The 57,671-nt window shown below is 72.7% G+C and carries 45 protein-coding genes, 1 tRNA gene and 1 pseudogene (2 of these 47 running past the window's edge); 27 read left to right on the plus strand and 20 right to left on the minus strand.

Translation table 11 applies throughout. The annotated features are described in order from the left end of the window. From moaC to galU, 3 genes are all read right to left on the minus strand, one after another. Window positions 1–441, minus strand: the 5' portion of a protein-coding gene (gene moaC / locus ACZ6X9_RS20170; protein ID WP_469779365.1) for a cyclic pyranopterin monophosphate synthase MoaC. The gene continues 51 nt to the left of window position 1, outside the view; the window shows 441 of its 492 coding nt (coding positions 1–441); its start codon is at window positions 439–441; its stop codon lies beyond the left edge, outside the window. 77 nt (window positions 442–518) lie between these two features. Next, window positions 519–1,838, minus strand: a complete 1,320-nt coding sequence (gene glp, locus ACZ6X9_RS20175) for a molybdotransferase-like divisome protein Glp (RefSeq protein WP_469779366.1) — start codon at window positions 1,836–1,838, stop codon at window positions 519–521. Window positions 1,839–1,842: 4 nt separating this feature from the next. Beyond that, window positions 1,843–2,745: a UTP--glucose-1-phosphate uridylyltransferase GalU gene (gene galU, locus ACZ6X9_RS20180; RefSeq protein ID WP_436782712.1), complete on the minus strand. Its 903-nt coding sequence runs from the start codon at window positions 2,743–2,745 to the stop codon at window positions 1,843–1,845. An 81-nt stretch (window positions 2,746–2,826) separates the two neighbouring features. On the opposite strand from galU, the gene ACZ6X9_RS20185 reads away from it, so the two are divergent. Then, entirely contained in the window at window positions 2,827–3,423 is a 597-nt protein-coding gene (locus ACZ6X9_RS20185) for a 5-formyltetrahydrofolate cyclo-ligase (RefSeq protein WP_469779367.1), read from the plus strand. A gap of 61 nt (window positions 3,424–3,484) precedes the next feature. On the opposite strand, the gene ACZ6X9_RS20190 is transcribed toward ACZ6X9_RS20185, so the two are convergent. Next, on the minus strand, window positions 3,485–6,382 hold the full coding sequence (locus ACZ6X9_RS20190) for a penicillin acylase family protein (RefSeq protein WP_469779368.1): 2,898 nt from the start codon (window positions 6,380–6,382) through the stop codon (window positions 3,485–3,487). Window positions 6,383–6,727: 345 nt separating this feature from the next. On the opposite strand from ACZ6X9_RS20190, the gene ACZ6X9_RS20195 reads away from it, so the two are divergent. From ACZ6X9_RS20195 to ACZ6X9_RS20210, 4 genes are all read left to right on the plus strand, one after another. After that, window positions 6,728–8,512, plus strand: coding sequence for a potassium/proton antiporter (locus tag ACZ6X9_RS20195; protein WP_469779628.1), 1,785 nt, complete (start codon window positions 6,728–6,730; stop codon window positions 8,510–8,512). 287 nt (window positions 8,513–8,799) lie between these two features. Then, window positions 8,800–10,080, plus strand: coding sequence for an MFS transporter (locus ACZ6X9_RS20200; RefSeq protein ID WP_469779369.1), 1,281 nt, complete (start codon window positions 8,800–8,802; stop codon window positions 10,078–10,080). A gap of 65 nt (window positions 10,081–10,145) precedes the next feature. After that, window positions 10,146–10,466: an FmdB family zinc ribbon protein gene (locus ACZ6X9_RS20205; protein WP_469779370.1), complete on the plus strand. Its 321-nt coding sequence runs from the start codon at window positions 10,146–10,148 to the stop codon at window positions 10,464–10,466. A gap of 184 nt (window positions 10,467–10,650) precedes the next feature. Continuing rightward, window positions 10,651–11,661 (plus strand): S-methyl-5'-thioadenosine phosphorylase, encoded by a 1,011-nt coding sequence (locus ACZ6X9_RS20210; protein ID WP_469779371.1) that lies wholly within the window; start codon window positions 10,651–10,653, stop codon window positions 11,659–11,661. 235 nt (window positions 11,662–11,896) lie between these two features. Here ACZ6X9_RS20210 and ACZ6X9_RS20215 read toward each other — a convergent pair whose 3' ends face one another. Beyond that, window positions 11,897–12,190 (minus strand): hypothetical protein, encoded by a 294-nt coding sequence (locus ACZ6X9_RS20215; RefSeq protein ID WP_469779372.1) that lies wholly within the window; start codon window positions 12,188–12,190, stop codon window positions 11,897–11,899. Between the two features lie 214 nt (window positions 12,191–12,404). Between ACZ6X9_RS20215 and mscL the strand changes: the two genes are divergently transcribed. Next, window positions 12,405–12,884 (plus strand): large conductance mechanosensitive channel protein MscL, encoded by a 480-nt coding sequence (gene mscL / locus ACZ6X9_RS20220; RefSeq protein ID WP_436784371.1) that lies wholly within the window; start codon window positions 12,405–12,407, stop codon window positions 12,882–12,884. A 155-nt stretch (window positions 12,885–13,039) separates the two neighbouring features. Here mscL and ACZ6X9_RS20225 read toward each other — a convergent pair whose 3' ends face one another. Further along, window positions 13,040–13,210, minus strand: a complete 171-nt coding sequence (locus ACZ6X9_RS20225) for a hypothetical protein (protein WP_469779373.1) — start codon at window positions 13,208–13,210, stop codon at window positions 13,040–13,042. A 60-nt stretch (window positions 13,211–13,270) separates the two neighbouring features. Here ACZ6X9_RS20225 and ACZ6X9_RS20230 point away from each other — a divergent pair, with 60 nt between their 5' ends. From ACZ6X9_RS20230 to ACZ6X9_RS20240, 3 genes are all read left to right on the plus strand, one after another. After that, window positions 13,271–14,551 carry a low temperature requirement protein A gene (locus ACZ6X9_RS20230; protein WP_469779374.1) on the plus strand — a complete coding sequence of 427 codons (1,281 nt, stop codon included), beginning with the start codon at window positions 13,271–13,273 and terminating at the stop codon, window positions 14,549–14,551. 133 nt (window positions 14,552–14,684) lie between these two features. Next, window positions 14,685–15,797: a P1 family peptidase gene (locus ACZ6X9_RS20235; RefSeq protein ID WP_469779375.1), complete on the plus strand. Its 1,113-nt coding sequence runs from the start codon at window positions 14,685–14,687 to the stop codon at window positions 15,795–15,797. A gap of 179 nt (window positions 15,798–15,976) precedes the next feature. After that, window positions 15,977–16,573, plus strand: coding sequence for a GNAT family N-acetyltransferase (locus tag ACZ6X9_RS20240; RefSeq protein ID WP_469779376.1), 597 nt, complete (start codon window positions 15,977–15,979; stop codon window positions 16,571–16,573). A gap of 157 nt (window positions 16,574–16,730) precedes the next feature. On the opposite strand, the gene ACZ6X9_RS20245 is transcribed toward ACZ6X9_RS20240, so the two are convergent. Continuing rightward, window positions 16,731–18,227, minus strand: a complete 1,497-nt coding sequence (locus tag ACZ6X9_RS20245; RefSeq protein WP_469779377.1) for an MFS transporter — start codon at window positions 18,225–18,227, stop codon at window positions 16,731–16,733. 91 nt (window positions 18,228–18,318) lie between these two features. On the opposite strand from ACZ6X9_RS20245, the gene ACZ6X9_RS20250 reads away from it, so the two are divergent. Next, the gene (locus ACZ6X9_RS20250) at window positions 18,319–19,326 is read left to right on the plus strand and encodes a helix-turn-helix transcriptional regulator (RefSeq protein WP_469779378.1); all 1,008 of its coding nucleotides are present in this window, start codon (window positions 18,319–18,321) and stop codon (window positions 19,324–19,326) included. Window positions 19,327–19,474: 148 nt separating this feature from the next. On the opposite strand, the gene ACZ6X9_RS20255 is transcribed toward ACZ6X9_RS20250, so the two are convergent. Beyond that, window positions 19,475–20,473 (minus strand): sigma-70 family RNA polymerase sigma factor, encoded by a 999-nt coding sequence (locus ACZ6X9_RS20255; protein ID WP_469779379.1) that lies wholly within the window; start codon window positions 20,471–20,473, stop codon window positions 19,475–19,477. Between the two features lie 655 nt (window positions 20,474–21,128). On the opposite strand from ACZ6X9_RS20255, the gene ACZ6X9_RS20260 reads away from it, so the two are divergent. Both ACZ6X9_RS20260 and ACZ6X9_RS20265 read left to right on the plus strand, forming a co-directional pair. After that, entirely contained in the window at window positions 21,129–21,590 is a 462-nt protein-coding gene (locus ACZ6X9_RS20260; RefSeq protein WP_469779380.1) for a hypothetical protein, read from the plus strand. 208 nt (window positions 21,591–21,798) lie between these two features. Beyond that, window positions 21,799–22,887, plus strand: coding sequence for a questin oxidase family protein (locus ACZ6X9_RS20265; RefSeq protein WP_469779381.1), 1,089 nt, complete (start codon window positions 21,799–21,801; stop codon window positions 22,885–22,887). 70 nt (window positions 22,888–22,957) lie between these two features. On the opposite strand, the gene ACZ6X9_RS20270 is transcribed toward ACZ6X9_RS20265, so the two are convergent. Further along, window positions 22,958–23,716 carry a dioxygenase family protein gene (locus tag ACZ6X9_RS20270; RefSeq protein WP_469779629.1) on the minus strand — a complete coding sequence of 253 codons (759 nt, stop codon included), beginning with the start codon at window positions 23,714–23,716 and terminating at the stop codon, window positions 22,958–22,960. A 260-nt stretch (window positions 23,717–23,976) separates the two neighbouring features. On the opposite strand from ACZ6X9_RS20270, the gene ACZ6X9_RS20275 reads away from it, so the two are divergent. Beyond that, complete coding sequence (locus tag ACZ6X9_RS20275) at window positions 23,977–24,483, plus strand: MarR family winged helix-turn-helix transcriptional regulator (RefSeq protein ID WP_469779382.1); 507 nt, start codon at window positions 23,977–23,979, stop codon at window positions 24,481–24,483. A gap of 353 nt (window positions 24,484–24,836) precedes the next feature. On the opposite strand, the gene ACZ6X9_RS20280 is transcribed toward ACZ6X9_RS20275, so the two are convergent. Continuing rightward, on the minus strand, window positions 24,837–26,357 hold the full coding sequence (locus ACZ6X9_RS20280; protein ID WP_469779383.1) for an MFS transporter: 1,521 nt from the start codon (window positions 26,355–26,357) through the stop codon (window positions 24,837–24,839). Window positions 26,358–26,621: 264 nt separating this feature from the next. Beyond that, window positions 26,622–27,287 carry a TetR/AcrR family transcriptional regulator gene (locus tag ACZ6X9_RS20285; RefSeq protein WP_469779384.1) on the minus strand — a complete coding sequence of 222 codons (666 nt, stop codon included), beginning with the start codon at window positions 27,285–27,287 and terminating at the stop codon, window positions 26,622–26,624. A 258-nt stretch (window positions 27,288–27,545) separates the two neighbouring features. Between ACZ6X9_RS20285 and ACZ6X9_RS20290 the strand changes: the two genes are divergently transcribed. Together ACZ6X9_RS20290 and ACZ6X9_RS20295 are read left to right on the plus strand one after the other, a co-directional pair. After that, entirely contained in the window at window positions 27,546–28,808 is a 1,263-nt protein-coding gene (locus tag ACZ6X9_RS20290; protein WP_469779385.1) for a M6 family metalloprotease domain-containing protein, read from the plus strand. Between the two features lie 142 nt (window positions 28,809–28,950). Continuing rightward, window positions 28,951–31,002: a hypothetical protein gene (locus ACZ6X9_RS20295; RefSeq protein WP_469779386.1), complete on the plus strand. Its 2,052-nt coding sequence runs from the start codon at window positions 28,951–28,953 to the stop codon at window positions 31,000–31,002. A gap of 292 nt (window positions 31,003–31,294) precedes the next feature. Here the strand turns inward: ACZ6X9_RS20295 and ACZ6X9_RS20300 are convergent, their stop codons facing one another. Then, window positions 31,295–33,478: a tetratricopeptide repeat protein gene (locus ACZ6X9_RS20300; protein WP_469779387.1), complete on the minus strand. Its 2,184-nt coding sequence runs from the start codon at window positions 33,476–33,478 to the stop codon at window positions 31,295–31,297. A gap of 483 nt (window positions 33,479–33,961) precedes the next feature. Between ACZ6X9_RS20300 and ACZ6X9_RS20305 the strand changes: the two genes are divergently transcribed. Beyond that, window positions 33,962–34,034: transfer RNA gene (locus tag ACZ6X9_RS20305), tRNA-Arg, on the plus strand. A 207-nt stretch (window positions 34,035–34,241) separates the two neighbouring features. On the opposite strand, the gene ACZ6X9_RS20310 is transcribed toward ACZ6X9_RS20305, so the two are convergent. The 4 genes from ACZ6X9_RS20310 to ACZ6X9_RS20325 all read right to left on the minus strand — a co-directional run bounded on the left by ACZ6X9_RS20310 (window position 34,242) and on the right by ACZ6X9_RS20325 (window position 36,882). Next, a complete protein-coding gene (locus ACZ6X9_RS20310; RefSeq protein WP_469779388.1) occupies window positions 34,242–35,090 on the minus strand; it encodes a hypothetical protein in 849 nt (282 codons plus the stop codon). Continuing rightward, a complete protein-coding gene (locus ACZ6X9_RS20315) occupies window positions 35,087–36,007 on the minus strand; it encodes an ABC transporter ATP-binding protein (protein WP_469779389.1) in 921 nt (306 codons plus the stop codon). Before ACZ6X9_RS20315 ends, ACZ6X9_RS20310 begins: the two co-directional genes overlap by 4 nt. A gap of 91 nt (window positions 36,008–36,098) precedes the next feature. Beyond that, the gene (locus ACZ6X9_RS20320; protein ID WP_469779390.1) at window positions 36,099–36,395 is read right to left on the minus strand and encodes a hypothetical protein; all 297 of its coding nucleotides are present in this window, start codon (window positions 36,393–36,395) and stop codon (window positions 36,099–36,101) included. 13 nt (window positions 36,396–36,408) lie between these two features. Further along, window positions 36,409–36,882 (minus strand): hypothetical protein, encoded by a 474-nt coding sequence (locus ACZ6X9_RS20325; protein ID WP_469779391.1) that lies wholly within the window; start codon window positions 36,880–36,882, stop codon window positions 36,409–36,411. Window positions 36,883–37,418: 536 nt separating this feature from the next. On the opposite strand from ACZ6X9_RS20325, the gene ACZ6X9_RS20330 reads away from it, so the two are divergent. The 11 genes from ACZ6X9_RS20330 to ACZ6X9_RS20380 all read left to right on the plus strand — a co-directional run bounded on the left by ACZ6X9_RS20330 (window position 37,419) and on the right by ACZ6X9_RS20380 (window position 51,072). Further along, on the plus strand, window positions 37,419–38,051 hold the full coding sequence (locus ACZ6X9_RS20330; RefSeq protein ID WP_469779630.1) for a polysaccharide deacetylase family protein: 633 nt from the start codon (window positions 37,419–37,421) through the stop codon (window positions 38,049–38,051). 167 nt (window positions 38,052–38,218) lie between these two features. Next, complete coding sequence (locus ACZ6X9_RS20335; RefSeq protein ID WP_469779392.1) at window positions 38,219–40,342, plus strand: ATP-binding protein; 2,124 nt, start codon at window positions 38,219–38,221, stop codon at window positions 40,340–40,342. After that, a complete protein-coding gene (locus ACZ6X9_RS20340; RefSeq protein ID WP_398272643.1) occupies window positions 40,339–40,743 on the plus strand; it encodes a roadblock/LC7 domain-containing protein in 405 nt (134 codons plus the stop codon). Before ACZ6X9_RS20335 ends, ACZ6X9_RS20340 begins: the two co-directional genes overlap by 4 nt. Next, window positions 40,740–41,210 (plus strand): DUF742 domain-containing protein, encoded by a 471-nt coding sequence (locus ACZ6X9_RS20345; RefSeq protein WP_469779393.1) that lies wholly within the window; start codon window positions 40,740–40,742, stop codon window positions 41,208–41,210. Before ACZ6X9_RS20340 ends, ACZ6X9_RS20345 begins: the two co-directional genes overlap by 4 nt. After that, window positions 41,191–41,796 carry a GTP-binding protein gene (locus ACZ6X9_RS20350; protein ID WP_469779394.1) on the plus strand — a complete coding sequence of 202 codons (606 nt, stop codon included), beginning with the start codon at window positions 41,191–41,193 and terminating at the stop codon, window positions 41,794–41,796. The genes ACZ6X9_RS20345 and ACZ6X9_RS20350 overlap by 20 nt, the downstream gene beginning before the upstream one ends. Before the next feature lie 521 nt (window positions 41,797–42,317). Continuing rightward, window positions 42,318–43,568: a cytochrome P450 gene (locus ACZ6X9_RS20355; RefSeq protein WP_469779395.1), complete on the plus strand. Its 1,251-nt coding sequence runs from the start codon at window positions 42,318–42,320 to the stop codon at window positions 43,566–43,568. A gap of 85 nt (window positions 43,569–43,653) precedes the next feature. Further along, window positions 43,654–44,874: a cytochrome P450 family protein gene (locus tag ACZ6X9_RS20360; protein ID WP_469779396.1), complete on the plus strand. Its 1,221-nt coding sequence runs from the start codon at window positions 43,654–43,656 to the stop codon at window positions 44,872–44,874. A gap of 163 nt (window positions 44,875–45,037) precedes the next feature. Then, on the plus strand, window positions 45,038–45,757 hold the full coding sequence (locus ACZ6X9_RS20365) for a VC0807 family protein (protein ID WP_469779397.1): 720 nt from the start codon (window positions 45,038–45,040) through the stop codon (window positions 45,755–45,757). A 329-nt stretch (window positions 45,758–46,086) separates the two neighbouring features. Then, the gene (locus tag ACZ6X9_RS20370) at window positions 46,087–48,168 is read left to right on the plus strand and encodes a restriction endonuclease (RefSeq protein WP_469779398.1); all 2,082 of its coding nucleotides are present in this window, start codon (window positions 46,087–46,089) and stop codon (window positions 48,166–48,168) included. 355 nt (window positions 48,169–48,523) lie between these two features. Then, a complete protein-coding gene (recQ, locus tag ACZ6X9_RS20375; protein ID WP_469779399.1) occupies window positions 48,524–50,434 on the plus strand; it encodes a DNA helicase RecQ in 1,911 nt (636 codons plus the stop codon). A 71-nt stretch (window positions 50,435–50,505) separates the two neighbouring features. After that, window positions 50,506–51,072 carry a hypothetical protein gene (locus ACZ6X9_RS20380; protein WP_469779400.1) on the plus strand — a complete coding sequence of 189 codons (567 nt, stop codon included), beginning with the start codon at window positions 50,506–50,508 and terminating at the stop codon, window positions 51,070–51,072. A 600-nt stretch (window positions 51,073–51,672) separates the two neighbouring features. Here ACZ6X9_RS20380 and ACZ6X9_RS20385 read toward each other — a convergent pair. The 4 genes and pseudogenes from ACZ6X9_RS20385 to ACZ6X9_RS20400 all read right to left on the minus strand — a co-directional run. Then, window positions 51,673–52,377: pseudogene (locus tag ACZ6X9_RS20385) on the minus strand (class F sortase); the annotation flags it as partial. 149 nt (window positions 52,378–52,526) lie between these two features. Further along, window positions 52,527–53,072, minus strand: coding sequence for a hypothetical protein (locus ACZ6X9_RS20390; protein WP_469779401.1), 546 nt, complete (start codon window positions 53,070–53,072; stop codon window positions 52,527–52,529). A gap of 292 nt (window positions 53,073–53,364) precedes the next feature. Continuing rightward, window positions 53,365–55,206, minus strand: coding sequence for an MFS transporter (locus tag ACZ6X9_RS20395; protein WP_469779402.1), 1,842 nt, complete (start codon window positions 55,204–55,206; stop codon window positions 53,365–53,367). Between the two features lie 625 nt (window positions 55,207–55,831). Then, window positions 55,832–57,671 carry the 3' portion of a D-alanyl-D-alanine carboxypeptidase family protein gene (locus ACZ6X9_RS20400; protein WP_469779403.1) on the minus strand. 809 nt of this gene lie beyond the right edge of the window, so only the last 1,840 of its 2,649 coding nucleotides appear in the window; its start codon lies beyond the right edge, outside the window; the stop codon is at window positions 55,832–55,834.

Below are 57,671 nucleotides of genomic sequence, written 5' to 3' on the forward strand. Positions count from 1 at the left end.
GACGTCGGTGATGACCGCGCCCTTGTCGACCGCCTTGACCATGTCGACGACGGTGAGGGCGGCGGTGGTGACGGCGGTCAGGGCCTCCATCTCGACTCCGGTGCGGCCGGTGGTCCGGACGGTGACGGCGATCTCGACCGCGTCGTCGGCCACCGCGAGGTCGACGGTGACACCCGAGAGGGCCAGCGGGTGGCAGAGCGGGATGATCTCCGGCGTGCGCTTGGCCCCCATGATCCCGGCGATCCGGGCGGTGGCCAGGACGTCCCCCTTGGGCAGGCCCTCGCCGCGCAGCAGTTCCACCACGCGCGGCGCGACCAGCACCCGCCCGCTCGCCCGCGCGGTGCGGGCGGTGACCTCCTTGGCTGTGATGTCGACCATGCGCGCCGCGCCCGCGTCGTCGAGGTGGGTCAGCCGGGCGGGTGGGGGCTGGGTGCTGCTCATCGTTCTCCCGGTCCAAGGCCAAGGCCGTCGCTGCTCTGGGTGGAGTGGGGTGCCACCGTACCCGGAGACGGGAGCGGTCAGTCGAGAAGGATCACGTCGACCTCGTCCCCGGCCGGGACGGAGGTGACGTCCTCGGGGACGACGATCAGCGCGTCGGCCCGCGCGAGCGCCCCCACCAGGTGGGATCCGGCGCCGCCGACGGGGGTGACCCGGCCGTCCGCGTAGCGGCCGCGCAGGTACTGGCGGCGGCCCTCGGGCGACGGGCCTACGGCCTCGGCGCACTCGGCGCGGACGACGGGGCGGTGGACCGGTTCGAGGCCCATCATGGCGCGGACGGCGGGCCGGACGAAGAGCTCGAAGGAGACGTAGGCGCTCACCGGGTTGCCCGGGAGGGCGAAGAGGGGGACGCCGCCGGGCCCGAGCCGGCCGTAGCCCTGCGGTTTGCCCGGCTGCATGGCCAGCCTGCGGAACTCGACGCGGCCCTCGTCGCCGGTCAGCCCGGTGAGCGCCGCCTTGACGACGTCGTAGGCGCCGACGCTGACGCCGCCGCTGGTGACGATGGCGTCGGCACGGACGATCTGGTCCTCCAGGGTGGCGCGCAGCGTCGCGGCGTCGTCCTCGACCGCGCCGACGCGGTAGGCGAGGGCCCCGGCGTCGCGGGCACAGGCTGCGAGGAGGTAGCTGTTCGAGTCGTGGATGCGGCCGGGGGCGAGCTCCGCGCCGGGCGGGACGAGCTCGCTGCCGGTGGAGAGGACGACGACGCGGGGGCGCGGGCGGACGGTCACGGTGGCGCGCCCGATCGCGGCCAGCAGACCGAGCTGCGCGGGGCCGAGGACGGTGCCGGCGGGCAGGGCGAGGTCGCCCGCGGCGACGTCGCTGCCACGGGCGCGGACGTGGGCGCGGTCGGCGGCGGGGCGGTGCACGCGCACCTCACCCAGCCCGCCCTCCGCCCCGGGGCCGAGGCCGCCAGCGGACATCGTCGTGGCGGGCCCGCCGCCGAGCCCGCCGTCGGTCCACTCGACGGGGACGACCGCCTCGGCACCGGGCGGCAGCGGCGCCCCGGTCATGATCCGTGCGGCCTGGCCGGGCCCCACGGTCAGGAGCGTCCCGTCGCCGCCCGCCGCGACGTCGCCGACGACCGTGAGCACCGCAGGGAACTTCTCGCTCGCGTCCCGGACGTCGGCGACCCGGACCGCGTAGCCGTCCATGGAGCTGTTGTCGAAGGGCGGCAGGGCGGCGGGAACCGTGACGTCCTCGACCAGCACGCAGCTCTGGGCGTCGAGCAGTTGGAGCTCGATGGGCTCCAACGGACGGACCGTGCGCAGGATGTCGGCGAGGTGCTCGTCCACGGACCAGAGGCGGCCCGTGCCCGGCGGGGCCACGGCGGTGTCGCTCACAGGGCTACATCTCCTCGGTGACGTACCTTCGAAGCCAGGCCCGGAAGTCCGGCCCCAGGTCTTCACGTTCGCATGCCAGTCTGACAATGGCACGCAGGTAGTCACCACGGTCACCGGTGTCATACCGGCGCCCCTTGAACACCACGCCGTGCACCGGTCCGCCGAGGCCCGGCGCGGCGGCGAGGGCCTGGAGGGCGTCGGTGAGCTGGATCTCGCCGCCGCGGCCGGGCGGGGTCTCACGCAGCACGTCGAAGATCGCGGGGTCGAGGACATAGCGGCCGATCACGGCGTAATTGCTGGGCGCCTCGGCCGGGTCGGGCTTCTCGACGAGGCCGGTGACCTCGACGACGTCCTCGGCGTCGGTGGGCTTGACCGCCGCGCAGCCGTAGAGGTGGACCTGCGACGGGTCGACCTCCAGCAGGGCGATCACGCTGCCGCCGGAGCGCCGCTGGATGTCGACCATGCGGGAGAGCAGGGCGTCCCGCTCGTCGATCAGGTCGTCGCCGAGCAGGACGGCGAACGGCTCGTTGCCCACGTGCGGGGCCGCGCAGAGCACGGCGTGACCGAGGCCCTTGGGGTCGCCCTGACGGACGTAGTGCATCGTCCCGAGGTTGCTGGACTCCTGCACCCGGGCCAGCCGGGAGGCGTCGCCCTTGCGGCGCAGAGCCTCCTCCAGCTCGTAGTTCCGGTCGAAGTGATCTTCCAGGGGGCGCTTGTTACGACCGGTGATCATCAGGACGTCCGTGAGGCCCGCGGCGACCGCTTCCTCCACCACGTACTGGATCGCCGGCTTGTCGACGACCGGCAGCATTTCCTTGGGCGTGGCCTTCGTCGCCGGGAGAAACCGGGTTCCCAGGCCGGCGGCGGGAATGACAGCCTTGCTGATCCGAGGTCGCGCGTGAGTCATGGGGCGAACACTATCCGTTGCGAATGAGTGGAAGATGCGGCTCCACCGAGTATGAACCGAGAAAAGGAGTTTGTACTAACAATGGGCACGGCAGATGGCGGCAAGACCGACTTGCGGCGAATTCTCCTCGGCCGGCGAGCGGCCCTGAGCCCCGGGGCGGTCGAGGCGGCGCAGGAGGCACTGGGACGGCGCGCGCTCGGCCTGCCGGAGCTCGCGGACGCCGGGACGGTCGCCGCCTATGTCTCCGTCGGCCGCGAACCGGGCACCCGGGCCCTGCTGGAGACCCTGCGCGAACGCGGCGTCCGGGTGCTGCTGCCCGTCCTGCTGCCGGACAACGATCTCGACTGGGGTCTCTACCGCGGCCCCGCCGGGCTGGTCCGGGCCGGCCGCGGCCTGCTGGAACCGGACGGCCCCCGGCTCGGTCCCGGCGCCGTCACCGGGGCGGACGCCGTCCTGCTGCCCGGCCTCGCGGTGGACGGGCGGGGCATGCGCCTGGGGCGCGGGGGCGGCTCGTACGACCGCGTACTGGCGCGCTTGGAGCGCGCGGGCGCGACGCCCGCCCTGATCGTGCTCCTCTACGACGACGAGGTGGTCGCGCGGGTCCCGGAGGAACCGCACGACCACCCCGTGCACGCGGTGGTCACCCCTGGCGGGGTGCTCCGCTTCGCGCCGTCCTGACGGCGCCGGTCACCTGCCGGAGGGCGGGCGGCCGCCCTCCGGGCCTCACGGCCTCACGGCCTCACGGCCTCAGCGTGAGCGTGTTCTCCGACGCCTTCTTCACCGCCCCCGGCGAGAAGGCCCACGGCAGCAGCTCGCCCTTGGCCCACTTGTCCGTCTGGTCGTAGTAGTTGTCGTGATAGGCGTGGCCGGACGCGCCGGTGAGGTTGATCCACCGGGACTTGTCCAGGTCCTCCAGGTTGACGACCATCCGCATCGACGGCACCCAGACCACCTCGTAGCCGCCCGCCGCGTTCCAGCCGGCCGCGTTGACGGCGGCCTCGCCGCCGGCCAGGTTCCAGGGGCCGCGGTTGAGCATCCACCGGACGACGGCGGGGCCCTCCTTGCCCAGGGTCTGGTTCTTCAGGTTGAGCTGGTGCAGCCGGCCCCAGCTCCAGGACGAGACGTCCTTGCCGAGCTTGGAGGTGAGCTCGTAACGGGCGTCCTTCATGGCCCGAGCCAGCAGGTCGTCCCGGTTCTTCGCGCCGTTGCGCCCGCTGGTCTTCCACCAGCCGTTCTCCGGCTTGTCGAGGATGCCGCGGACGACCTCGATCCAGCGGTCGCCGCCGTCCGGCTGCGCAGCGTCCGGCTCGCGCTCGCCGCACTCGGTGACCAGGCGGGTCCTGCCGTTCAGGTCCTCCTTGGGACCGGAGTCGCGGGGCGGGCGCACCCGCAGGCACTGGCCCTTCACGCGCAGCTCCTTGGGGAGCTTGTTGCCGAAGGCGAGCTTGAGGGTGTTGCGCCAGACCGCGTTGAAGTAGGCCGCGGCGGCCGAGTCGGCGTCCTGCTTGTAGTCCCAGTCCTTCAGCAGGTCCTGGGCCTCGCGCAGGTACTTGGTCTCGCGCTCGTTGGGACCCTTGAGCTTGACCTTGAGCAGGTAGGGCGTCAGGAGCGCGCCGATCTCACTGGCGTTGTCCATCTGCATCTTCTGCATGTCCTCGGTCGAGATCTTCCCGCCGTCCTTGATCTTCGACTGGATGAGCTCGGTGATGCGGTGGCTGCGGGTGCCGTAGCCCCAGTCCGAGGTGAGCGCGATCGGGTACTTCTGGTCGACGACCGCCTGGTTGGCGGTCACGATGTAGCCGCGCTTGGGGTTGTAGTCCCAGGGCAGCGCCGCCGACGGGACGTACGACTTCCACTGGTAGGCCGGGTCCCAGCCGGGGGCCGGGAGACGGCCGTCGTGCTTCTTGTTGCGCAGCGGGATGCGGCCGGGGGCCTGGTAGCCGATGTTGCCCTTGGTGTCCGCGTAGATCAGGTTCTGCGAGGGGACGGCGAAGTCGAACGCGGCCTTGCGGAACGACTCCCAGTCCGTGGCCCGGTTCAGCTCGAAGACCGCGTCCATCGTCTTGCCCGGTTCGAGGGCGGTCCAGCGCAGCGCGACGGCGTACCCCTCGGCGCGGTCGGGGGCCGCGCCCTTCACGGGGGCGTCCTGGCCGACCTTGCCCAGTTCGTCGTTGCGGTCGGAGACGAGCGGACCGTTGTTGGTCTCACGGATCGTGAACTCGCGGTCCTTGCCGCCCGCGACCTTCACGGTCTCCTTGCGGGTGGCGAGGGGCAGCTCCTTGCCGCCGAACTGGTAGGTGCCGTTGACGTTGACCTTCTCCAGGTAGAAGTCGGCGACGTCGGCACCCAGGTTCGTCATGCCCCAGGCGATGTCCTTGTTGTGGCCGATGACGACGCCGGGCATGCCCGCGAAGGTGTAGCCCGCCACGTCGTACGGACACTGCTCGCTCGTCCGGGTGCAGTGCAGGCCCATCTGGTACCAGAGCGACGGCATCTGCGGCGCGAGGTGCGGGTCGTTGGCCAGCAGCGGCTTGCCCGTGGTCGTGTACTTGCCCGAGACCACCCAGGAGTTGGAGCCGATGCCGTTGCCGTTGGGACCGAGCAGGGCCGGCAGCTTGTCGAGCGTCTTCGACAGCGAGGACAGGCCGGTGCGCAGCCCGCCGGCCGCGGCGCCGCCCGTGCCCTTGGCGGGGCCGCCGTTGTCGGGAAGGCCCTGAGTGCCCTGAGTGCCCTGGCTTCCCTGCGTGCTCCGATTGCCCTGGGTGCCGGACGTGCCCTGAGTGCCCTGCGTGGCCTGACCGCCGGGCGTCCCCTGAGTTCCCTGAGTGCCCTGAGCACCCGGCTGCGACGAGGCGGACGGCGTGCCCTTCGGGTCGAAGGCCTTGCCCGCCGCGTCATAGGCGCCGCCCTCGACGATCGGCTTGTTCCGGTCGTACGGGTACGACGGGTAGAGCTGCTCGATCTGCCGCGCGTCCAGCCGGGTGGCGGCGAGCGAGCGGTCGATCTCGTCGCGCATGTTGGACCGCAGGTCCCAGGCCATCGCCTTCAGCCACGCGACGGAGTCGACCGGGGTCCACTTCTCCGGCTTGTAGTCGTTCTCGAACTCCAGGGCCGCGTACTCGACGGACAGCGACTTGCCCTGGTGGTCGGCGAGATAGGCGTTGACGCCGTCGGCGTACGCCTGGAGGTACTTCTTGGTCTCCGGCGACAGCTTGCTGTCGTACTCCTTCTGCGCGGTCCGGCGCCAGCCCATCGTGCGGACGAAGGCGTCGGTCTCCACCTGTCCGGAACCGAACATCTCGGAGAGCCGCCCGGCCGTCAGATGCCGCCGGACGTCCATCTCCCAGAACCGGTCCTGCGCCTGGACGAAGCCCTGGGCGCGGAAGAGGTCCTCGGCGGTGTCCGCGTAGACCTGGGGAATGCCGTTGCCGTCGCGCTCGACCTTGACCTGTCCCTTCAGGCCCTTCAGCGCGAGCGTTCCGGACATCTCCGGGAACGAGGCGCGGACGGTGCTGACGCCCCAGTACGTCCCGTATCCGACGCCTGCCACGAGCAACAGCACAAGGCTGATCACGATCAGGCGAGCGCGTCGTCCCTTCTTTTTCTTGCCGGAAGGGCCGGTGTTGTTGGGGGGCATCGCTGTCCTTCGCGGGGCCGGGTGGTCCTGGAGTGCTGGAAGCAACCATAGGCGCAGGGCACCCGGCGGCCCGACGCGAAGTGGTCGCGGGCCCCGGCGGTGACCGCCGGAACGGCTGCCGGACCGACCGCCGGCGGCGCTCCCGAAGGGGCCCGCGCGGAGGCCCGGAACGCCCTCGCTCCCCTTTGGCCCGACCGAACCGCGTTAAGAACCCGTAAAATATTAGGAGAGGCAATGAAGTTCCGGTCGCACGCGAGGAGACGTTCGCAGGAACGTTCCTGCGGACAGCGGCCGGAGTCCTAGTGATGGGAGCGGCCCCTGACTGTCCACCACCTCAACGAACTTCTGCTCGTCTGCTCGCTCGTCCTGCTCGTCGCGGTGGCGGCGGTACGGGTGTCCTCCCGGAGCGGGCTGCCCAGTCTGCTCATCTATCTCGGCATCGGCGTCGCCATAGGACAGGACGGCATCGGCGTCTCCTTCGACGACGTCGGGCTGACCCAGGTCATCGGTTACGCGGCACTCGTGGTGATCCTGGCCGAGGGCGGTCTCGGCACCAAGTGGCACGAGATCAAACCGGCGCTGCCCGCCGCCGCCGTCCTCTCCACCTTCGGTGTCGCGGTGAGCGTGGGGGTCACCGCGGCCGCCGCCCACTACCTCGCCGGGGTGGACTGGCGGCAAAGCCTGATCATCGGCGCGGTGGTGTCGTCGACGGACGCCGCGGCCGTCTTCTCCGTCCTGCGGAACGTTCCCCTCCCCGCCCGGCTCACCGGCGTCCTGGAAGCGGAGTCCGGCTTCAACGACGCTCCCGTCGTCATCCTCGTCGTCGCCTTCTCGGCCGCGGGACCCGTCGAGCACTGGTACCTGCTGCTCGGCAAGATCGCTCTCGAACTGGCCATCGGCGCGGCCGTCGGCCTCGCCATCGGCTTCCTCGGCGCCTACGGCATGCGGCACGTGGCCCTGCCCGCCTCCGGCCTCTACCCCATCGCCGTGATGGCCATCGCCACCGTCGCGTACGCGGGCGGCGCGCTGGCCCACGGCTCCGGCTTCCTCGCCGTCTACCTGGCCGCGCTGATACTGGGGAACGCCAAACTGCCCCACTGGGCCGCCACGCGGGGCTTCGCGGAAGGGCTCGGCTGGATCGCCCAGATCGGGATGTTCGTCCTGCTCGGTCTGCTGGTCACGCCGCATGAACTCGGCGACGACATCGTTCCCGCGCTCGTCGTCGGCCTGGTCCTGACGATGATCGCGCGACCGGTCTCCGTCTTCCTGAGTACGGCGCCGTTCGGCACCCCCTGGCGGGAGAAGGCACTCCTCTCCTGGGCCGGGCTGCGCGGTGCGGTACCGATCGTGCTGGCCACGATCCCCATGGTGGCGGCGGTTCCCGACAGCCGGCGGATCTTCAACATCGTCTTCGTGCTGGTCATCGTCTACACCCTGGTCCAGGGGCCGACGCTGCCCTGGCTGGCCCGCCGCCTCGGCCTGGGCGACACCGAGGCCATGGACCTCGGGATCGAATCCGCGCCTCTGGAACGGCTGCGCGGCCACCTGCTGTCGGTGGCCGTCCCCGAGGGCTCGAAGATGCACGGCGTCGAGGTCTCGGAGCTGCGGCTGCCGGCCGGCTCGGCCGTCACGCTCGTGGTGCGGGACGGGAAAAGCTTCGTGCCGGCCCCGTCGACCGTCCTGCGGTACGGGGACGAGCTGCTGGTCGTGGCCACGGATCCGGTGCGCGACGCGGCCGAGAAGCGGCTGCGCGCGGTCGGCGAGGGCGGCAAGCTGGCCGGATGGCTGGGGACGGGATCCGCTGCCACGTCCGAGGCCGGCAAGGGGAAGCGGAGACCGGAACCCGGCGGTGCGGGCGCCCGGCGGGGTGGCACGTCGAGCAACACCGGCGGCTCCGGCGGCTCCGGCGGCTCCGGCGGCTCCGGCGGCTCCGGCGGCTCCGGCGGCTCCGGCGGCTCCGGCGGCTCCGGCGGCTCCGGCGGAAGAAACGATGCCTCGGGGAAGCCCGGAGCCTCGGGCACGACCGGGACCTCTACGACCGGGACCTCCACGGCCGGGACCTCGGGGAAGGCCGATTCCCCGGGGAAAAGCGTGTGGAGGCGAGCGCCAGGTATGGTAGGGAGAAAGTAGGTTCTTCGTACGATCCTCCGGCTGATGCCGGAGGCCCTGGCGGGGGTGTCCCCGCGGGCCGGAGAGCCTGCTCTTTTCCGTACGTATCACTACCGAAACACTGAACACACCGAACCATCTCTGCCTGATGCAGAGCTGGCGCGACCGCACGGCGGCCGTGGCCGCGATAGACGAGGCGGCCGGATCGGCATCTACCACGGTCCTGCGCGAGAGGACAGCTCTCGGCGCGCTCCGTGACGGCTTTCCCCGTACGGGGCGTGCTACCAGGCGGCGGAAAGGCAAGGGCCGTGGAGACCACGGTCAATGACTCCGCCGGGGCCCGTCCCGGGTACGGCCGGCTGCTGCGCACACGCGGCGCCTGGACGTTCCTGCTCCCCGGCTTCCTGGCCCGGCAGCCGTTCGCGATGCTGACCATCGGCATCCTGCTGCTGGTCCAGAACACCACCGGCTCGTACACCACGGCGGGTGCCGTCTCGGCGACGGCCGGCGTCTCGATGGCGCTGTTCGCCCCGCAGAGCGGCAAGCTCGCGGACCGCTTCGGGCAGGCCGCGGTACTGCTCCCCGGCATCGTGGTGCACGCCGCGGCGATCTCGCTGCTCATCACGCTGGCGCTGTCACACGCGCCGCTGTGGGCGCTGTTCGTGGCGGCCGTGCCCGCCGGTGCGTCCACCCCGCAGATCGGCCCGATGGTGCGGGCCCGCTGGGCGGCCAAGCTGGAGGGCTCGCCGCTGATGGCGACCTCGGCGGCCTTCGAGTCCGTGACGGACGAGTTCACGTTCGTGATCGGTCCGGTGCTGGCCACCGCGCTGTGCACCGGCGTCCACCCGTCGGCCGGTCTGATCGCCGAGGCGGCCCTCACGGTCGTCGGCGGCGTGCTGTTCGCCACCCAGCGGCGCACCCAGCCGGAGCCCGACCGCGGCGCGGCGGGCAGCCGGCCGAAGGGTTCCTCCGCACTGTCGATACCGGGCGTCCGCGTGCTGATCTTCGCCTTCCTGGGCATCGGCTCGGTCTTCGGCGGCATGCAGATGTCGCTGACCGCCTTCACCAAGGAGATCGGCGAGCCTGGCATCAACGGTCTGCTCTACGGCGCGTTCGCGGCCGGGAACATGATCGCGGGCATCATCTGCGGCACCGTCGTCTGGCGCAGCACCCCGCAGCGCCGGCTGCTCGCCGCGTACCCGCTGCTGGCCCTGGCCACCACTCCCCTGTGGGCGGTGCACGCGGTACCGCTGCTCGGCGGGCTCGGCCTGATCGTCGGCCTGTGCATCGCCCCGGCGCTGATCACCGGCTACACGCTGGTCGAGTCCCTGGTCCCGGCGGGCTCCCGGACGGAGGCCTTCACCTGGCTGACCGGCGCCGTGGGCCTGGGGCAGGCCGCCGGTTCCACCGTGGCGGGCCGTCTGGTGGACGCGCACAGCGCGAACACCGGCTTCCTGGTGCCGCTGGGCGGCACCATGGTGGCACTGGTGTTGCTGCTGATTCTGCGCGGCCGGCTCACCCCGGAGGCCACCGCGTCGCGGATCGTCGGGCGTGGGGTCGGTCACCGCGAGCCCGTCTCGGTGGACTGACGGGCAGGAATACTGCACTATGGAGCATCGTTAGCACTCATTGAGTGAGAGTGCCAGGAGGAGAAGTGCCGACTTACCAGTACCAGTGCACCGAGTGCGGCGAGGGCCTTGAGGCGGTGCAGAAGTTCACCGATGACGCGTTGACCGTCTGCCCGAGCTGCGACGGACGCCTGAAGAAGGTGTTCTCGGCCGTCGGCATCGTGTTCAAGGGCTCCGGCTTCTACCGGAACGACAGCCGCGGCTCGTCGTCCAGCAGCACGCCGGCGTCGTCCTCGTCCGCGAAGTCGTCCACGTCGTCCACGTCGACGTCGTCCTCCTCGTCCTCGGCGAGCGGCTCGTCCTCGTCGGGCAGCGGTTCCACGACCACCGCGTCGTCGGCCGCCTGAGGCACTCACTCAACCGAACAGCTCCCACGGAGTCCGTCGTTCCCTTGCGGGACGGCGGACTCCGTGCTGCTTTCCGGCGGGCTCCTCGCCGTGTCCGGGCGGCTTCCGTGCGCTTTCCGGCGGGCCCCGTGCCGCTTTTCCAAGCGGCCGGTTGGCGCGCGGGGTGCGCGGCTAGGGTGACGGCATGGTCAACACGAGCATGGCCGAGACGGCCGAAACCACCGGTACGGCCCCCGCTCCCACGCCCGGCACGGCCCCCGCTCCCGCTCCCACGCCCGGCCCGGAGGCCGGCGTGCGGACCGAGCCGCGGGTGGAGCCGCGCGGCGAACCGCAGACCGCGCGGCGCGTACCGGAGCAGGCAGGGGCGCAGGCGGAAATAGGCGTCATCGGGGGCTCAGGGTTCTACTCCTTCCTCGACGACGTGACCGAGCTCACCGTCGAGACGCCCTACGGCCCGCCGAGCGACTCCCTGTTCCTCGGCGAGGTGGCGGGCCGCCGGGTCGCCTTCCTCCCCCGGCACGGACGGGGCCATCACCTGCCGCCGCACCGCATCAACTACCGGGCCAACCTGTGGGCCCTGCGGTCGGTGGGCGTGCGCCAGGTCCTGGGCCCGTGCGCGGTGGGCGGGCTGCGACCGGAGTACGGGCCGGGCACCCTGCTGGTCCCCGACCAGCTCGTCGACCGGACGAAATCCCGCACCCAGACCTACTTCGACGGGGAGCCCCTCCCCGACGGCACCGTTCCCGAGGTCGTCCACCTCACCTTCGCCGACCCCTACTGCCCCACCGGACGCGCGGTGGCGCTCGCGGCGGCGCGCGGCCGGGACTGGGAGCCGGTGGACGGCGGGACCATGGTCGTGATCGAGGGCCCGCGCTTCTCCACCCGCGCGGAGTCGCGCTGGCACGCGGCGCAGGGCTGGTCGGTGGTCGGCATGACCGGGCACCCGGAGGCGGTCCTCGCCCGCGAGCTGGGGCTTTGCTACACGTCGATGGCGCTGGTCACAGACCTGGACGCGGGGGCGGAGACGGGCGACGGCGTCACCCACGAGGAAGTACTGCGGGTCTTCGCGGCGAACGTGGAGCGGCTGCGCGGCGTGCTCTTCGACGCGGTCGGGGCGCTGCCGGTGGACGCGGAGCGGTCCTGCCTGTGCGTGCGGGCGCACGACGGGTGGGATCTGGGGATCACGCTGCCCTGACGGGTGGGGCGGGGGCGGGGCGGAGCGGGGTGAGCCGGAGCCGGGTGCCGCGTGGGGACGTCCGGGGCGTCCGGGCATCCGGTGCGTCCGGGGTGTCCGGAGCGTCCACCGGGATGGGGTGTTCCCCCACAGGTGTGGCGAAGTTTTCCACAGTCGCGAAGTCTGTCCACAGGCCCCAGCGGGACTTGCGGAAACCCGGGATCGTAGAGGGCGTCGGTGGTCGGAACTCCCCACGCTAGGCGGTGTTTGCCATGCCTTCTTCGGCGCGCGTCCTCCCGCAGGTCCCCTCGCCCGCTCCTCCCTTCGCGGTCCCTTCCCCCTCCTCCGGTTCCTCCCCGTCCTCCTCGCACCCGTCGATGTGCTCCTCGCCGCCGACGCCGTCCTGGTCGTCCCCAGCGGTCTCGGAGGACGTGCCGCGGCCCAGGCCGTCCTGGGCGCCGCCGCCCGCCTGTGAGGTGCCGCACTTCGCTCCCGTGCGGGTGGCGGCGCGACGGATGCGGGGGAAGGTCTTGGGGCGGGCGGTCCTCACGGTCGCCGTGGTCGTGCTGTGCTGGGCGTTGCTCGCGTACGGGGGGTCCCGATGAGGCCCGCACGGGTCCTCGCGCCAGCACGTCCGCGAGCGCCTCAGCGGAGACTTCCGGCGCCGGCGGCCGCGTCAGCGGATTGGACAGAACGGCCGGATGGTCTCGTATGTTATGGAACCCACCATTCCGGTACAGGGGCGCACAAAGAAGGGCTGTTCGGTGAGCGAGAAGAAGACAGGGATCCTTGGAGGCTTCAAGGCGTTCCTGATGCGGGGCAACGTGATCGACCTGGCGGTCGCCGTTGTCATCGGCGCGGCGTTCACCAACATCGTGAACTCGGTCGTCAAGGGCGTGATCAACCCCATCGTCGGCGCGTTCGGCACCAAGGACCTGGACCATTACGCGGCCTGCATCAAGGGCCCGTGCGCCCGGAAGGCGTCCGGCGAGGTGACCAAGGGCGTCTTCATCCAGTGGGGCTCGGTGCTCAGCGCCTCGCTCACCTTCCTGATCACCGCCGCGGTGGTCTACTTCCTGATGCTGCTGCCGATGAAGCGCTGGCAGGAACGCCAGGCGGCCCGCCGCCCGGAGGACAACGGCCCGGCCGAGCCGACGGAGATCGAACTGCTCGCCCAGATCAGGGACACCCTCGTCGAGCAGCGGCGCGGTCCCGGCTCGGATTCCGTACCGGCACAGCGGTAGGCCTCGGCCCCGATGCGGGGGCAGCCGTCCGCGCCGGCGCGGCGACAGGCGGGCGCCGGCCGGTGGGGAGGCGGGGCGCCGCTCGCCTCGCCGACGCGGTACGGCCGAGACGGCAGCCCCGGCCGGAACCGTGGACGCGGATCCCAGCGCGGGGATCAGACGTGGTGCGGCGGCTTCTCGTCCAGGAAACGGGCGAGGTCGGCGGCCGAGTCGTGGCCCGTGGGGCGCTCGCCCCAGCCCCGGTCGGTGTCGTCCGCCGACTGCCGGTCCAGCGGGTCGTCGAAGATCAGGGCCGCGGGCTTCGGTTCGGGGGCGGTGCTGCTCATGACACCAGGGTACGGGCGTCTCGGGTCGCGACCCCCGCGGCGAGCGGTGACAATCGCCGCATGAGCGATACGCCGCGTCGGCGGCTCGCGGGCGGCTCGGGCGTACTGCGCCGGATGGTCACCCGCGGCCGGGACGAGGAGCACCGCGCCGCCACTCCCCTGGAGCTGTTCTTCGACCTCTGTTTCGTGGTCGCGGTGGCCCAGGCGGGCGGACAACTGGTGCACGCGCTGGCCGAGGCGCACACGGGCCACGGTGTCCAGGGCTACCTGATGATGTTCTTCGCCATCTGGTGGGCCTGGATGAACTTCACCTGGTTCGCCTCCGCCTACGACACGGACGACGTGCTGTTCCGCGGCATGACGCTGATCCAGATCGCGGGAGTGCTGGTGTTCGCGGCGGGCATTCCCCGCGCCTTCGACTCCGGCGACTTCAGGGTCATCTGGTTCGGCTATCTCGTGATGCGGCTGGCCATGGTGGCCCAGTGGCTGCGTGCCGCGTTCTCCACGGCCGGCCGCGAACGCCGGACCGCGCTCCGGTACGCGGCGGGCGTGTCCGTCTGCCAAGTCGGCTGGCTGGGCCTGCTGTTCCTGCCCGACGGCGCCAAACCGTGGCTTTTCCTGGGGATGGCGGTGTGCGAGATGGCCGTTCCGGTCTGGGCCGAGCGCGGCTACCAGACCGGCTGGCACCCCCACCACATCGCGGAACGCTACGGCCTGTTCACCATCATCGTGCTCGGCGAGACAGTGTCGGCCGCCACCGTGGCCGTCCAGTCGGCCGTCGACGAACACCGGGCGCTGGGCGTCCTGTTGCCCATGGCCGGGGGCGGGCTCCTGCTCATCTTCGCCGCCTACTGGATCTACTTCGCCGTTCCCATCCACCTCCATCTGGTCTCCAACCGCCAGGCTTTCCTCTGGGGTTACGGGCACTACCTCGTCTTCGGTTCGGCCGCGGCGATCGGTGCCGGCATCGAGGTGGCGATCGAGCAGGCCGTCGGCAAGGCCCACGTCTCCACCTTCGCGGCCTCCGGGGCGGTAACGCTGGCCACGGCGCTGTTCATGTTCACGGTGTGGCTGATCCACTCCCGGCACCAGAAACGCGGCTGGATACAGCAGGCGGTGCTCCCCGTCTCGGCGGTGCTGGTCCTGGCCTGCACGTTCGCGGCACGCTGGGCGGTCCTGCTGGCCGGCGCGGTCTCCACCGCCACCGTGGCCGTCGGCGTCACCCTGACGGCGCGAGGCGGAACGGCCTTGCGAGAGGAGACAGAAGAGGGCCGGCAAGGAGGCAGAGAAGGGCAGGGAGAGGAAGGCGAGGGGGGTGGGAGCGAAGCGGTCAGGCGGTAGCGGGGGGCAGGCGGTCGCGGAGGGGTCAGGCGGTAGCAGCGGGGTCAGGTGGTAGCGAAGAGGGAGGCCGGAAACGAGCCCGCCCCGGGAAGAGCGCGGTACGCCGGGCACAGGACCGTGGTACGCAAGGCACATGACTGACACCGACAGCGCGCGGAGCGGCGTACGACAAGGTCCGCTGGACGCGCTCACCGACGTGGCGGGGCTACTGGTCGGACACGCGGAACTGGCCGGCCCCGGCGCGCTCACCGGCACGACGGTGGTGCTCACGGAGCCGGGCGGCGCGGTCGCGGCCGTCGATGTCCGGGGCGGCGGGCCGGGCACCAAGGAGACCGACGCGCTCGATCCGCGGAACCTCGTACAGCGGGTGGAGGCCGTCGTGCTCACCGGTGGCAGCGCCTTCGGCCTGGACGCCGCGTCCGGGGCGATGAGCTGGCTGGAGGAGGCCGGCCGGGGCGTACCGGTCGGTCCCGGCCCGGAGCACGTCGTGCCCGTCGTCCCCGCCGCGGCCCTCTTCGACCTCGGCCGCGGAGGCGCCTGGCGGGCCCGTCCCGACGCCGCCCTCGGCCGGGCGGCGATCGAGGCCGCGGCGGCGACCGGGCCCGGCGCACCCGTGGCCCAGGGCAACGTCGGCGCGGGAACGGGCGCTGTCGCCGGAGGCGTCAAGGGAGGCATCGGCACCGCGAGCCTCGTCCTGCCGTCGGGGGTCACCGTCGCCGCGCTCGCGGCCGTCAACGCGGCGGGCTCTGCTGTCGACCCGGTGACGGGGGTCCTGTACGGGATGCTGTTCGCCGGCGAATGGGTCGGCCACCCCGACCCCGCCCGCCACGAAGCGGCGCGGCGCGCCCTGGCCACCGCCCGGGAGGAGACGGCCCGGCGGACGGCGGGATCGGTCGGGCAGCCGTTGAACACGACGCTCGCCGTCGTCGCCACCGACGCCACCCTCACCCGCGCCCAGGCCCAGAAGCTCGCAGGCACGGCCCACGACGGCCTCTCCCGCGCCATCCGCCCCGCCCATCTCCTGACCGACGGCGACACCGTCTTCACCTTGGCGACGGGCACCCACTCCCTGTCCACACACGTCACGCCCGATGCCACCGACCTCCCGCTCGGCACCGTCAACGAGATCCTCGCGGCCGGCGCCGACGTACTCACCCGAGCCGTGGTCAAAGCGCTGCTCGCGGCGGAGAGCGTGGACGGTCCGGGTGGGGTGTTCCCGTCGTACCGGGAGTTGTACGGAGGGTAGGACGGTCGGCTGGAAGGCCGGTAGGGCGGCCGGGCGGGGTGGGTGGCGGAGGGCCCCGGTACGCGGGTGGCGTTTCACCCGGCGCGGGTGGTCCGCCAACCCGCCCGCCCCCTCACACACAACGCCCTAGTACGAAAGCCTCTTGCCTCTAGTGCGATATGCGCCTACGTTCCTGAGTCATGATCACCAGGCTGCCCGCGCGCACCACCGTCCTGACCGGTCGGCACGTCCGCCTCGAACCGCTTGAGGACGCCCACCTCGCCGACCTGTTCCGGGCCGCGGGCGGTGACGACGAGGTGTGGCGCTGGACGCTCTCCCCCACCCCGCGCACCGAGGACGAACTCGGCGTCATCCTCAAGGAACGACTCGCCGACCCCGCCTGCGTCCCGTTCGCCGTCGTGCATCTGGCGAGCGGGCGGGCCGTCGGCGTCACCTGCTTCTTCGACGCGAGCGCTCGGGAGGAGCAGGTGGAGATCGGCGGCACGTGGTACGGGCGCGCTCACTGGCGCACCGCCGTCAACACCGAAAGCAAGCTTCTGTTGCTCACGCACGCCTTCGACGACTTGGGCCTGGGCCGCGTCTTCTGGAAGGTCGACCACTTGAACGAGCGGTCGCAGGCGGCGGTGCGGCGGATCGGGGCCGTGCACGAGGGGACACTCCGGCGGCATCGGCAGCGGCCGGACGGGAGTTGGCGAGACAGCGTGTACTTCTCGATGCTGCGGGAGGAGTGGCCTCCCGCGCGGGAGCGGCTTTCCGGCCGCCTTGAGCGGGGCTGACCCCATGCCCGAGCGGTGAGCGGGAACGGACGCGGTGGGCGGGCGGGGGGCGAACGCGTCGGCCCCTGCCCGTACCGCCACCCTCGTGGTGACGCGGGCAGGGGCCGGCCCCGCTCGTTCCGGCGGTGTCCGACGCCGACTTGGCGGTCCGCCGCCGCTACGCGGCTATCGGCTCGCCCTTCTCCTGGGGCGCCGCGTCCGTCACCGGAGTCTCGGTGCGGGAGTGGCGCGGGAGCGCGAAGATGAGCAGGAGGACGACGACGAGCAGGCCGGTGACCCACCACAGGGCGTTGCTGTAGGCGTCGCCGAAGGCGGCGGCCGCCCGGCCCTTGGCCACCGCGTCCTCGTCCAGGACGCCGAAGAAGACCACCGACACGAGGCCGAGCCCGATCGCGTTGCCGAGCTGCTGGGTGGTGTTGATCAGCCCGGACGCGGAACCCGCGTGCTCGCGGGGCACCTCGCAGAGGACGGCGTCGGTGAGCGGGGCGACGATGAAGCCCATGCCCGCGCCCATGACGATCAGCGGCAGGGCCATCTGCCAGGACGTGATGTCCGCGCCGTAGTGGCCGGTCTCCCAGATGTAGAGCAGTACGCCGGCGGCCATGACCGCCGCACCGGCCTGGAGTACCTTGCGGCCGAAGCGCGGGACGAGCTTCTGGACGGACATGCCGGCCGTGATCGACACGGCGATGGAGAACGGGATGCCGGTCAGGCCCGACCGCAGCGCGCTCCAGCCGAGGCCGAGCTGCATGTAGAGGGTCCAGCAGAGGAAGTAGATGCCGGAGACGATGCCGAAGGCGAGCTGGACGCCGATGCCGGCGGCGAAGCTCTTCACGGAGAAGAGGGAGAGCTCGACCAGCGGGGAGCCGTCCTTCCGCTTCTTGTGGCGTTCGTAGACGACGAACAGCGCGAGCACCACGGCGCTGCCGCCCATCAGGAGGAAGCCCCAGAGCGGCCAGCCCAGCTCCCGGCCCTGGGTGAGCGGGTAGAGGAACATGACGATGCCCAGGGTGGCGAGGGCCACGCCGGCGAGGTCCAGCTTCAGCGCGTTCTCGGCCTTCGACTCGGCGATGAAGCGGCGGCCGAGGAGCAGTCCGGCGATGCCGACGGGCAGGTTGACGAGGAAGATCGGCCGCCATTCCAGGCCGAGGATGTTCCACTCGGTGAGCAGTGCGCCCAGGATCGGTCCGGAGACGGCGCCCAGCCCCACGATGGCGCCGAACATGCCGAAGACCTTGCCGCGCTCGTGCGCCGGGAAGGTGGAGTGCACGATGGCCAGCACCTGGGGCACCATCAGCGCCGCGGTGCCGCCCTGGAGGACGCGGGCGGCGACGAGCAGGTGCGGGTCGCCGGCGACGCCGCAGAGCATCGAGGCCAGCGTGAAACCGCCCATGCCGAGCAGGAAGACCCGTCGGCGGCCGTATATGTCCCCGAGCCGGCCGCCGGTGATCAGACCGGCGGCGAAGGCGAGGGCGTAACCCTCGGTGATCCACTGGAGGACGCTGAACGACGCGCCGAGGTCATGGCTGATGCTGGGCATCGCGATGTTGACGATCGTCACGTCGACGAGGTCCATGAAGGACGCGGTCAGCACGACGGCCAGCGCGATCCAGCGGCGGCGGTCGAGGGGCGGATCGGTGCTCAGGGAGCTCACGGGGTATGGCCTTCCACTTCGTGTTCCGGGTGTCCCACGCTAGAACCCGTCTAGGTCAAGCTGTGTCCTAGATGCCTGGCACGCTGGCGTTATGACCGACACACCCGTACGGCTTCTGAATCTGCTCTCCCTTCTGCAGACCCCACGCGAATGGCCGGGCAGCGAACTCGCCGAGCGGCTCGGTGTGAGCCCGCGGACGATCCGGCGGGACATCGAGCGACTGCGCGACCTCGGCTACCCCGTACAGGCAACGATGGGAGCCGTCGGTGGGTACCGGCTGGCCGCCGGGGCGGCGATGCCGCCGCTGGTGCTGGACGACGAGGAGGCGGTGGCCATCGCGGTGGGTCTGCGGGCCGGGGCCGGGCACGCCGTGGAGGGCATCGAGGAGGCGTCCGTGCGGGCGCTCGCCAAGCTCGAGCAGGTGCTGCCGTCCCGGCTCCGCCACCGGGTGACCGCTCTGCAGGCCGCCACGGTGCCGCTCACCTGGGGCGACGGGGCGACCGTCGACCCGCGGACGCTCACCGTCATGGCCGCCGCCACGACCGGTCACGAGCGGCTGCGGTTCTCGTACCGCACCGGCGAGGGTGTGGAGACCAAGCGGCTGGTGGAGCCGAACCGGCTGGTCAGCACCGGTCGTCGCTGGTATCTGGTCGCCTACGACAACGACCGCGAGGACTGGCGCACCTTCCGCGTGGACCGGGTCAGCGACCCCTTCCCGACGGGCGCGCGCTTCGAGCCGCGCGAGCTGCCGGCGGAGAACGCGGCGGAGTTCATCAGCGGCTCCACGGCCCGGCGGCAGCCGGAGCTGCGGATGGTGGTGACGCTGCACGCACCCGCGTCGGCCGTCGCGGCCCGGCTGCCGCACTGGATGGGGGCGCCCGAGGCGGTCGACGACGCGACGTGCCGACTGGACACGGAGTGCGCCGACTCCGTCGAGTGGGCGGCCCTGCACCTGGCGATGCTCGGCTGCGAGTTCGAGGTGCACGAGCCGGAGAAACTGATCGCGTACACCCGGCAACTCGGGGAACGGATCACCCGGGCGGCGGGTGGGGCGACCGGAGAACCCGGGAGCCGAGCGGCCGCGGACGCCGACGGCTGAGGCCGGCCGCAGGGGCGGCGGACCCGGGGAACCAAGGGCGAAAGACCCGGAAACCCCCGGGAAAGAGAAGGACCCCGGCGCAGGGGGGGGAGGCGCCGGGGTCCGATCTATAAGGATATGCCCTTTTATGCCGCTACGTCGAACCGGGTCACGCCGCCGCGTCGAAACCGGTGTCGTGAGCCATCTTCTTCAGCTCCAGAAGCGCGTGCTTCTCGATCTGCCGGATCCGCTCCCGGGTGAGCCCGTGCTGCTTGCCGACCTCCGTCAGCGTGCGCTCCCGCCCGTCCTCGATCCCGTAGCGCGCCTTGATGATCGACGCGGTCCGGTGGTCGAGCCGGCCGATGAGGCTCTCCAGTTCCTCGCTGCGCAGCAGCGCGATGACCGACTGCTCAGGCGACACGGCGGAAGTGTCCTCCAGCAGGTCGCCGAACTGGGTCTCGCCCTCGTCGTCCACCGACATGTTCAGGCTGACCGGGTCCCGGGCCCAGTCGAGGACGTCACCGACGCGCTCGGGCGTGGTGCCCAGCTCGGCGGCGATCTCGGCGTGCTCGGGGTCGCGGCCGTTCTCCCGGTTGAACTCGCGCTGCACCCGGCGGATGCGGCCCAGTTCCTCCACGAGGTGGACGGGCAGCCGAATGGTGCGCGACTGGTCGGCGATCGAGCGGGTGATCGCCTGGCGGATCCACCAGGTCGCGTACGTGGAGAACTTGAATCCCTTGGTGTAGTCGAACTTCTCCACCGCGCGGACCAGGCCGGCGTTGCCCTCCTGGATCAGGTCGAGCAGCGGCAGCCCGCTGCGCGGGTACCGGCGGGCGACGGCGACCACGAGCCGCAGGTTCGACTTGATGAAGACGTCCTTGGCGCGGGCGCCCTCGGCGGCTATCGCCTCCAGCTCCTCGCGCGAGGCACCCCCGGCCTCGCCGGACTCCAGGCCGTCCAGGATCTGCCGGGCGTACACACCCGCCTCGATGGCCTGCGACAGCTCGACCTCCTTGGCGGCGTCGAGCAGGGGCGTCCGCGCGATCTCGTCCAGGTACATGCCGACCAGGTCGCGATCGGCGATCTCCCCGCTCGAGGCGCGAACACTGCTTGCCTCGTCGACACCCCTGGCTTCGGGCTGACGACGGGCGACGGCACGGGTTGCCATGCGTACTCCCTTGCGATGAGACGGTCGCGGGATCTTGCGTGAGACGGTCGCGGCTCGCACTGCGAACCCGTCCGAAGGAAAGAACGACTGCAATCCGGACAGAATTCCCAGGGGACGCCTTATTTTTTACGATCATGCAGTACCCTGTCCCGCCACACGCAGGGCACGCATGCCGGACGCACCGGCGGACGTCCTGGTCAGAGCCGGTGCACGGGGGGTCCCGGGCCCCTCGCCGTACACGGCGACCTTCGCGTCCTTGAGACGGCCGTCACTTCTGGCGCTTTCCCCGCGCGCTCGGAAGAACTCGGCGGAACGCCGCCGCCCGGCCACCGCGATCCTCCTCCCCCTTTCCCCGAAGGACGGCCTCCGGGGCCGGGAGGTTGCGCGGACGGGGGACGGGTGCGGTGCGGCACGGCGAGCCGGACGCGGCGCGGCTCGGCGGGGTGTGGCGAGGTGTGGACGGCGCGGCGCGCGGGGACGGAGCGAGCCCGTCCGCTGATCCACTTGCCGCCGGGCGGGCGCGGGTGTGCGCTGGTGTCCAGGGGGCCGGTTCCCCCGGACGGACCGCGGTGCTCCGACCGGCCACGGCGGCATCCCCGCCAGATGACCGCGACCGCGGCCCCCGCGTCCGGGGACGGACGAGAGGAGCCCTGCCATGCCGACGCACGCGATCCTGCCCCACCACACCCCGGAGGGTCCCGGCCCGGTGCCGAGGGGCGCCCGCCTCCCGGTGCGCGGGACGCGGGCGGGCCCGGTCCCCGACCGGAGCCGTCCCACCTGGGCCGTGCCCGTCGGCCTCGGGTTCGTCCTCTTCCTGTACACCGTCTTCCTCGCGCACGAGAACGGCTTCTCGGAGGCGGGTGGCTGGCTGCTGGGCCTGGCGACGGCGGCGGTCGCGACCGGCATCGGCCACCTGCTGGTCCGGGAGCGGAACGCGATGATCCCCGAGGTGCGCGCGGCGGCGTACGGCGCGCTCGCCGGCAGCACCCTCGGCTTCCTGCACAGCGTCGCCGGCGGCTCCTGGCTCCGCTCCCTGGGCATCGGGCTCGGCTTCGCCGCCCTCATCGGCCTGGCGTCCTACAACCTCTTCCACTGGAACGAACGGCACCGGCGCTGAAGGGCGCCCGGCGGACGGACGCGCCACGTGACGGGCGGATGCGCCGCATGACGGACGGACGCGCCGCATGACGGACGACGACCCGCATGACGGACGGCGACCCGCCGGTGGAGCCGAACTCCGGCCGCCCGCCGAGGAGCGGCCGAAGTCCGGAGGTCTACGTCCGAAGACCGTTTCCGGAGTGACGGGAGCGACCTAGCGTGGCGTCATGACCGACACCACCGGCACACTCGACGAGGCGCTCGAACGCCTCCACGCGAACGGACCGGAACGCGAGGGCTGGCTCACCAACCACGCTCCTATGACCGTCGAGGCGCTCGTCCGCAACGGACACGCGCCGCGCGTCCACCGCTGGCTCGACGGCTACCGGCACAAGCTGGAGGACCTGCCGCGCCCCACGGGTGTCCGGATCGCCGGAGACGAACGGGCGGGTACGGGCGGTACGCGCGACGTGCCGTGGCGTGCGGCACTCGGCGACCCCGCGCGGCTCGGGGACTGGATCGACCACTTCACCCGCGTCCTGGCCGAACGGCCGTGGCGCGACGTGTTCGCCGAGTGGTGGCCCCGGCTGCTGCCCGGCATCACCGGCGGCTCGACGCACCCCGTCATCCGCACCGGGCACGCCGTCCGGACGCTCCTCGACGGGGACGAGACCGCGCCGCGGCTGGCCGAGCTGGGGCATGCCCTGGGCTACTGGGCCGCCCGCTACCAGCCGCTCGTCGCGCCGGTGACGGCGTCGGGGACCGCGGCGGTCGGCACCGCGCTGACGGCCCTGCCGGGCATCACGGACCCCCCGCAGGGCATCCGCGCCCGCTTCGCGCGGCTGCCGGAGACCCCCGGCTGGCCGGCCGCCGCGAACGCCCTGCGCCCGCCCGCCGGTCCCGACGAGGTGCCCGGCCTGCTGGCGGAGCTCGTGCGGGAGACGGTCGTGCGCTACGGCGAGCGGGCGCACGGCGGACCGGTCATGCTCGTCCACTCGGCGACCGCGCCCAACGCCGTGCTGCGCGTGCTGCCCGCGCTCCCCCGCGAGCTGTGGCCGGCCGGTTTCCACGCGGCCTGGGAGGCCGCCGCCTCGGTGACGGCCGCCTACCCCGCGCCGGGGATACCGGAACCGGTCACCGGGGCGCCCACCACGGCAGGCGAAGCCTTCGCCCGCGCGGCGGCACACGGCGACGAGCACGCGATCAAGTTCACCGACACCGCGCTGGACGTCGCCGCCACCGACCCGGGCGCGGCGCCTCAGGCCCTGGCCGCCACGGCTCGCGCCGTCGAGCTGATCACACCGGGGAACGCGTGAGCGGCACGGCGCCCTCGGCGGCCCCCGCCCGGCGCCCGGTCTCCCGGGCGGCGGGCGGGTCCCCGGCCCGTCAGCCGAACTGCACCGACCGCTTGGCGAGTCCCAGCCAGAAGCCGTCGATCACACTGCGCTGGCTGCCGAGTTGCTCCTCGGCCGCTCCCAACGTGACGAAGAGCGGCGCGAAATGTTCCGTGCGCGGGTGCGCGAGGTGTGCCGCCGGTGACTTGTGGGCGAAGTCGAGCAGGGCGTCGACGTCCTGCGCCTCCAGCGCCTCCCGCCCCCAGTCGTCGAACTCGGCGGACCAGGACGGCGTACCGCCCTGGTGGCGCAGGGCCGCGAGATTGTGGGTGAAGAAACCGCTCCCGACGATCAGCACGCCCTCGTCGCGCAACGGCGCGAGCCGTCGGCCGATCTCCATGAGGCGCATCGGATCGAGCGACGGCATGGACATCTGGAGCACCGGAACATCAGCGTCCGGGTACATCTCGACCAGCGGCACGTACGCGCCGTGATCCAGGCCCCGGTCCGGCATGTCGTGTACGGGCAGGCCGGCGCCGCGCAGCGTCGAGCGGACCCGTTCCGCCAGGCCGGGGGCGCCCGGAGCGGCGTACCGGACGCGGTAGTAGTGCTCCGGGAAGCCCCAGAAGTCATAGACGAGCGGCACGGTCCGGGTGGCGCCCAGGGCGAGCGGCGCCTCCTCCCAGTGTGCCGAGACCATGAGGACGGCTCGCGGCCTGGGCAGCTCCGCCGACCAGGCGGCGAGCTGGCCCGGCCAGAGCGCGTCGTCGGCGAGGGGCGGGGCGCCATGGGAGAGGTAGAGGGCGGGCATCCGTCCGGTGACCGGAACGGGGGCCGGGGTGTCCTGCACGGTCACTCCTGAACTGTGCTTGAAGTTTCAAGCTTTACAGCTCCACTTTAGCTCTGACTTATTTAGACTTCAAGAATCCTGTCGGACCGCACCGCGGGCGCCGGCGCGCCAGCCCGATCCACCGGCGCACCAGCCGGCGCACCAGCCACCCCATCAGCCGTCCGACCTGCCGACCGACCAGCGGTCCGACCAGCCGACCGACGAGTGGAACAGTGGATGCCATGAGGAACGAACCCGCAACGGACCCGACGGAGCCCCGCTGGCTCTCCGCAGAGGAGCAGGCGACCTGGCAGGCGTACCTCCACGCCACCACGCTCCTGGAGGACCACCTCGACCGTCAGCTCCAGCGCGACGCGGGAATGCCGCACATCTACTACGCCCTGCTCGTCCAGTTGTCGGAGGCGCCCCGCCGCCGGATGCGGATGACCGAACTGGCCCAGCAGGTCAAGATCACCCGGTCCCGGCTGTCGCACGCCGTGGCGCGCCTGGAGAAGAACGGCTGGATGCGGCGCGAGGACTGCCCCTCCGACCGGCGCGGGCAGGTGGCGGTGCTCACGGAGGAGGGCTTCGAGGTGCTGCGGAAGACGGCGCCCGGCCATGTCGCGGCGGTACGGGCCGCGATCTTCGACCGCCTCACGCCCGAGCAGGTCGCGGAGTTCGGCGAGATCTGCGCGACCATCGCGAGCGGGCTCCAGCCGGCGGGCGCGGACCTGCCCTGGCTGCGCTGAGCCACCGCCGGCGTCGCTCACGCCCCCGCACCGCCGACGCCGCCGACGGGCGGTCGGTGTGCCACCGGACGGTCGCGGCTGCGAGCGGTTCGACAGGCGAGTCCGCCAGAGGAGTCCGTCCCCAGGCGCGGCGAAGCCCCCGCACGGAACATCCCGTGCGGGGGCTTCGGCTTCGGCCCGCCTGTCCCGGCGCCTGCGACCGCTCCCGGCCTCAGTGAGCCGTTCGACTGCGTGAGCCGCTCGACCGCGGGAAGCCACTCGGCGTGAGGAAGCTCCTCGGTCCGAGTGAGTCGCTCGGCGTGTGGAAACTCCTCGGTCTCAGTGAGCCGCTGGCCTCAATGAGCCGCTCGGCCTCAGTGAGCCATCACCGGAATGGCGTCCTCGACGGCGCCCTCTCCGTCGCCACCGCCGGCCTTGGCCGTGGCGGCGTTCGGACGGCCGGCGTTGACGAAGACCACGGCCACCAGGGCGGCCAGCGTCAGGATGCCCGTCGCCCAGGCGATGCCGACCTGGAAGCTGTGCACCGTCGCCTTGATGCCCAGCACCTGGATGGCCTCCTTCGAGGTGGCACCCGCCTGGTGGGACGTGAAGTAGTCGTCCTTGGCGCTGGTCGCGAGGGTGTTCAGCAGGGCGGTGCCGATCGCGCCACCGACCTGCTGCGAGGTGTTGACCATCGCGGAGGCGACACCGGCGTCACGGGCCTGGACGCCGTGCGTGGCGAGGCTCATGGCCGGCATGAACGCCGTACCCATACCGGCACCCATCAGCAGCAGGCCCGGCAGGATGCCCGTCACGTACGAGGTGTCGGTGTCGATCCGGGTGAGCAGCGCCATGCCGATGGCCGCGACCAGGAAGCCGGGGCCCATCAGCCAGCGGGCCGGGACCCGGGTCATCAGCCGCGCGCCGATCTGGGTCGATCCGGTGATCATGGTGGCGATCATCGGGAGGAAGGCCAGACCGTTGGTGATCGGGCTGTACTCCTTGATGCCCTGGAGGTAGAAGACCAGGAAGAGGAACAGTCCGAACATGCCGATGGAGGCGAGACCGAGCGCTCCGTAGACACCACCGCGGTTGCGGTCGGCGACGACACGCAGCGGCAGCAGCGGCGACTTGACCTTGCCCTCGACGAAGACGAAGGACACCAGCAGCACCACCGCGGCGGCGAACAGGGTCAGCGTCAGACCGGCGGTCCAGCCGTCGCTCTCGGCGCGGGTGAAGCCGTACACCAGCGAGACCAGGCCGAGGGTGGCCAGGATGACGCCGGGGACGTCGAGCTTCGACGGGTTGCGGCTGCCCTCGGGCTCGTGGATGACGGCCACGGCACCGGCGGCGGCCACGGCGGCGAAGGGGATGTTCACGAAGAACGTCCAGCGCCAGTTGAGGTACTCGGTGAACACGCCGCCCAGCAGCAGGCCGACGGCACCGCCACCACCGGCGATGGCCCCGAAGATGCCGAACGCCTTGGCGCGCTCCTTCGCCTCCGTGAAGCTGACGGCGAGCAGCGACAGCGCCGACGGCGCGAGCAGCGCGCCGAAGACGCCCTGGAGGGCGCGGGCGGCCAGCAGCATCCCGGTGTTGACGGCGACACCGCCCAGCGCGGAGGCCAGGGCGAAGCCGATGAGGCCGGTGATGAAGGTCTGCTTACGACCCCACAGGTCGGCTATTCGGCCGCCGAAGAGCAGCAGTCCGCCGAACGCGAGGGCGTAGGCGGTGATGACCCACTGCCGGTTGCCGTCCGAGATGCCGAGGTCGGCCTGGGCTGACGGCAGCGCGATGTTCACGATGGTCGCGTCGAGGACGACCATCAACTGGGCCAGGGCGATGAAGATCAGCGCTTTCCAGCGCCGGGGATCCGGGGTGGTGATATCGGGCATGGAAGGGCCTGCCTAGCGGTGGGAGAGGTGAGCGAGATCCAAAGGAATGACGGTGCGGCGCAAGCGAACGTGACGGGCGTTCACGTGACGTCGGATACACGGACGATGCGGCCGGCGGCCGACCGACGACGTGCGGGTCGGGCTGACGTTTCGGGCTGACGAAGGACGTACGAGTCGGGCTGGCGTTGCAGGCTGACGAAGGACGTGCGGGTCGGGCCGGCGTTTCGGGCCGGCGGTCGGGCTACGAAGGACGTACAGGTCGGACTATGGCAGGTGGGTCTGACAACGGGGCCGGACCTGCCGCCGGTTGTGGCGCAGTTCGTCGAGCGTGGCCGCGGAGCCGGGCAGTTCGGAGCGGGCCGGGGTCATCAGGCCGTCCAGGAACAACTGGAGGTGCCGGTGGACGAACCGGTCGAAGTCCAGGCAGCCCTTGCCCGGCAGCGGTCTGGTCAACTGGGTGAGGGCCACCATGAGGTCGCCCACGTCGATGTCGGCACGCAACTGCCCTGCCTCGCGGGCGGCGGCCATGAGCTCCCGGAGGTTCCGGTCGAGCCGGTCGCGCGCCTCGACGAGATCCGGATGATCGCGATCCACATCGGAGTCGAGCAACGGGCAGAGCGCGCCCACCCGTTCGTCTGCCGCGGCGTGAACAAACCGCCTCAGCGCACGGAAAGCATCGGGCTCCTCGGCTCGTGCTGTCTCGGCCCGGTCCGCGATGCGGTCCATCACCGAGAGGGTGACATGGTGGATCAACTCGCGGCGGTCCGCGAAGTGACGGTACAGCGTCGCATTGCCGACCCCGACACGTCGAGCGATTTTGTCGAAGGAGAACTCGGCCCCGTGCTCGACCAGTACCTCGCGGGCGGCGGCGATGATGCGCTCCCGATTGCGCTGGGCGTCGGCGCGCAACCGCGGCTGGGGTGTGGTCACGACGAGTCTCCCTTCTCTTCTCTCCGCTCGACCCTGGAACGATCAGGCCCCGCGGTCAAACGGGGAAGGACTCCCCGTTTGTGCGGGGACGAGAGCTAAAACGGGGAGAGACTCCCCGGATATTTCCCCTCCGCGACATTCTTCGACGTGGCCTGCGTCACGTTTGAAGCGACCCGCATCCCCCGCTTGCCGTAGCCCCGAGGGCGCACGGACGTACGACGGCCCAAGGTGTTAGTCACCCGGCAGGAGGTGACAGGCATGAGAACCCTGGCCATCCCCGTGGTGGCGGTCACGCTGGTCGCCCTCACCGCACCGGTGGCGGACCGCGCGGGCGCCCACGAGTCGGCGGCGGCGTCCGTCGCACCCGCCGGACCGGACCCCACCGGCCGTCCCCCGTCCGGCCCCTGCGCCCTGCACTCGGGCACCCGCTCGGTCTCGGAGAGCGCCCGCACACCACGCGGCTACGCCCGCTCCCGGGGGACCGTACGGGCGATCACCCTCTTCATCGACTTCCCCGACGCCCCGGGCAAGGGCAGTCCGCGCAAGCGGTACGCCGAGTTCTTCCCCGCCGTCCCCGACTTCTACCGGGCCAGCTCCTACGGGCGCCTCGACTACCGCTCCACACCCCTGCTGCGCTGGATCCGCATGGCACGCCCGTACGCCGCGTACGGCATCCGGCGCGGCACGCCGTTCGACACCCGGAGCGACAGCGGCTACCACGCGCTCGCCAAGGAGATCGTCGCCGCCATCGACGGCAGCGTGGACCTGCGCCGCTACGACCTCGTCAACGTCCTGGCCAGCCCGGACGCCGGCCCGCCGGCCACCGAGGACGTCCGCTCCGTGACCTTCGCCGGAGCCCCGACCGGCCTGCGCACCCGCCACGGCGCCACCCTGAAGAACATCTCGTTCATATGGAGCCGCCAGACGGGCGACAGCCCGTACCGCGTCCTGGTCCACGAGAACGCCCACAGTTTCGGCCTCCCCGACCTGTACGCCACCGGGCACGGCAACCGCGTCGTCTCGCCGGTCGGCCACTGGGACCCGATGGACGAGGACTGGGGACCGGCCAACGACTTCCTCGCCTGGCACAAGTGGAAGCTGGGCTGGCTCGCCCCTCGGCAGGTGCGCTGCGTCACCGTCGCGGGCAGCCACACCTACACCCTCACCCCCACCTCCGCCCCCGGCGGCACCAAGCTGATCGTCGTCCCCGTCTCCCGCCACCGCGCCCTCACCCTGGAAGCCCGCACCCGCGGCCCCCTCGACCACGCCGTCTGCCGCCCGGGCATCCTCGTCACCACCGTCACCACCGACCACCCCTCGGGCACCGGCCCCGTCCGCGCCATCGACGCCACCCCCCACGGCCGCGGCTGCTACACCACAGATCCCAACGTCACGGCAAGCCTGAGCGACGCCCCCTACCCGGCCGGAGGCCACGGCACCATCGACGGCGTCACCATCGACGTCCTCGGCCCGGACGCGCGAGGCAACTGGCGGGTCAAGGTCACGCGTTCACGGCGGTGAGGTCTTGGGGGGTGGCCGGGATGGCCGGGGCGGTGGAGGGGTTCGGCGGGGAGAGGCCGCGGCGGCCGGCGTGACGGCAGTAACGTGGCGGGCGGAGGCGGTGGGGAGTGCCGTCTGTGACGGGTGTGAGAGGGGGCCGGGGGTGTTGGACGGCGGGCTGGTGTGCGGGCAGGGGCGGGTGCGGGTTCCGGTGGGTGCGGATGCCGCGCGGTGGGTGACGCGCGGGCGGGTGAAGCGGGTGCTGTTCGTCGTCCACAACGTCACGTCCGCCACGCGCCTGCTCGACGTCAAGCCGTTGTTCGACGGGGACTTGCGGGTGCAGATGGCCGTGACGTGCACCGGGTCGTCGCCTTTTCTCGCGGGGGTGCCGGAGCTGCTGGCAGGGACGGGACTGCCGGTACTGCCGTGGGAACAGGCGAAGGAAGAGGCGCGGGCCTTCGACGTGGTGATCTCGGCCAGTTATGGGGGTGAACTGGAGGTTTTCGAGGGGAAGTTGGTCGTCCTCTCGCACGGGGTTGGATACAATAAGAGGCTGGCCGCACCGGGAGCCGGGAGCCGGGAGCCGGGAGCCGGGAGCCGGGAGCCGGGAGCCGGGAGCCGGGAGCCGGGAGCCTCGGGTGTGGGCCGTGGTGCTTGGCGGGGCGACGGCGCGGTGGGTCCGCAGCGCAGCGGCGGCCTCGCGGAGGGGAACGGGCGGGCCGGCGGTGTGGAAGTCCTCGCCGGGTCTCCGGCCGCACGCGGCGTCGGCCCGACTCCCCGCGTGCGACCGGCGCCGGTCTTCGGGCTCGGCCCGGAGTGGCTGCTCCACCAGGGACGCCCGCTGGCGACGGCGACCGTCCTCTCCCACCCCGAGCAGCTAAGACGCCTGCGCGCCGCCTGCCCGGAGGCGGCTCCCACGGCCGTACTCGCGGGCGACCCCTGTTTCGACCGCATCCTCGAAGCGCTCCCCCAGCGCGACCGCTTCCGCCGTGCGTTCGGCGTCACCGCCGGTCAGCGGCTCGTCGTCCTCAACTCCACCTGGGCGCCCCGCTCTCTCTTCGGGGACGGCGGATCCGACGGCCGAGCAGAGGACGGTCGAGCGGAGGGCAACGGCCGAGCAGAGGACGGTCGAGCGGAGCGCAAGGGCCGAGCCGACGACGGCGCCGGCGACCGGCTGTCCTGGCTGCTGTCCCGGCTGACCTCCGAGCTACCCGCCGACGAGTACCGGACGGTCGCCGTCCTGCACCCCAACATCTGGTACGGACACGGCCCAGGCCAGGTGGACGCCTGGCTGAAGCGGGCCCGGCAGGCGGGGCTGACGCCGGTGGACCCGCTGGAGGACTGGCGGCAGGCCCTGATCGCCGCCGACTGCGTGATCGGCGACCACGGCAGCGTCACCTACTACGCGGCGGCCATAGGCCGGCCCGTGCTCCTCGGCTCCTTCCCGGAGGCCGACCTCGACCCCGGTTCACCCGTCGCCGCGCTCGGCCGGACCGCGCCGCGCCTGCGCGAGTCGGACGACCTGCGGCAACGGATAGCCTCGGTGATCGAGTCCCACGATCCGCACGTCTACGCCGAGTTGGGGAAGCTGACGAGTTCGGCGCCCGGCCGCTCGGCGGCGCTGCTGCGGAACGTCCTCTACCGGATCATGGGCCTCCCCGAGCCGTCCGCGCGCCCCGCGCTCCTGGACCGGTTGCGCCTCCCCGCCCACCGGCCCGCCGTACGGACCGCTCCCGTCCGCGTCCTCACCCGGGTGCTGAGCACCGAACCGCCCGAGGTCGCCGTCGCCCGCTACACCGATCCCGCGTACGAGCCCGAGGACCCCGACGCGGACGCCGTCCACACAGCGGTCCACGAGGACACGCCCGACGCGTCCCACCTGGACACCGCCGACGTCATCCTCCGCACCGGCGCCCCCGACGACCCGCGGCTCGGCCCGCCTGCCGCCTGGGCCGCCGAGGTCGCCGGATCGCACCCGCACTGCGGGCTCGCCGCGTACCTCACCGGCCCCGACCAGGGAACCGTCCGCACCCGGTCCGGCTACCTGCTGCGTCTGACCGCCGCCCCGGGCACCGACGGCCGGCCGGACCTCTGCGATCCGGCCGCCTACGCGTCGGCCCTGTACGCCTGGCTGAACGACGGCCACGGCATTCCGGCCGAGCTGACGGTCGTCACGGGTGCGGTACGGCACCGGGTCTCCGTCGAACGCGTCTGAGGAGCCACACGCTGGTCGCCCGGCCGTCATAGCCGTAATACCTGACACGTAAGACCTGACACCTGTCGACGCCGCCGGGCCTCGGAGTACCCGTGGCACCGGCGGGCATCGGAATACCCGTGGCCCCGGCGAGCATCGGAGTACCCGTGGCCCCGACGGACGTCGGAACACCCGTGGCACCCACACACGGCGAAGTACCGGCGGCGCCGGCCCGCGGCGTCGCCCCGCGGCGCCGGAGCACCCGTCGGCACCGACGCGCGGCCGAAGTACCGGGGCCCCGGACGAGCCGCCCTCACCCCACGGCCCCTCCGTCACCGTCCTCCAGCCGCGCCCGTACGCGCGCCAGCCCGGCCGCGTCGCCGCCCCGCTCGTACAGGCGCTCCGCCCGGCGCAGGAAGTCGGTCCGTCGCTCGGCGTCCTCGGCGCAGCGGGCGCGCAGCTCGGCGGCGTCCGCCTGCTGGAGTTCGGCGCCTTCGCGGTCCATGACGGCGAGGGCCCGGTCGAGGCAGAGACGGGCGGCGGCGGGGTCGCCGTCGGCGAGATGGGTCTCGCCGAGGCTCATGTAGACGCGGCCCTCGTTGTAGGGGTCGGGGACGGGCAGGGCCCGGAACATGGCCAGGGCCGTGTGCAGCGTGCGGACGGCCTCCGCGTGCCGGCCGGCGCCGCGCAGGGCGCGGCCGATGTGGTCCTCGAGCAGGGCCAGCCCACGGGGAACGTCCGCCGCGCCGTCCTCTTCCGGCCCGATGCGTCGCAGCAGCCCCTGGGCCGTCGTGAAGCAGTCCTGTGCCTCCTGCCACCGCCATTGCCGCAGGCGCAGCAGCCCCAGGGATTCGACGGCGGTGGCCTGACCGCGGAGGTGACCGGCGGCCCGGTCGGCGTCGGCCGCCTCGAGCAGCGCCGTCTCGGCCTCGTCCCACCGGCCCCGGCCCAGGTGGGCGAAGGCGAGCTGGGCGAGCATGCGCCCCACGGCCCGCGCGTCGCCGAACTCCTCGGCGCGGCGGCGGGCGGCGGCCACACCGCGCCGGTGGGTGTCGACCCACTGGTCGTGGAAACCGAGCCGCAGGTGCAGCCCCCAGGCGGCCTCGCACAGTTGCCAGACGAGGTCGTCGTAGCCGAAGGCCTCGGCGGCCCGGACGGCCGCGGCGAGATTCTCGCGCTCGCGGCGCAGCTCGGCGAGGGCGGCCCGGCCGTCGTCGGGAGCGCGGTCGGCGGGCAGCCTCAGGTCGGCGTAGGCGGGGCCCAGCCGCCAGCGGCCGGGCAGCACCCGGAAGTCGGCCGCGGCGGCGTACCCCAGGTACCAGACGACCGCGCGCCGGACGGCGGCGGCGATCTCGGCGGGTCCGTCCTCGGCGCGGGCCCGCCGCTCGGCGTCGGCGCGGACGAGGTCGTGGAAGCGGTACCGCTCCTCTCCGACCTCGTGCAGGAGGTGGACGCCGGCCAGTTCCTCGAGCAGGACGCGGGCCGCGCCCTCGGTGGTGTTCGCCACCCGCGCGGCGGCGGCCACGCCGGTCTCCGGCCAGGGCCAGGCGCCCAACAGGCGGTAGAGCCGGGCCGCTTCGGGGCTCAGCTCGCGGTAGGTCACATCGTGGGTGCGGCGGACGGCGTCCGTCCCGTTCCGGTCGTCCATACCCTCCGAGTTCCCCGTGGAACCGGCGAGCCGCCGTTCCACCGTCTCCCAAGTGAGGTGTGCGCGAGCGGCGACCAGCGCGCCCGTCTCGCAGAGCGCCAGGGGCACCCTCCCGCAGCGCCGCGCGACCGCCGCCATGCGCGCCGCGTCGTGCGCCCCGGCGCGTCCGCCGCCTGCCACCCGTTCCAGCAGCAGGACGGCGTCGGCCTCCGGCAGCGGGTCCAGGGTAAGGAAACGCGCCCCCGGATCACCGGCGAGACCGCCCAGCCGGTACCGGCTGGTGACGATCACCAGCGAGCCGGGGGCGGCCGGGATCAGCGGTCTGACCTGGGCCTCGCTGGTCGCGTCGTCGAGAAGGACGAGCATCCGGCGCCCGGCGGTGAGGTCCCGGTAGAGGTTCTCCTGCCGCCGGGGGTCAGCCGGAATCCGGTCGGCCGGAACGCCCAGATCCCCCAGCAGCACGGCCAGCGCCTCCCCGGGCCGGACGGCGTCCCGCGCCGCGGGACCACCCAGCCGTACGAACAACTGCCCGTCCGGAAAACGGTCCTTGAGCCGGTGACCGCAGTGCACCGCGGTGGCGGTCTTCCCGATCCCGCCCTGCCCGTTGAGCACGGCGACGCAGGCCGCCGGCCCGTCCGCAACGGCACCGTCCAGCAACTCACCGAGCGCGAGGACCACCGGCTCGCGGTCGGTGAACACCCCGCTGGCGGGCGGCAGCACCCACGGCACATGCCGGCTCGCGGCCCCGGGCCGCGGCGCTCCGGTCTCCCGCACCCAGGCGAGCAGCTCCCGGGCGAAGTCCGGATGAGCCCGAGCGCGAGCACTCAGCGCCTCGGCGACGCGCCGCACATCGTCAAGACTGACGGGCGGCCCACCCGCGTCCGCGCCACTCACATTCCCCTCGGGCCCTCCCCTGCCAGGACTTCCGTTCCGGTTCCCCCCGGCCCCCACCCCACCAGGGCTTCCGCTCCCACCCTCGTCCTCCCCACCCCGCCGCTCCCGCCTTCGCAACCGCGCCAGCCCCTCGGCGGCGCGACGCCCCATTTCCCCCGCGGCCCCGCCCAACGCCCCTGACGCGGCCGTCTCCACGGCCCCGAGCACGGCCTCCACACTGATCGGATCCACAGCCCCTCCCCGACTCGACCTGGGGCAACACGCTATCGGTGCGCTCACCACCCCCACACGCCTTCCACACACCCCGCAGGCCCCCACCACCTTCGCCCCACCCTCCCCGCCGCCCCCGGAACCCGGTAGGCTAGCCCCGGACCCACCGACTGGACCGACCCGCCACCCCCACCGGCGGTCCCCGGTCCTCCCCGGTACCGTCCCCCCGCCTCCGTAGCTCAGGGGATAGAGCACCGCTCTCCTAAAGCGGGTGTCGGCAGTTCGAATCTGCCCGGGGGCACCGCGCGAAGGGGCACCCAGGAATGTTTCCGGGTGCCCCTTCGGCGTGTGTGCGGGCACATCGGCGGCGTCTCCGTCGTGGACGCCGCGAGGCCTCGCCGGACCGGTGGGGAACGAGACGGCCGGCCTCCCTCCCGCTCGGCGGGTCCGTGCGGGAGCGGGAGTGCCGGGGCGGTCGTTCTTGTATGTCCTGGTTCGTACGTCTCGGTCATACGTCCCGGCGGGTGTAGGCCACGCCGCCGGCGATGGCGAGGCATGCTGTGAATCCGCAGAAGATCACGAGCCCCAGGCCGGGGGAGACGCCGCTGCCGAGCAGGGCTTGGGTGAACGCCGCGTCTTCGTCGCCGCCTTGTCCGCGTACGCAGTACAGGGCGGCTCGTGCGCCCGCGAAGGGGAGGTGGTCGGAGATGCCGGCGAGCCCCGGGATCTTGCTCAGGAGGATGCCCGTGAGGCGTTCCAGGATCAGGGGCCAGAGCAGCAGGAACACGATCACCGGGACGCGACGCCGGAGGAGGGCGGTGAGGCCTGCGGCGATCGCGGGCCAGCAGAACATGACGGCAGCGAAGACGGTGAGTGGAGTGGCCAGTCCGGTCCAGTCGGGCTGGGGCCTGCCGCGGGCCGCGAGGAGGGTGCTGCCGATGAGCGCGCTGAGCAGCGAGGCCCCCAGCGACGCGGTCACGGCTGTGGCCGAGGTGACCGTGATCTTCGCGGTGTAGGCGGTGCGCCGGGAGGAGAGCGTGAGGAAGGTGGTGCGGGCCGCTCGGTGGGTGTACTCGGTGGAGATGGCCGTCGTACCGAGGATGAAGAGGAGCAGCCCGGACATCGGGGCCTGTGAGGCGAGCGGAGAAAACTGGAGGACGTCCGCCAGGGCGGAGAGGGAATAGTCGCTGAGCCCGATGTCGATTCCGTTTCCGACGCCGATGAGGCCGACGAGAGCGGAGAGGATCCACGGGGAGCGAAGCGACCACAGCCGCTTCCACTCGTAGCGGAGCGCTCGCCGGAAACACGAGGCGTGCGGGCCGGAGGGCCAGGGCGGGAGAAGGGTTGGCGTTGTCACCGGGCTTTGAACTCCTCTTCGGCGACCGACAGGTAGAAGTCCTCGACCGACGCGGCCTCCTCGCCCAGCCAGTACAGGGGAACACCCAGACGTGCCGCGAGGTGTCCCACCTCGCGCCGGTCGACGGCGATGACGCGGGCGCGTGTGGCGTCCACACGTTCCACACTCGCGCCGTTCTCGGTCAGGGCAGCCGTCAGTCGGTCCATTTCCGGGCTCTCGACCACAGCGTGCCGCCCGACCCGGGCGGCGATTTCCGATGCCGTGGCCTGGGCGACAAGGCGCCCCCGCGCCATGACAAGAACCCTGTCGGCCATCTGCTCTATTTCGCCGAGGAGATGGCTTGAGAGCAGGACCGTGCCCCCCTCTTCGGCGAAAGTCCGCAGGGTGCCGCGCAGCCAGGCGATGGAATGCGGATCCAGGCCGTTGAACGGTTCGTCGAGAATCAGGATGCGGGGATTGCCCAGCAGGGCCTGGGCCAGGCCCGCCCGTTGGGCCATACCGAGGGACAACTGCCCCAGTCGGTGGCCGGCCGCTTTCTCCAGGCCCACGCGCGTCAGCACGTCCACGACGTTCCGCCGGGGAACGTCCAGTCCGTACGCCACCATGGCGAGGTGGTCGCGGAGCAGGTGGCGGGGGTGACCGAACGTGCCGCCGAGTACGGCACCCACTATTTCCCCGGGACGGTGCCAGTCGGAGAGCGGGCGTCCGAAGAACACGGTCGTGCCCTCACCGCGGGCGAGTCCGAGAATGAGCCGGAGGGCTGTGGTCTTACCGGCGCCGTTCGCTCCCAGCAAGCCGGTCACCGAGCCCGCGGGGACGGAAAAGGACACCCCGTCGACCACTGCTTTTCTCTTGTAGGACTTGCCGAGGCCGGTGACCTCGAGCGGTGCGTGCGGGGGGCGGTGCGGTTCGGGCAAAGCAGCAGTGCCTTTCGACGGGCATGTACCGGAGCGAGCGGACCGGTCGGTGGCCGGTCCGCTCGCTTGACGGGTCACCGGTCCGCCGGCGTCATGTCCATCCGAGGAGCGTCCACAGGAACAGCCCCATGGCGGTGTGGACGGCAACCGGTATCACAGCGCCATTCCAGGGCTTGCGCCGTCTCGTCGCGCACCACGCGAGAGCGATGACGGGGCCCGCCCAGCCCAGCGCGTAGAGAACCACGGTGATGCCGTCGAACGCGTCCAGCAGCTCCGCTGTGCGCCCGAATCTGGACAGCAGACACAGACAGGAGAAGACGAGTGCCGAACTCCAGAGGTTCGCCTCCGGCGACTTCCTTCTGACGGTGGTGGGCTCAGTGCGGTGCATCACGGTGAAGGCTTCAGCCTGCCAACTGGCGGACGACCCAGTCGATCACGTCCGCACCGCTCGCGGTGAACGCTATGCGCACGGGGTGGTACCAAGGCAGGCCCTTAAACCAGTTGTTGAACGCCTTGGTCCCGTTCTTGGCAGCGGACTTGGCCGAGTTGAAGAACTTGGGTCCCTGCTTCTTGATGAGGTTGAGCAGAGCCTTACCGGCGCTGCCGGCCGCGCTGCTCCGCACTCCCTGCGAAGTCGCCCCGTCCGCGACGGCCCGCACCGAGGCGCGGCCCTCGTCCCCGAGTTCGGCGACGAACTCGGGGGACGTGAGCAACTGGCGGGCCTGGGCCGCGCTGAGCTGTGCCGGCAGGCCCGAAACGGACAGGGCGGTGGGAACACGGCGCGCCTCGGCGGCGTGAGCGGCGGGCGCCGCCACACCGAAGGCCAGGGCCGCCATGGCCGCGGCCGCGGAAACGCGCAGGGTCTTGTGGTTCACGTAAAATCGCTCCTTGTGGAAAGGGCATCCGCGTCCTGACGTGGCTCGCCAAAACCTGTTGAGGCGCGGACGCCCGACCGCGCGAGAGGGCAGTGATCCGGATTCCGGATCACTGCCCTCTCGTTGTATAACGAACGGACTCTCGGGAATATATCTTGATCAACATCTGACTGGTCAAGGGTTGACTTTTGGTCAACTGGTCCCTTAAGGAAGCGCGCGGCCGGGCTCCCCTCGTTCGGGTGAGGGGTTCGGCAGGGGTGGCCTGTGCTGGGGCGTCAACCTGGTGAGGTGGGGTGGCGAGCCGGGCACGAGGCGAGGTGGGGGCACGGCAGGGTGATCGGTTTCGGGGACTCTGTCGGGAGGGCGGGCGCTTGGGCGGGGATGGTGGTCGACGGTGGCTGAGTCGGCGGGGGTTGCTGCGGGCGGCTCTCCTGGGGGTCGGGGGCGGGATCGGAGCCGCGGTCGGGGTGGGCGGCAGTGGGGCGTGGGGTCAAGAGCGATTGCCCGGACGGCTGGTGGGGCGGGACTTCACCGTGGTGCCGACGAGTGAGCGGAAGGTTTCCCTGACGTTTGACTGCGGGAGCGGGGATGAGGGTGTGGACGCGGTGTTGGGAACCTTGGGGGAGTACGAGGTGCCTGCCACGTTCTTCATGACCGGGAGGTTTGCCTCGGCGCATACCGCCGCCGCGCGGCGGATCGCCCGGATTCACCCGGTGGGCAATCACTCGATGACCCATCCGGCGTTCCCCGGACTGACCCGAGAGCAGCGGAGGGAGGAGGTGCGGTCGGCCGCGCACGCCGTGGAGCGGGCGGTCGGGCGGCCTCCGGTACGGCTGTTCCGGTTCCCTTACGGGGAGGTGGACCGTGAGTGCGTCGCCGATGTGAACGCCCTGGGGTACACCTGCGTCCGCTGGACCGTCGACACGTTGGGGTGGAAGGGCGCCGCCGGCGGTGCCGGCACGGGGAGCGTCGTCGCTCGCGTGCTGAGCGCCCTGGTCCCCGGCGCCATCGTTCTGATGCACGTGGGCCGGACCAGCTCGGCCGATCCGTCGACCGTGGACGCCACCGCGCTGCCCGCGCTCATCAGCGCGATCAGTGCCCGCGGGTACGGGTTCATGTCACTCGAAAAGCTGCTTGCTTCCGGCCCCGGGACGAGCGTGGGCCGGTAGCGTCGTCAGGGCACGATTTCGTCGAGGACGATTTCGTCGAGGACGCGGAGAAATCGTCCGGAATCCGACCAAGCGTCAGGACACACCCAACACTTCCGCCACCCCTGTCCCGACCCGTACCCTGACGGCCGTCCTCCAGTTGCAGCTCGCCTCCCGGGAACCGCCTGATGATGCCGATAACGGAGGCCGTGTCCCTGGGTCTGGTCGCGGGCACGGCCACCGCCGCTGTGATCGCCGCACCGCTGCTGGTCCGCGCCCGGCGCGTGACGGCGCGGTTGCGCGAGGAGCTGGCGGCCGCCACGGAGTACGGGTCCCGGCTGGGCGACCGGCAGCGCGCCTGGCGGGAGGAGCTTGAGCATCTGACCGACGTCCGGTTGCCCGCGGCGCTGGAAGGCGCGCCGGACGCCGACGTTCCGGGACCGCTGTACGCCGTGCCCGAAGGCGACCCGGAGGCCGCCGCGCTCGCCGCCCGGCACGAGGAACTGCTGAAACGGACGGCGGAGGCCGTCCGGGCGTTGAGGGACCGTACGGAGTCCGGACGCGCCGCGTTCCTGGTCATGGCGGACCGCATCCAGGTGATGGCCCTCGCCCAGCAGCAGGGTCTCGACGTGCTGGAACAGAGTGCCGAGGACCCGGTGCTGATGGCCGGTCTGATGCGCGCCGACCACGCGGCGGCGCAACTGGCGCGGCAGGCGCAGACGATGAAGGTGCTGTGCGGCGCGTGGCCCGGGCGGCAGTGGCCGGAGGCGGTGTCACTGCTGGACGTGGTGCGCGGCGCGCAGTCGCGGATCCTCGAGTACCAGCGGGTCCGCGTCCAGGGCGCGCGGGACGCCGCCGTCGAACCGCGCGCGGTCGAAGCGCTGATCCACGCGGTCGCCGAGCTGCTCGACAACGCCACGCGGTACTCGCCCCCGACCGTGACCGTGCTGGTCGGCATCCGGCCGGTGCACAGCGGCGCCGTGATCGAGATCGACGACGGCGGACTGGGCATGACCGAACAGGACCTCGCCGAGGCCGAGCTGCGCCTCGGTGGCGAGTCGGCGGCGCAGGGCCGCGGGCTGGGCGCGAAGCCGCAGCTCGGCCTGGCCGCCGTGGGCCTCCTCGCGCGGCGGTACGGCTTCTCGGTGAAGCTGGACTCGCCCTCGGCGTACGGAGGCGTCCGCGCCGTCGTCCTCGTCCCGTCCGCCCTGCTGACCCAGGGACCGACGGCCCCCGCCACCCCCGCGCCCCCGCGCGCGCCGGGGCTGCGGGAACAGGCCGAACGGGAACGGGCCGAACGGCAGCGGGCCCGGCGGCGGTCGTACGGACACGCGTCGGCGGCGGGGGCGGCTCCGACGGATGGAGCCGTCGGGGCCGGTGGCGTACCGGGGTTCCCTGGTACGCCAAGGGGCGCCGTCCCGGCCGGCGACGTGCCGGGTGAGCAGCACGCCCGGCCGGTCGACGAGCTTCCGCAGCAGGTACGTGCCGAGCCGGCGGAGCACCCGGGCGGCACTCGGACCCGGGACGGTCAGGGCGGGCACGGCGGTCAGGGCGGGCACGGCGGGCACGGGGCCGGCGGTTCGGGAACCACCGGCACCGTCACCCCCGGCGGTCTCCCCCGCCGGCGCAGCCGCCGGGCTGCGGACCGGGCGTCGGCGGCCGTCCCACCCCCGGTGAGCCCGTCGGCAACGGCCACGCCGCGTCCGCACCCCATACGGTCACCGCAGCAGGCCGCCGCCTTCATGAGCAGCCTGCAGGCCGGGACCCGGCTCGGTCGCGAGGAGGCGGCGGCAACCGCCGCGACGTCCGAAGCGGAAGCAGCCTCGACGTCGCACGCGACCGCGGAAGCACCTGCGGAAGTGCCCGTGGAAGCGCCCGCGCGGGCCGGAACCGGCCGGGAAGCGGAGGCGGCAGCGGGCCTCCTGACGGCACAGGCCACAATGGCAGCGGAGGCCGAGGGTCCGGTCGGTCCGTCAGATGCCTGTGCAGCAGCGGAAGCAGGGGACTCTGCCGTACGGGCGGCGGGCTCAGCCGAGCACTCGGGCTCCGCCGTCCCGGCGGATGCCGACGGATCGGCGGTCGCCGGCGGTGCCGCCTCGGCCTTCGGCGGCCGGTCGGACTACGACGGCTCGTCGGACCACGTCGACCCGTCGGAGTCCGTCCGAACGACGGGCCCGGCGGACGCGGCAGACGCGGCGGACGCGGCGGACGCGGCAGACGCGGCAGACGCTGCGGTCGCCGAGGAAGCAGCGGAAACGGCAGCACCGGCGCGGCCCTGTGAGCCGAACGACAGCGAAAGGGAATCGCGTTGAGTACGAACGGGAATCTGGAGTGGCTGCTCGCCGACATCCTGCGGGTGCCCGCGGTGCGGCACGCGCTCGTGGTGTCCCGCGACGGGTTGCGGCTGGCCGGCTCGCCCGACATATCCACCGACGACGCCGACCGTCTGTCGGCGATCTGCTCCGGCCTGCTCTCGCTCGGCCACGAGGCCGCGGCGCAACTGGCGGGCGACGGGAGCACGCCGCGCCAGGTGATGGTGGAGTTCGACGGCGGTTTCCTGTTCCTGGTGGCCGCCGGGCCGGGTGCCTCGCTGGCCGTGGCCACCGCGGCGGACGTGGACGCCGGGCTGGTCGCGCGGGAGATGCAGCACATGGTGGTGCGCATAGGGCAGCACCTCAGCAGCCCGCCCCGCGCCCGCACCGCCACTCCGTGAGCGGCCCGACGGGCGCGGGGCCGGTACGCCCCTACGTGATCACCGGCGGCCGGGTCGCCCCCTCCCGCGACACCCTCGCGCTGGAGACCCTGGTGGTGGCCGCCGGAAGCGCCGGAGCCGGTGGCGACGACGGAGGCACAGGGGACACCGGAACCATGGGGGGCACGGGGATCACCGGGCTCACGGGGCTCACGGGAGACACGCGAGCCACCGGGACCGCCGTGTTCCCCGGGGAACACGCACCCGACCTGAGCCCGGAGTGCGCCGAAATCCTGGACCTGTGCGTCCGGTTGCTGTCCGTGGCGGAGGTCGCCGCCCATCTGCGCCAGCCGGTCGCGGTGATCAAAGTGCTGCTCGCCGACCTGCTCGACGCCGGCCTGGTCGTCGCCCGTCCCCCGGTCACGGCCGCCGACCGGCACGATCCCGCCCTGCTGAAAGAGGTACTCGATGGACTCCGCCAACTCTGACGGCGGTCGCTACCTTCCCCCCACCGTGCGCACGTCCGTGAAGATCGTGATCGCCGGCCCGCTGGGCGTCGGCAAGACGACCCTCATCGGCTCGCTCAGCGAGATCCCGCCACTGCGCACCGAGGAGACCATGACGCAGGCGGGGCAGGGCGTGGACGACGTGCTGCCCGGCAAGGCCACCACCACCGTGGCCATGGACTTCGGGCGGATCACCCTCAACCGGCGGCGTGTCCTCTACCTCTTCGGCACCCCCGGCCAGCCCCGCTTCTTCCCGCTGTGGCGGCATCTGACGCACGGTGCGCTGGGCGCGCTCGCGCTGATCGACACGCGCCGGCTGGAGGCCAGCTTCGACGTCCTCGGGCATCTCGAGGACCTGGGCGTCCCGTTCGCCGTCGCCGCCAACGCGTTCCCGGACGCGCCGGTGTACCCGGCGGAGGAGCTGCGGGAGGCACTGGACCTGCTGCCGGACACCCCGGTGATGCTCTGCGACGCCCGCGACCGGACGTCGAGCGCGCGGGCGCTGGTCACGCTCGTCGACCACCTCTACACGGCCGCCGCCGCGTCGCTGGAGGCACCGGCGTCATGACCGAACCGATACCGGACCCGCCGGGCGCCTCAAAGGGCGGCTCGCACACCCCGCCATACCGGCCGGACACTTCGGCGGACAGCACGCACACCTCGCCGCACCTGCCCGGCACCCCGACAGACTGCCCGCACGCCTCGCCATACCCACCGGGCGCATCGACGGACGGCACGCACACCCCGCCATACCCACCCGGCACTTCCACGAACAGCCCGCGCATCCCGGCGCACCTGCCTGACGTCTCACCGCGCGCCCCGCACACCCCCATCCCATCGCACCTACCTCATGCCGCAGGGACCCCGGCGCCCCCGAAAAGCCCACGGCACCCCGCGTCCCGGCAAGGCTCGGCCTACCCCGCGCCCCCGGCCTACCCCCCGGCCACCGTCCCGCCCCCGCCCCCGCCCCCGCCCCCGTCCTCCACCCACCGGACGTCTCCCGCCGTCCCGGCTCCCCCGCCCGGCTGCCCGGCCCACCGGACGGCGGCCGGGGACGCGGGGGTTCCGTCGGCGTCCTCCCGGCAGGCGGTGGCATCGCCTTCCCCCGCCGCCGCCCTCTACGGCGAGGTGCTCACCGGCGACACCCACGCCCTCTATCAGCGCCTCCGTCGCGAGCACGGTCCCGTCGTCCCCGTGGAGCTGGAGCCGGGCGTTCCGGCCTGGCTGGTCGTCGGCTACCGGGAGCTGCTGGAGGTCACCCGGAACGAGGAGTGTTTCTCCCATGACTCGCGCCGCTGGCGGGCGTTGCGCGAGGGGCTGGTCCGCCCCGACTCGCCGCTGTTGCCGATGATGGGCTACCGGCCGACCGTGTTGTTCGCCGACGGCCCCGAGCACCGCAGGCTCTACCGGGCCGTGAACGACGGCTTCGCCCGTCTCGACCAGCACCGGCTGCGCCGCAGCATCGCCCAGCTCTCGAACATGCTGCTCGACGCGATCGCCCCGCGCGGCGAGGCCGATCTCCTGACCGAGTACGCGCAGCAACTGCCGCTGTGGGCCGCTTCCCGCATGCTCGGTCTCCCCGACGAGGTCGCGCCCGAACTGATCACCGCTGTGCGCGGAATGGTGGACAGCGGCCCGGAGGCGACCGCCGCCAACCGGGCGCTCCAGGGAATCCTCGGCGACCTGGTACGCCGGAAGCTCGCCGAGCCGGGCGACGATCTCACGTCCTGGCTGCTCGGGCACCCCGAGAAGCTGTCGCCCGAGGAGGTCCTGCACCACCTGGCCGTCATCATCGTCGCGGGCAACGGGCCCGCCGCCAACTGGACGGCGGCGACGGTACGGCTGCTGCTCACCGACACCCGCTTCCGCACCCATGTCACCGGTGGCCGGCTCACCGTGGACGCGGCGCTGGACGAGGTGCTGTGGCGGGACGCGCCCGTGCAGAACTTCCCGGGCCGTTACGCCACCCGTGACCTGCGCTTCGGCGGTCAGGACGTGCGCGAGGGAGACGCGCTGCTGCTCGGGATCGCCGCCGCCAACCACGACCCCGCCGTGCTGCCGCCGGACGGGCAGATCGTCCCGGGCAACCGCTCCCATCTGGCGTTCGGCGCGGGCCCGCACACGTGCCCGGCCCGCGACCAAGCCCGGGTGATCGCGCACACCGCCGTCGACACCCTCGTCCACCGCCTGCCCGACATCCGGCTCGCCGTGCCCGCCGGGGAGCTGGCCTACCGGCCGTCCCCCTGGGCCCGCGCCCTGACCGCCCTGCCGGTGCGATTCACCCCCGTCCCTCACTCCTCCCACAGCGCATCCCTCCCCCGCAGCACCTCGATTCCATAGAGCGTCCGCACCGCCCACCCCCATCCCGACCCCCATCCGTCCCGCACCGCATCGCCGCCGCTGGAGGCCCGTCATGGAGCCCGTCATGGACACCCGCACCGACGCACCGCTCTTCCGCCTGGACGTGACCGGAGCCGACCTCCACGGGGAGATCCGGCGGCTGCGTGACACCGGGCCCGTCGTCCGCGTCGAGCTCCCGGACGGGATACCCGCCTGGGTGGTCACCCGGCACCGGCTCCTGCGCGACCTGCTCACCGACCCGCGCGTCGCCAAGGACCCGGCCAACTGGCCGCTTCTCAAGGACGGTTCGGTACCGGAGGGCTGGCCGCTGATCAACTTCGTGGCCCCGGCGGGGATGGTCACCGCCGACGGGGGCGACCACCGGCGGCTGCGCACCCTGGTCACGCAGGCGTTCACGCCCCGGCGCATCGCCGGGATGCGCGCGCCCGTCGAGGCCACCGTCCGGGAACTGCTGGACCGGCTCGCCGCGCAGCCGCCCGGCCCGGTGGACGTACGGGCGCTGTTCGCCTACCCGCTGGCCATGCGGACGATCGGCGTCCTGCTCGGTGTCCCGGAGGAGCGGTACGACGAGTTCCGGGCTCTCTCCGCCAGCGTGACCAGCAGCGCCACCGGGCCCGACGAGGTGGTCGTGACCCGCCGCCGGCTGCTCGCCCTGCTCGCCGCGCTGGTGGCCGAGAAGCGGGCGACGCCCGGCGAGGACATCGTCAGCGACCTGATCGCCGCCCGGGAGGACGCCGACCGGCTCTCCGAGGAGGAACTGATCGGCACCCTCCTTCTCATGCTCGTCGCGGGCCACGGCACCACCCTCAACCTCGTCACCAACGCGGTACGCGCCCTGCTCACCCACCCCGAGCAGCTCGCCCGTGTCCGTTCCGGCGAGACGCCCTGGTCGTCGGTGGTCGAGGAGACCCTGCGCTGGGACTCGCCCGTCGGCCACTTCCCGATGCGCTACGCCAAGGAGGACATCCCCCTGGAAGGGACGGTCATCCGGCGCGGCGACGCGATCCTCGCCTCCTACGTGGCGGCGGGCCGGGATCCGGAGCAGTACGGGCCGACGGCGGACGACTTCGACACCGGGCGCGAGAACAAGCGCCATCTCACCTTCGGGCACGGCGCCCACTTCTGCGTCGGCGCCGCCCTGGCCCGGTTGCAGGCGGAGGTCGCCCTTCCGGCCCTCTTCGACCGCTTCCCCGGCCTCTCCCCCGCCACCGCGCCGGAGGAGCTGCCTCCGCTCCCCTCGTTCGTCAGCAACAGCGTCCGCACGCTGCCGGTGCTGCTCGGCTGACGCCGACGGGCCGACGGCGGGGGCGCCCGCCCCACGGCCCGTCACCCATGACATTCGTCCTGCCCGATCCCCCACACCCGGCCCTGCCGCCGGACCTCCCCGCTCCGCGAAGCTGTGGTCAGCACCCCGGGACCACCCCGAGACCAGCCCAGGAGCAGCCCACATGTCGCAGGCAACGGCCCAGACCGCCACCGCCACCCCCACAGCGCCGGCGCGCGAGGAGCACCCGCTCCTCACCGCGTTCAAGCCGCTCCTGCTGGACGTGGCCGTGCCGCTGGGCAGCTACTACCTGCTGCACGCGGGCCTCGGGCTCGGTCTCGTCCTCTCCCTGGCCCTCAGCAGCGTGGTGCCCGCCGTCCGCACCGTCGTCAGTGTGGTGCGCGAGCGCACGGTGAACGGGCTGGCCGGCGTGATGCTGCTCGTCAACCTCCTGTCCATGGCCCTGAGCTTCGCCACCGGCGACGTCCGCCTGATGATCGCCAAGGACTCCGTCATCAGCAGCTTCATCGGTGGCGCCATCCTCTGGTCCGCCCTCCGGGGCACGCCCCTGATGACCGCCGGCCTCAAGCCCATGCTGGTCAAGGGCAGTTCGGCGAAGGCCGCCGCGTGGGAGCGCCTGGCGTCGGGGAACGCCCGCTTCCGGGGTCTGGAGCGGCGGTACAGCGCCGTCTGGGGCGTCTCCCTGCTCACCGAGTGCGTGGCCCGCGTGATCGGCGCCTACACGCTCCCCGTCGACGTGATGGCCTCGTGGGGCTCCACGGCGATGCTTCTGGGTGCCATCGTGGCGGGCATGGTGGTGGGCGGCGCGGTGGGCGTGGGCCCGATGGAGAAGCTGCTGGACGAGGAGGCGGCCGCGTCGGAGACCGGTGCGGCGACGGCGTAACCTCCCATCCCCGGCCATCCGAGGACCCGCGTCCTGCCCAAGGCGCGGTCCTCCCGCGTGTCCGGCCTGGAGGCCGGACCGCTTCGGGTCGTACCGGGCGTCACCCGCCGTCAACGCACCGTTGACGAACATCCGACCAGGCGTCAACTTCCACGTGCACGGCTATCCATGAGTGCCGAGCGGCGATACGCCCGGTGCGACCGGCGGGCGGAGGCCCGCCGTCAGCCCGGTCCCGCGCGACTAGAGTTGACGGGTCACCGCTGGTCATGGAGCCAGTACGTATCGCGGTACCGGGACGGATCGGTCTCGGGGGGAGGGCTGAATCCGCCATGACTCGTCGCTCCAACGGGCTGATAGGCATCTGGGCCGAGGCCCAGCGCGCGCAGAACCGGCAGCAGGAGCTCCGGCACCGGGCGGAGGTTCAGGAGCAGCGGGAGCGGGAGCGGGCGCAGCGGGCGGCCCAGCGGGAGGCCGCTCGGCTGGACCGGGAGCGGAGGGCGGCCTACCGGCAGGCGCGCGAGGCGGAGGCGCGGCGGCGGACGGAGGAGCTGGAGGCGCGGGTCGCGGAGCTGGAGGGGCTGCTGCGCACGGGGTGTGCGGCGCCGGCGTTCTCGGCGGCGCGGCTGACGGAGCCGGAGGCGCTGGAGCCCTTCAACCCGGGCCACCTGGGGGTGCCGACGCCGTTGCCCGACCCGGCGCGGTACGGGTTCGGGCGGCGGTCGCAGTACGAGCGCGACCTGCGGGCGGCCCAGGAGGCGGAGGCGCTGCGGCAGCGGCAGCTCGCCGGCTACCGGCAACAGTACGACCAGTGGGCGGCGGCCCGGCTGACGCAGGTCCGGCAGCACAACGCGGGCGTCGCGGAGCTGGTGGCGGCGCTGCGGGCCGGGGACCCGGACGCGGTGGTGGACTACTTCTCGGCGGCACTGTACGCGTCGTCCGCCTGGCCGGAGGAGTTCCCGCACCAGGTGTCCGCCGCCTACGACCCGGGGGCGCGGCAGCTCGTCCTGGAGTGGGAGCTGCCGGGGTTCGACGTGGTGCCCGAGGTGAAGTCGGTGCGCTACATGCCGACCGCCGACCAGGAGAAGGAGACGGCCCGCCCGGTGACCCAGCGCCGCGCGCTCTACCGGGACGTGGTGGCGCAGTGCGTACTGCTGGCGGTGCGGGAGCTGTTCGCCGCGGACGAGTTCGGGGCGCTGGAGTCCGTCGTCCTCAACGGTTTCGTCGACGACCACGATCCGGTGACGGGCCGGCGGGCGCGGCTGGTGCTGGCGGCGGTCACGGTGGACCGGGCGGCGTTCGGACGGCTGCACCTGGAGCAGGTGAGCGCGCCGGACTGCCTGGTGGACGGGCTGGGCGGCCGGCTGTCGGCGCGGCCCGACCAGCGCACGGCCGTCCGGGCCGAGCGGACGCCCGACGAGGTCGGCCGGGGCGTGGTGTCGCACGGTGGCGGGGACGACGGCGACCCGGACCTGTTCGAGATGGACCCGGTGGAGTTCGAGGCGCTGGTCGCGGAGCTGTTCCGGGCGCGCGGGATGCGGGCGGTGATGACGACCCGGTCGAACGACGGCGGGGTGGACGTCGAGGCGCTGGACCCCGACCCGATCAGCGGCGGCCGGATCATCGTCCAGGTGAAGCGGTACCGGAAGACGGTGCCCCCGACGGCCGTCCGGGATCTGTTCGGGACGGTGCAGGGGGCGGGGGCCAACAAGGGCGTCCTGGTGACGACGTCCCGCTTCGGCCCGGGCTCGTACGCGTTCGCGAACGGCAAGCCGCTGACGCTGGTGAACGGCGAGGAGCTGGTGGCGCTGCTGGCGCAGCACGGGCTGCGGGGGCGGCTGGGCCCGGCGGACGGGGCGGCCCCCGACGGCGGCGGGGCGTCCCGCACCCGTCCGGCGGCTCCCGGCCCCGAGGGCTCCCCCGAGCCCGCCGACCACAACGTGCTGGGCATGTCCTGGTCCGGTGGCGTCGCCCTGGACGTCTGCGCCCTGGTCTGCCGCGGCTCCCGCGTCCTCAGCGACGACCACTTCGTCTTCTACAACAATCCCCGCACGCCCGACGGCACCGTGCGGTCGGTCGAGCCGCTGCCCGGGGACAAGGCGGCACTGCGGGTGGCATTCGACGCGCTGCCCGAGCCGGCGGACCGGCTGGTGCTGGCGGCGGCCATAGACCCCGAGGTCAACCCCGACGCGGACCTCTCCCGCTTCACCGACGCCCGGATACGGCTCGCGGACGCGGCGGGAGCGGAGCTCGGGCAGTTGGAGGTCTCGGACGGCCGGCCGGGCGAGACGGCGCTGGTGCTGGGTTCGTTCCGGAAGCGGTCCGGCGGGAACTGGGACTTCGTGGTGGGGGGCAAGGGGTATCCGGGGGGCCTGGAGGCTCTGGTGCAGGAGTACGGGATAGAGGTCGCGTAGGGCGGGCGGGGCGGCATAGGACGGGCGGGGCGGCGGGAGCGCCCTCTGGGACGGGGTGACGGGAGCGCCTGGCAGGGCGGCGCGACGGGAGCACCTGACGGGACGGGGCGGCGGGGGCACCGGACAGGGCGGGATGGCGGGGGCACCTGACAGTGCGGCTCGGCGAGAGCGCCTGTCGGGACGCGGTGACGGGAGCACCTGCCAAGGCGAGGTGACGGGAGCGCCCGAGGGGATGCAGGTGGTCGGAGCGTTCGCCGGGACACCCGAGGGTGAGAGGCTTGTCCACAATCCATCCGCCGTCCACAGGCTTCCTTGATCACCCGCTCGGCCGCGCCATTCCTCGTAGACTGCCCGAATGGCCGACCTCACCGAGACCACCGCGACCCGTGAGCCCGGAGCGTCGAGCGAGGCGCTGGGCGTCCTGCGCCGCGTCTTCGGTTACGACGCCTTCCGCGGAGCGCAGGAAGAGATCATCGAGCACGTCGTCGCGGGTGGCGACGCGCTCGTCCTGATGCCCACAGGCGGCGGCAAGTCGCTGTGCTACCAAATCCCCGCCCTGGTCAGACCGGGTGTCGGGGTGGTCGTCTCGCCGCTGATCGCCCTGATGCAGGACCAGGTGGACGCCCTCCGGGCGCTCGGCGTCCGCGCGGGCTTCCTGAACTCGACGCAGGACCTCGACGAGCGCCGCATGGTCGAGGCCGAGTTCCTGTCGGGCGAGCTGGACGTGCTCTACCTCGCCCCCGAGCGACTGCGGCTCGAGTCGACGATGAGCCTGCTGGACCGGGGCAAGGTCTCGGTCTTCGCCATCGACGAGGCACACTGTGTCGCCCAGTGGGGCCACGACTTCCGGCCCGACTACCTGGCCTTGTCCGCGCTGCACGAGCGCTGGCCCGACGTGCCGCGCATCGCGCTGACCGCGACCGCCACGGACGCCACCCGCCGGGAGATCGCCGCGCGGCTGCGGCTCGGTGACGCCCGTCACTTCGTGGCGAGCTTCGACCGGCCCAACATCCAGTACCGCATCGTGCAGAAGAACGAGCCGCGCCGCCAGCTCCTGGAGCTGATCCGCGGCGAGCACGCGGGTGACGCGGGCGTCGTCTACTGCCTGTCCCGCAAGAGCGTGGAGGACACGGCCGCGTTCCTGGTCCGGGAGGGCGTCGAGGCGCTGCCGTACCACGCGGGTCTGGACGCTCGCGTGCGCGCCGCCAACCAGGCGCGCTTCCTCCGCGAGGACGGCCTGGTGATGGTCGCCACCATCGCCTTCGGCATGGGCATCGACAAGCCGGACGTCCGCTTCGTGGCCCACCTGGACCTGCCGAAGTCCGTCGAGGGCTACTACCAGGAGACCGGCCGCGCCGGGCGCGACGGCCTGCCGTCCACGGCCTGGCTGGCGTACGGCCTGCAGGACGTGGTCCAGCAGCGGAAGATGATCGACGGTTCGGAGGGCGACGAGGCGCATCGCCGGCGACTGGCCGCCCACCTGGAGGCGATGCTCGCCCTCTGCGAGACGGTGGAGTGCCGCCGGGTCCGGCTGCTGGCCTACTTCGGCCAGCACGGTGAGCCGTGCGGCAACTGCGACACCTGCCTGACACCGCCCGTCACCTGGGACGGCACCGTCGCCGCGCAGAAGTTCCTCTCGGCGGTCTTCCGGCTGGCGCGCGAGCGCGGCCAGAAGTTCGGCGCCGGCCAGATCATCGACATCCTGCTCGGCAAGCGGACGGCCAAGGTCATCCAGTTCGACCACGACCAGCTCACGGTCTTCGGTATCGGCACGGAGCTCAGTGCCGTCGAATGGCGGGGCGTGGTACGGCAGTTGCTGGCCGAGGGGCTGCTCACGGTGGAGGGCGAGTACGGCACGCTCGTCCTCACCGACACCAGCGGGGACGTGCTGGGCGGCCGGCGCCAGGTGCTGTTGCGCCGGGAGCCGGAGCGGAAGACGGCCCGGACGAAGTCCGCGTCCGGCGGTGGCGGCCGGTCGGGGAGCCGTGCGGCGGTGGCCGAGCTGCCGGCGGCCGCGGTACCCGTCTTCGAGGAGCTCCGCGCCTGGCGCGCCGCCACGGCGAAGGAGCAGGGCGTCCCCGCCTACGTGATCTTCCACGACGCGACGCTGCGGGAGATCGCGACGGCCCTGCCGGACTCACTGGACGGCCTGGCCGCGGTGAACGGCGTGGGTGAGAACAAGCTGGTGAAGTACGGGGAGCACATCCTGGAGGTATTGAAGGGGCTGGGCGCGCCGGAGGAGACGGCGCCGGCCTCGACGGACTGACGCCCCGCCCCGCCGCCACACCGGCCCCCGCCCCCTGCCCCCGCCGGCCGCCGCCTCTGGAGAGGAGCCGCGTGACCCCGTACTCCCTGGCGTTCTACGTGGACGTCGTCACCACCGGAACCGTCCTCGGCCTGCGCCCGACCGACTCCCCCGAGCGCGTCACCGAGGTGCTCGGCCCGGACTTCGGTGACAACGTCTTCGGGGAGCACGCCATGTGCCGCGACTACGGCCTGGCCGAGTTCCACTGGACGCGCGAGGCCGGGCACCTGCCCTGGGAGGGGCACCACTTCACGCTCCAGGTGCACCGACTGGCCTACCGGGGAAAGACGTTCAAGAGCTCACCGCTGCGTGAGCGGTACGGGCGCTTCACCCCGCGGCTCCGTTTCGACAAGCTCCGCCGCCTGCTGGAACGGCGCGGAGTGCCGCTGGTGGAGATACCGGAGGACCCGGCCAACGCGCCCTACTACCGCTCGTTCCGGCAGCCGGACTCCGGGGTGGAGCTCTCCGTCGTCGGCCTGTGCGACGAGTACAGCACTCCGGACCGGCTGCGGGTCGGTGACGTGTACGCCGTCCGCGCCCCGCTGACCGCGGACGCGGTGGCCGCGCGCCGGGAACGGGTCCTCGCCCGGCGGGGTTGACGACCTCGGCCGGGCGGGCACCCCCGGTGAGGTGAGTCCCCGGTCAGATGAGCTCCCCCCGATGAGGGGTTTCCCGGCGGGGGAACCCGGGGGTACCGGCGGAGGGGGGTACCGGCGGGGCGGCCTCCCGACGAGTGGTTACCGGTGGGTGGTTACCGGCGGCGGGGGCTGCCAGCGGAGGGGTTTACCGGCGGGGTGGTTACCGGCGGGGTGGTCTCCCGGCGCCGACGAGGCGCCCTCTGGCGACGTGGCCCCCCGGCGACATTGACGCCCTCGATCTCAACGGGCGCCGCTCGCGCGGGACTTGGACGGAGGCGGGGCGGCAGGCGAGTGAGGCCCGGGGGCGACGGTCCGGTGGTCACCGGCCTTCGGCGGTGCCGGCCGCACGGGAGCCGTGGACGCCCGCGGCCGGTCCGGGCGGGGCGGCGCGGCGGGCTTCCCCGCCGGCCCGGCCGGCCGCGACGACGAGTGCGCGGGCCCGGCCGTGGACACGGTGGCGGGCGCGGACGACGGCGCGGACGGGGGTACGGGCGAGGGCGCGTGGGGAGGCGCGGACGACGGGCCGGCGCCCGCGCGGCCGCGGCCGCCGCCCGGTTCGACGACCTTCGCGAGGTGCGCGTACACCACCACGTTCCCCAGGTACGCGTGGCGCTCCTCGGAGAATCCGCCCCCGCACGTGATCACCCGCAACTCGGCCCGCCCCGACGCCCCGTAGACCTTCCGGGACGGGAAGTCCCCCCGGTCGTACACCTCGATGGCGTCGATGGTGAAGACGGCCGTCCGGCCGTCGGCGCGGACGATCTCGACGACGTCCTGCTTCTTCAGGGCGCCGAGGTTGTAGAAGACGGCCGGGCCGGTGGGGGTGTCCACGTGGCCGGCGACGACCGCGGTGCCGATGGTGCCGGGCGCGGTGCCGGCCTCGTACCAGCCGGCGAGGTTCTTCTCGTCCCGCGGCGGGCTGGCGAGGCTGCCGTCCGACTGGAGCCGGAGCCCGCGCAGCGGCGCGTCGACCTTGATCTGGGGGATGCGCACCCGGACGGGGGTGACCGGCGGCAGCGGCCGTATCAGCGGGTCCCGGAGGTGCGGGGCCAAGGCGCCCGCGCCGCCCGCGGGGAACGCCTCGGCCCGGGAGGGCTGCGGCGGCGGGGCGGCCGCTCGGGACCCGCTGTCTATCAGCCAGCAGCCGGAGAACAGGCCGGCCGCGACGAGCGCGACGGCGGTTGTCGGGCGGGCGGTCAGCCATGTGGCGACCGCGGTGCGCAGCGTGGGCCACAGGGGGCGCGCGGGGCGCGTCGTCCGGCTCATCGAGGTGTCACCGTCCTCCACCGACGGGTGTACGGCGGTCTTCCCCCCTGCTCGGCCGGCCCGTCCTGGGCCCCGGCCTTCCCGCCGGTCCCCGGCCGGCCCGCGGGGGACCGGGGCCGGAACCGGGGACCGGCGGGCGGAACGGGCGCTCAGGCCCGGTCGGTGCCCGCGCGGCGGCGCAGGAACCAGGTACCGCCCACCGCGGCGGCGCCCAGCACGGCCGCGCCCGCGATGATCTCGGCCGTGCCCGAGCCCTCGCTGGTGCCGCCGGCGCCGGTCTGCATGCCGCCCTTCGGCGGGGCGGCCGGCTTGCCGGGCTTGGTGGGGGCGGAGGACGGCGAGCCGGTGGTGACGACCAGGTCGCCGGTGGCTTCCTTGCCGTTCTTGCACTTCACGCCGATGCCGTAGGTGCCCGCTTTGGCCGCCTCCGGCACGTTGAACTGGCCGACCACCAGCTCCTTGTGGGTGCCCGGCTTGAGCTCGAACGCCGAGGGCCCGCCGACGGCGCTCGCGTCACCGGAGCCCATGCCGTGCTTGCCGCAGGCGAGTGTGCTCACCGTGACCGTCGCGCCCGGCGACGCCGTACCCGGTTCGATCTCCAGCTTGTCGAAGTCCCCGGCGAAGGCGGGGGCGCAGGGCAGCCCGGCGACGGCTATGGTCAGGACGGCTCCGGCCAGCACTCGTGCAGTACGCATGCTCGTTCCTCCGTGCGCGGACGCGGCACACCGATGTGCCGCAGCAGGTGGGAGGTTCCGCGCACTTCCGAGCGAAACGGTCCGTGGCCGGTGCCGCACGCCGCGCGACGACGAACGGGTGATCTCCGGTGGGCGCGGGCGCGTACCGACGGACGGGTGACGGGTGTCCGCCGGACGGGGCACGCCACCGGCGGGGTGTGCGTCCCCGCCCGGCGACCGGTGGTACGGGCGGCGGGGCGTCAGGAAGCGGAGGCTTCGCGCGGGGCGGCAGGAAGCGGAGGCTTCGCCGCCGTCAAGGCGCCATGTCGTCGGGGCAGCCCGTCCCGCGCGGGAACTTGTACGGCGCGCCGATGCGGTACGTACCGGGGTGCGGCGCGTGCAGCACCGTCCAGTCGTCCTCGGGGTCGTCCTCGCCCGGCGGCTGTTCCACCTTCTTCGTGAGGCAGCCGCGCTCGTTCACCGCCGGCGCTCCGCCCGGCCCGGCCTTCGGCGGCTCGACGGGCTTGCCGGACTCGTCCACCAGCCCCAGCCAGGGCGTGTAGGGGATCCGGATGAGGACCGGTCCGGCGGACGGCACGGTGAGGGAGAGCTCGTCGGAGTCCGCGCGCAGGACCTCCGCCGGGGGCGCGGCCAGCGGCGTCGGGTTCTTGACCGCGAAGAGCCGCCAGTTCGCGTCCGACCACACCTCGTCGAGGTAGGGCTGGCCCTTGCCGACGAGCTCGGCCTCCTTCACGGCGGCGTGGTCGGGCTCGCCGATCGGTAGGACGACGTAGTGCACGGCCCAGCGGTCGAGCCAGGTGCGGTAGCTCTGCGGGTCGAGCAGCCCCTCCTTGTAGAAGACGGGGTTCCGCTTCATGTCGGCCTGCCGGTTCCAGCCGCGCGCCAGGTTGACGTACGGGGCGAGGGCCGACGCCTCACGGTGGCTGCGGGCGGGGACGACCTCGACCCGGCCGCGGTCGGCGTCGAGCTTCTGCAGCCGGTCCACCAGCGGCGCCATCTCGCGCGCCCAGGAGGCGGCGGGGGTGGTGTTGATGATGTCGGCGGTGGAGTTCACCACCTGCCAGACGGTCACCGTGACCAGCGCGAGGACGGTCGCCGTCCACATCCGGCCCTTGCGCAGCCACTCGGCCCGCGGGGGCACCTCGGCCTCCTGCAGGGCGGCGAGCAGCACCACACCGCCGAAGATCATGCCGAGCCGGGCGATGTTGGTACCGATCTGGGAGGGGATCAGCCACACCAGTATCACGCCGAGGATGTACAACCCGGCCGTCATCCGGACCGTCCGCCAGGAGCGCGGGGCGAAGGCGAGCGCGAAGGCGCCCGAGAGCAGCGGCAGGACCGTCGAGGGGACGTCCATCGGCTGCTGCCCGGAGAACGGGAAGAGCCACGCCGACAAGCCCACCACCACGGCCGGCGCCAGACCCAGCGAGTAGGAGGCGGCACGGCGCCTGCTCAGCCACAGCGCGGCGGCCACTATGCCCACGAAAAGGCCCGCCACCGGGCTGGACGCCGTCGCCAGGCCCGCCATCAGGGCGGCGAGCAGCGCCCGCGACCAGCGGTACCGGCGCTCGACACGCCAGCGCGTCGGCCAGGCGAATATCACCGCCACCGCCGCCAGGCCGAACATGGAACCCAGCGCGAACGTCACCCGCCCGGAGATCGCGTTGCAGACCAGCGCGAAGGCGCCGTACAGCGACGGCCACAGCGGCCGCCGGACGGCCTTGCTGCGCACCAGCAGCAGCGCGATCAGCCCGGACGCGACCGTGCCCGCGATCATCATCGTGGGACGCACACCGAGCTGCGCCATCAGGTACGGCGAGATCACGCTGTACGAGACGGGGTGCATGCCGCCGTACCAGGCGAGGTTGTACGCGGAGGTCGGGTGCTGGAGCGCGAACTCGGCCCAGGCGTCCTGCGCCGCGAGGTCACCCCCACTGTTGGCGAACACGAACCGCCACACCACGTGCAGCACCGCCGCCACGAGCACGGTGACCGGCACGGTCCCGGTGAGCACCGCACGGGCCCGCGGCCACACCCCGGGGCGCGCCGAAGCGACGCCCGCTCCTGCCGGTGCGGCGCCTGCCCTGCCCTGCTCTTCGGTTTTCCCGGCCCGCGCCGGACCCACGGTGCTCACTGCGGCTCTCCCCGTCCTCCCCGAGGTCTTCCCCCATTCTCCACGCTCCCCCGACCCATCCGGTCCGGTGCAGCGCGGTGACCGCGTGACGCTAACACGGCTCCGCGGGAGTCGAAGGATCACCGGAACGGCCCCGGACCAGGCGCCCCCGGCCCTTCACCGTCGCACAAGGCGGAGTCGACGGCCTGGGAGCACGGCCACCGCGTCGCGCTCCTCACACTCATCCGGTCCCCGGCTCGCACCACCGACCAGTGCGCCGGGGACGAGCGGTAGCGGCCTCGACTACGTCTCACAGCAGGGCGCGGCCCCGGCAGCCCGCGAACCCGCCGGAATACGGTCGCCGAATCCCTCTCCGGCGATCCAGGCAATTCGCAACTGAAAAGTAGGTCCGGAGGTACTCCATGTACCGCAGCCGCAGGGGACCCCACCTCCCCTCCGGTCGATGGCACCGGCGGGCCAGCTTTGGCGGGGACGGAAGTTCCCGCGCCGCCTTCCCGGCAACGTTCGCATCGCCCGTCGCTCTCGCAATGGTCGCTGCGCGGAGTTCCGGGAGTCCGAACTCCGGATACGCCTGTGGCCCGGGGCGCGAGGTGCGCGGCCGGGCCACAGGCGTTCGGATGGCCGGTCAGCCGAGGCGTGTGATCTTGTCGGTGAACGACGGTTCGGCGAGTGCCTTCTGGAGGTTCACCGGGACCTTGATCACACCGGTGCCGCCGCCGACGGTGAGGGTGCCGACCCTGGTGCCGGCCTTGGCCGAGTGCGGGATGGTCTTGCCGTCGGTGCCCAGCTTCAGGTCGACCTTGAGGCCGGGCCAGCCGACCACGGTCAGGTCCTTGGCGGCGACGACCGGGGTCTTGTTGCCGAGGCCGTCATCGACCTGGCCGACGACCTGTCCCTTCTTCACGACGGTGGTCGTGGTCAGCGCCTTGCCGGTCGCCAGGATGAGCTTCTTGCTGTAGTCGGTGGCGGTGTCGATGATCGGGCTCTTGTGCTGCCCGAAGACCGCTCCGATGATCATCTGCGTGGAGTTGCCGACCTTCTTCTCCGCCGCGAAGAGGAGGTTGCCGCCGGCCTTGGACGTGGAACCGGTCTTGATGCCGACCACGCCGAAGAGGGGGACGAGCTTGTTGAAGTTGCGCTGCGTCTTCTGGGTCTCGACGGCGGTGCCCGTGCCGGACGCGGTGGTGGAGTGGTACTCCGTGGCCCGGGAGATCTCCCGGAAGAGGGGGTCCTGCATCGCCTTCTTGGCCAGCTTCACCTGGTCCTCGGCCGTGCTGACCGTGCTCTCCACGAGACCGCTCGCGTCGGTGTAGGTGGTGTCCTTCATGCCGAGCTGCTTGGCCGTGTCGTTCATCTTCTTGATGAACGCCTGCTCACTGCCCGCGTCCCAGCGGGCGAGCAGGCGCGCGACGTTGTTCGCGGACGGCAGCATGACCGCCTGAAGAGCCTCCTTCTCGGAGATCTTCTGGCCCTTGCGGGCCTCCACGACCGACTCGTGCTCCTTGGCGCCGTTGACGTAGTCGCTCTCGGTCTTCTGATCGACGTCGATCATCGGCCCGGCCTCGCCCTTCTTCAGGCGGTGGTCGCGCAGCACGATGTACGTGGTCATCACCTTGGCGACGCTGCCGATGGGCAGCGGCTTCATCTGACCGTAGGAACCGACGCGGCCCAGGCCGTCCACGTCCACGACCGCCTGGCCTTCCACGGGCCAGGGCATGGGCGGGGTGCTGCCCTCGAAACTGACGGACGACTTGCCGGTGGCCTTCAGCGCGGGGTCCGGCAGCGGGCGGAAGGTCTGGACTACGCAGAAGACGATGAGCAGGAGCACCACTATGGGCGTCCAGATCTTCACCCGGCGCATGACCGTCCGCACCGGCGTCTCCGGCGGGGGCGGGGTGTTGGTCAGTTGGGCCAGGAGGTCGAGTGGGGCCTGCTTTTCGCCGTCCGGGCCTACGGGCAGGGGTGTCTGGGCGGTGCGCTCGGGGCCGCCGGGGCCCGTGGGGCCGGTCGCCGGGCGGGCGGCGGGGGCGGGCGGGGTGACCTTGACCGGCACGGCCGGGCGGTCCGGCGTCGCGGGGCGGGCGGATGCGGCGGCCGCGGCGGCCGCCGCCGTGGAGGCGGCGGGGGCGCCGGGGGTGGCCTTCTTGCCGAGCGCGGGCGCGTCGTCGTCCGACTTCAGCGGGACGAACCGGCTGTTCCGCCCCTGGTCGGCGGCGGGCTCGGCCGCGGACGGCACGGCGGGGGCCTTGAGCAGGGCGGTCGGCTGGTCGGCGGGCGTGGAGCCGGAGGGCTCGCGTCCGCTGTCGTCGCCGTCACCCTTCGGCCCGGCGTTTCCGGCGGACGCCGCGGAATCCGGGCGGACGACGCCGAAGGCGGCGGTCGGGCGGTCCACGGGCCGGGCATCCGCGTCGTCGCGTCCGGCGCCGTTCTTCGGCCGCGCGGCTGCGTCACGGGCATCGCGGGCG

It is taken from the genome of Streptomyces sp. NPDC052910, assembly GCF_055585605.1.

Excerpts from the sequence above, each read along its gene's own strand:
- galU (WP_436782712.1), bottom strand. The coding sequence starts at position 2,745 with ATGACTCACGCGCGACCTCGGATCAGCAAGGCTGTCATTCCCGCCGCC.
- ACZ6X9_RS20185 (WP_469779367.1), top strand. The coding sequence starts at position 2,827 with ATGGGCACGGCAGATGGCGGCAAGACCGACTTGCGGCGAATTCTCCTC.
- ACZ6X9_RS20190 (WP_469779368.1), bottom strand. The coding sequence starts at position 6,382 with ATGCCCCCCAACAACACCGGCCCTTCCGGCAAGAAAAAGAAGGGACGA.
- ACZ6X9_RS20210 (WP_469779371.1), top strand. The coding sequence starts at position 10,651 with ATGGTCAACACGAGCATGGCCGAGACGGCCGAAACCACCGGTACGGCC.
- ACZ6X9_RS20225 (WP_469779373.1), bottom strand. The coding sequence starts at position 13,210 with ATGAGCAGCACCGCCCCCGAACCGAAGCCCGCGGCCCTGATCTTCGAC.
- ACZ6X9_RS20230 (WP_469779374.1), top strand. The coding sequence starts at position 13,271 with ATGAGCGATACGCCGCGTCGGCGGCTCGCGGGCGGCTCGGGCGTACTG.
- ACZ6X9_RS20235 (WP_469779375.1), top strand. The coding sequence starts at position 14,685 with ATGACTGACACCGACAGCGCGCGGAGCGGCGTACGACAAGGTCCGCTG.
- ACZ6X9_RS20240 (WP_469779376.1), top strand. The coding sequence starts at position 15,977 with ATGATCACCAGGCTGCCCGCGCGCACCACCGTCCTGACCGGTCGGCAC.
- ACZ6X9_RS20250 (WP_469779378.1), top strand. The coding sequence starts at position 18,319 with ATGACCGACACACCCGTACGGCTTCTGAATCTGCTCTCCCTTCTGCAG.
- ACZ6X9_RS20255 (WP_469779379.1), bottom strand. The coding sequence starts at position 20,473 with ATGGCAACCCGTGCCGTCGCCCGTCGTCAGCCCGAAGCCAGGGGTGTC.
- ACZ6X9_RS20260 (WP_469779380.1), top strand. The coding sequence starts at position 21,129 with ATGCCGACGCACGCGATCCTGCCCCACCACACCCCGGAGGGTCCCGGC.
- ACZ6X9_RS20265 (WP_469779381.1), top strand. The coding sequence starts at position 21,799 with ATGACCGACACCACCGGCACACTCGACGAGGCGCTCGAACGCCTCCAC.
- ACZ6X9_RS20270 (WP_469779629.1), bottom strand. The coding sequence starts at position 23,716 with ATGCCCGCCCTCTACCTCTCCCATGGCGCCCCGCCCCTCGCCGACGAC.
- ACZ6X9_RS20275 (WP_469779382.1), top strand. The coding sequence starts at position 23,977 with ATGAGGAACGAACCCGCAACGGACCCGACGGAGCCCCGCTGGCTCTCC.
- ACZ6X9_RS20280 (WP_469779383.1), bottom strand. The coding sequence starts at position 26,357 with ATGCCCGATATCACCACCCCGGATCCCCGGCGCTGGAAAGCGCTGATC.
- ACZ6X9_RS20290 (WP_469779385.1), top strand. The coding sequence starts at position 27,546 with ATGAGAACCCTGGCCATCCCCGTGGTGGCGGTCACGCTGGTCGCCCTC.
- ACZ6X9_RS20320 (WP_469779390.1), bottom strand. The coding sequence starts at position 36,395 with ATGCACCGCACTGAGCCCACCACCGTCAGAAGGAAGTCGCCGGAGGCG.
- ACZ6X9_RS20335 (WP_469779392.1), top strand. The coding sequence starts at position 38,219 with ATGATGCCGATAACGGAGGCCGTGTCCCTGGGTCTGGTCGCGGGCACG.
- ACZ6X9_RS20350 (WP_469779394.1), top strand. The coding sequence starts at position 41,191 with ATGGACTCCGCCAACTCTGACGGCGGTCGCTACCTTCCCCCCACCGTG.
- ACZ6X9_RS20360 (WP_469779396.1), top strand. The coding sequence starts at position 43,654 with ATGGACACCCGCACCGACGCACCGCTCTTCCGCCTGGACGTGACCGGA.
- ACZ6X9_RS20365 (WP_469779397.1), top strand. The coding sequence starts at position 45,038 with ATGTCGCAGGCAACGGCCCAGACCGCCACCGCCACCCCCACAGCGCCG.
- ACZ6X9_RS20370 (WP_469779398.1), top strand. The coding sequence starts at position 46,087 with ATGACTCGTCGCTCCAACGGGCTGATAGGCATCTGGGCCGAGGCCCAG.
- recQ (WP_469779399.1), top strand. The coding sequence starts at position 48,524 with ATGGCCGACCTCACCGAGACCACCGCGACCCGTGAGCCCGGAGCGTCG.
- ACZ6X9_RS20390 (WP_469779401.1), bottom strand. The coding sequence starts at position 53,072 with ATGCGTACTGCACGAGTGCTGGCCGGAGCCGTCCTGACCATAGCCGTC.